The following is a 57,671-nucleotide window of genomic DNA, read 5'->3' as shown; positions in this document are numbered from 1 at the left end:
CTAACCCAGCAAACATCGCTTCACGTAAAGCATCTCAAAACGCACTAGAAGCGTTTGGTCAAATGCTTCCAGAATTCATGGGCGGCTCTGCTGACCTTGCGCCTTCTAACCTGACTATGTGGTCTGGTTCTAAGTCTCTTGAAGCAACTGACTTCTCTGGTAACTACATCCACTACGGTGTACGTGAATTCGGTATGACGGCTATCATGAACGGCATCGCTCTGCACGGTGGTTTCGTACCATACGGCGCAACGTTCCTAATGTTCATGGAATACGCGCGTAACGCAATGCGTATGGCTGCTCTGATGAAAGTTCAGAACATCCAAGTTTACACGCACGACTCTATCGGCCTAGGCGAAGATGGTCCTACTCACCAACCGGTTGAACAGATCGCTTCTCTACGTCTAACGCCAAACATGAGCACATGGCGCCCATGTGACCAAGTTGAGTCTGCTGTTGCTTGGAAACTGGCTATTGAGCGTAAAGATGGTCCTTCATCTTTAATCTTCTCTCGTCAAAACCTTGCACAACAAGATCGTAATGCTGAGCAAGTAGCTAACATCGCTAAGGGTGGTTACATCCTGAAAGATTGTGAAGGCAAGCCTGAGCTAATCATCATTGCAACAGGTTCTGAAGTTGAGCTTGCTGTTGAAGCTGCTGCACAGTTAACCGCTGAAGGTAAAGCAGTACGCGTAGTATCTATGCCTGCAACTGACGCGTTCGACAAGCAAGATGCTGAATACCGTGAGTCTGTACTTCCATCTGACGTTACTGCTCGTATCGCAGTAGAAGCTGGCATCGCTGACTTCTGGTACAAGTACGTTGGTTTCGGTGGCAAGATCATCGGTATGACAACGTTCGGCGAATCTGCACCAGCAGGCGAGCTATTCAAGATGTTCGGTTTCACTACTGAAAACGTAGTAAACACCGCGAAAGAGCTTCTTGCTTAATCATTGATTGCTAGCTTAGTGCTAACAATGAAATGAATAAAAAAACCGAGCGCTGAGCTCGGTTTTTTGTCTCTGGGATTTGTTTCTCCTAGACTCATCTCTATAAGCAACAGATCAATCTGTCATGAACAAGCTGAGTTATTCAAGTAATGCCTTTTGGGTAGGATTCAGTTATCATCTGTTGCACGAAATTTTGGTTAGATGTACGGAACTATGCTAAAAGTCGCGATAAATGGATTTGGACGAATAGGGCGTAATGTATTGCGCGCTGTCTATGAAAGTGGCAAAAGCCAACAAATCAAAGTAGTAGCGGTCAATGAGCTTGCTCAGCCTGACGCTATGGCTCACCTATTGCAGTACGACACCAGTCACGGCCGCTTCGGTAAGAAAATCTCTAACGATCAAGAGCACATTTATGTCCATCATGGCATTGGTGCTGAAGACAAGGGTGAGTTTGATACCATTCGTATCTTACATCTTGCTGATATTGAGCTGTTGCCTTGGCGTGACCTTGAGGTGGATATCGTTCTCGATTGTACCGGTGTTTATGGTTGCCGAGATGACGGCCTCGCGCACATTGCTGCAGGGGCGAAAAAGGTACTGTTTTCTCACCCCGGTGCCAATGACCTCGATAACACCATTATCTATGGTGTGAACCACGATACCATCGAAGCGGACCACCAAATCGTTTCCAATGGTTCGTGCACCACCAACTGTATTGTCCCTATCATTAAGGTTCTTGATGACGCCTTTGGTATCGAGTCCGGTACGATTACGACTATTCACTCTTCAATGAATGATCAACAAGTTATCGATGCGTACCACAGCGATTTGCGTCGTACTCGAGCAGCAAGCCAATCGATCATTCCTGTCGATACCAAGTTGCATAAAGGTATTGAAAGAATCTTCCCGAAATTTTCCAACAAATTTGAAGCTATATCTGTGCGTGTGCCGACGGTAAACGTAACAGCGATGGATTTAAGTGTCACAATTAATGCAAATGTGAAAGTTAATGACGTAAATCAAACCATTGTTAATGCATCCCAGTGTACATTACACAATATAGTTGACTATACTGAAGCGCCGCTCGTTTCCATCGACTTTAATCACGATCCCCATAGCGCAATCGTTGATGGTTCACAAACGCGAGTGAGCAACGGCCACTTAGTTAAAATGCTAGTGTGGTGTGATAATGAATGGGGCTTTGCGAACCGAATGCTGGATACGGTTCTTGCAATGCAAGCTTCTGAAGGCAAGAAGTAAGACCTAGAAGCAAATGTGCGGATTATTTATTTTTTAGCTTGAAATAAATACTAAGAGTCCACATATTATTAGTAGTGAAAGAATTACCAGTTGAATAATTTATAGGCTTAGCAGGGTTGCTGAGTTTCCAAAACTTTATATTTATTTAAATTTGAGAGGACAAATCATGTCTGTGATCAAGATGACTGACCTGGAACTTGCAGGTAAACGCGTATTTATCCGTGCTGACCTAAACGTACCAGTAAAAGACGGTAAAGTAACTTCAGATGCACGTATCCTTGCATCTCTACCAACTATCAAACTTTGCCTAGAAGCTGGCGCAAAGGTAATGGTTACTTCTCACCTTGGTCGTCCTACTGAAGGCGAATACAACGAAGAGTTCTCTCTAGCTCCTGTAGTTAACTACCTAAACGACGCACTAGACTGCGAAGTTAAACTAGCTAAAGATTACGTAAACGGCCTAGAGCTAAACGCTGGTGAACTTGTTGTTCTTGAAAACGTTCGTTTCAACAAAGGCGAGAAGAAGAACGAAGAAGCACTTTCTAAGCAATACGCTGCACTATGTGACATCTTTGTAATGGATGCATTCGGTACAGCTCACCGTGCTCAAGCTTCTACACACGGCGTTGGTACTTACGCTCCTGTAGCATGTGCTGGCCCTCTTCTAGCTGCTGAGCTTGAAGCGCTTGGTAAAGCAATGGACAACCCAGCTCGCCCACTAGTGGCTATTGTTGGTGGTTCTAAAGTTTCTACTAAACTAACCGTTCTAGAATCTCTTTCTAAAATTGCTGACCAGCTTGTTGTTGGTGGTGGTATCGCGAACACATTCATCGCTGCTGAAGGCCACAACGTAGGTAAGTCTCTATACGAAGCTGACCTAGTTGAAACGGCTCAAAAGCTAATGAAAGAGTGTGCTATCCCAGTAGCAACTGACGTTGCATGTGCTAAAGCATTCGACGAAAACGCAGAAGCTGAAATCAAGCACGTTTCTGAAGTTCAAGACGACGACATGATCTTCGACCTTGGTCCAGATTCAACTGCGGCACTAGCTGAAATCATCGGCAACGCGAAAACAATCCTTTGGAACGGCCCTGTAGGCGTATTCGAATTCAAGAACTTCGAAGCGGGTACAGCTGGTATCTCTAAAGCAATCGCTGAGTCTGCAGGTTTCTCTGTAGCAGGTGGTGGTGACACGCTAGCAGCTATCGATAAGTTCGGTATCAAAGCTGACGTTTCTTACATCTCTACTGGCGGTGGCGCTTTCCTTGAATTCGTTGAAGGTAAAGTACTTCCTGCAGTAGCAATGCTTGAAGAGCGTGCTAAAGCATAATTGATTTAGAAAGGCGAGATGTGAATCTCGCCTTTTAACGTTTGCTGCATATCACACTTTTTTGCTAGAATGGCATAAGTTGTGAGCAAACGATTGCAAGTTTTTAAACTTAAGTTTTTTAATCTTAAAACGATAGAATAAATAGGACTATTTCCATGTCTAAGATCTTCGATTTTGTAAAACCTGGTGTGATTTCTGGCGATGACGTACAGAAAGTATTTGAAGTAGCAAAAGAAAACAAATTTGCTCTTCCTGCTGTAAACGTTGTTGGTACTGACTCTGTAAACGCAGTACTAGAAGCAGCTGCTAAAGTTAAAGCTCCAGTAGTTGTTCAGTTCTCTAACGGCGGCGCTGCATTCTTCGCAGGTAAAGGCGTTAAACTTGAAGGTCAAGGCGCACAAGTTCTTGGCGCTGTAGCTGGTGCAAAATACGTACACGCTGTAGCTGAAGCTTACGGTGTTCCAGTTATCCTGCACACTGACCACGCTGCTAAGAAACTTCTTCCATGGATCGACGGTCTACTAGACGCTGGTGAAGAGTTCTTCGCACAAACTGGTAAGCCTCTATTCTCTTCTCACATGCTAGACCTTTCTGAAGAGTCTCTAGAAGAGAACATCGAAACATGTGCTAAGTACCTAGAGCGCATGGCTAAAATGAACATGACAATCGAGATCGAACTTGGTTGTACTGGTGGTGAAGAAGACGGCGTTGATAACTCTGATATGGACGCATCTGAGCTTTACACTTCTCCAGAAGACGTAGCATACGCTTACGAGAAACTAATGGCTGTTAGCCCACGTTTCACTATCGCTGCATCTTTCGGTAACGTACACGGTGTTTACCAAGCTGGTAACGTTGTACTTACTCCAACTATCCTACGTGACTCTCAAGCATACTGTGCAGAGAAGTTCGGTATCGCACCTAACGCTCTAAACTTCGTATTCCACGGTGGTTCTGGTTCTTCTGAAGCAGAAATCCAAGAGTCTATCGGCTACGGTGTTATCAAAATGAACATCGATACTGATACACAGTGGGCAACTTGGGACGGTATCCGTCAGTACTCTGCTGACAACTTCGATTTCCTACAAGGTCAAATCGGCAACCCAACTGGCGAAGCTGCTCCAAACAAGAAGTACTACGATCCACGCGTATGGCTACGTGCTGGTCAAGCTTCAATGGTTGCTCGTCTAGAGAAAGCATTTGCTGACCTTAACGCTGTAGACGTACTATAATTCTTTGAATTAAGTACTCTTTAAGTTTTAAAAACCCGCTCATTGAGCGGGTTTTTTATATCTGATAAAAACTTGTACTAAATATGTGAAAAACCTAGCGTGCGGTGAATAAATTTCGTAGTCTTTTAGTTATCGGTATTTGTGTTTATCGGTAAGTTTTAATAATTCAAAAGCTTACATAAATATGACTTTGCAATCTGTCAAAGATAGGATATCGTGCCGAAAAACTGAACTTGGTTCAGTTTATAAAAAGGACTTGGCTTTAATTTACTTTTAACACAATGACTTAACGGTAATTACACTGTTTATTATATTGCAGAGTAAATGAGGCTTAAGGCAGTTTAGCCCATAGCATATTATATAGAGGATGCACATTATGGCTGATAGTTCGACAGCGATTGAGACTCCACTTGTGGATGGTTTGTCTCAAGCAGAGCAGTGGTTAACAAATAATTCAGATTTATTTATCCAATATGGCGTAAATATCATTTCAGCACTGATAATTCTATTTATTGGTAACCTTATTGTTAAAGCAGTAGCGAATAGCGTGTCTAAGGTTCTTCAGAAGAAGAAAATGGACCGAGCAGTTGTGGAGTTCGTCCATGGTTTAGTTCGTTACTTGTTGTTTGTGATTGTTTTAATTGCTGCACTTGGTCGTTTAGGTGTTCAAACGGCATCTGTAGTTGCTGTTATTGGTGCGGCTGGTTTAGCCGTTGGTCTTGCACTACAAGGCTCACTATCTAACTTTGCTGCTGGTGTACTTATCGTTGCATTCCGTCCATTTAAGTCTGGTGACTATGTGGAAATTGGTGGTGTGGCAGGTTCAGTTGATTCTATTCAAATCTTCCAAACGGTTCTAACAACGCCAGACAACAAAATGGTTGTAGTACCTAACGGTAGCGTTATCGGCAGCCCAATCACAAACTATTCTCGTCATGCGACGCGCCGTATTGATCTAATGATTGGTGTTTCTTACAACGCTGATCTTCAGAAGACAAAAGCGCTACTGACTAAGATCTGTGAATCTGATGAGCGTGTACTGAAAGAACCTGGCGTTCAAGTTGGTGTTCATACGCTTGCTGATTCTTCAGTTAACTTCGTTGTTCGTCCATGGGTTAGCACTGCTGACTACTGGAATGTTTATTTCGACCTGATGCAAGCAATCAAAGAAGGCTTGGATAACGAGGGTATCGAAATTCCATTCCCGCAAATGGATGTACACATGAATAAAGTAGAAGCTTAATTCCTAGTTAGTTTTTATAACTATAAGCTTTTATAAGGAAAGGCGGATAACTTAGGTTATCCGCCTTTTTTGTTGGTTTCATGAAGCTAAATAGATTTACCAGTATTGCTCAATAAGTCCATCGGTAAGCACCGTTGCTATGGCGAACATCATGGTTGCGACTGCGATATCAATGCCTTTCTTAACCTTAGGTTTAGATAGCGTCGGGCCTAGTTTTGCAGCGCCTAATGACAAAGAATAGAACCAGACGAACGAAGCCAATATAGTCCCCATAGCAAATGCAATTCTGTCGTTGCCTTCAAATTGCCCACCAATGGATCCAAGAATTACCACGGTATCCAAATAGAGATGTGGGTTTAATACTGTTACTGCCAATGCCCCTAAAATAACGGTGCGCTTGCCACGCGCTAATATCTCACCTTTCGACTCATCACTGGTGCGCACTTTGAATGCACTGCGTAGTGAGAGCAAACCATACACAGTCAGAAAAGCGATGCCACCTAGTGTCACTGAGGTAAGCAGTAATTCATTTTGCGACAAGATCGCTCCGCCGCCAAAAATGCCTAATGAGATAAACAGAGTATCGAGCAGGCTACAAATCGTTGCTGTCGTTAAATGATGATTGCGTTTTATCCCTTGATTTAGGACGTACGCATTCTGAGCGCCAATAGGGATAATCATACTTGCCCCTAGACCAAAACCTTGTAATAAAACCCAAAAACTCATTTTAACCTCCACTTATTTAACGATATTTACGTGCTATATGGCGAAGATACTCTGACCCTTTAAATAAGTATAATTAATGATTTTAATCCATTATTAGAGTTGCTAATGTGGTGATGAGTTAGCTTAAAAAGGAAGCAAATTGATGCGCGGATTGGATTATAAATGGATTGAAGCACTGGATGCTGTAGTAAAACAACGTAGCTTCGAAAGGGCTGCTGAGCAGTTATATATCTCCCAGTCGGCGGTATCTCAACGCATCAAACAGCTGGAAAAGTGGTTGGCTCAGCCAGCCTTGGTGAGAGAAAGCCCGCCTAGGCCAACGCCTGCGGGTAAAAAACTACTGGGCTTATATCGCCGTGTTCGTTTGTTAGAGCACGAGCTTGTGCCTGAGTTGATGAATGAAGAGGGTAATCAACCACTATCGATATCCATAGCCACCAACGCTGATAGTTTGGCGACATGGTTGCTACCAGCTTTGTCGGATGTGATTAAGTCTCGCCAAGTCGAGTTGAACCTCGCGATTCATGGTGAGTCGAGAACCATTGAAAAGATTAAAAGTGGCGAGGTGGCCGGTGCAATCAGTTTGGAGTCTCAAGCGATTCCTGGCTGCAGTGCTGACTATCTCGGTAGGATGGATTATGTGTGCGTGGCTAGCCCTGACTTTCATCAGCGTTACTTTGCAGAGGGCGTAAACTACGCCACCTTAAGCAAAGCACCTGCGGTTTCCTATGATCAATACGATGATCTGCATAAGAAGTTTCTGCATGATCATTTTAACGTCCCGAGAGACAGTGTGATCAATCATACAGTCGGCAGTTCAGAAGCATTTGTGCGCTTGGCATTATCGGGTGTAGCCTATTGCTTGATCCCCCGATTACAGATTATCGATGAGCTCGAGTCTGGTGCTCTGATTGATATTACCCCTGGCTTTCTGCTCTCTTATCGCATCTATTGGCACCATTGGCAGCTTGAGAGCGGAGTATTAAAAGAGGTATCCCAAGCAATATTGAGTTTTGCTCACAATCACTTACCTCAGTAAACTGTTGGTTTTTTCAGCGTCAAAGTTCTGTTAGAAGTGTGTGCTCTGGATTGGCTAAACGATAAATTGCTCTATGATGAAAGGACATTTGTTTAGCATAGGTCATACCTAATGAAGCTTGTACCAAAGATGTTAGCAACGTCTCTTACTCTTACTGCGGCGTTGAGTGCTGTGAGTTTTCCATCATTGGCTGACTCTCCATCCTTTCCTCATATTTCAACGACAGGCTATGGTGAAGTGATCGCTACACCTGATATGGCGACATTCTCTGTGAGAGTCGTGGAATCGACGATGACTGCTGAACAGGCTAAAAATACCGTTGATAAAGTCGTGACAGGCTTTCTAAACAAGCTACATCAAGCTGGTGTTGATGAGGCGAGTGTACACAGCTCTAACCTGTATTTATCTCCTCAATATCATTACCCGAAAGATGGCAAACCGGAACTGGTTGGCTACCGCGCCTCACGTAATGTGACCGTTCAAGTGACTGAGCTAGCTAATCTTAATGAGTACATGGATATTGCGATTGGAGAAGGCATTAATCAGATCGACAACATCCAACTGCAAGTTCGCGACCAAGCTAAGTATCAAGAGCAAGCGCGCTTAGAAGCCATTAAAGATGCGACATCAAAAGCTAAATCATTGGCGAGTGGTTTTGAGCGCGAGTTAGGTGATGTATGGCGCGTGGATTACAACGCCCAATCTTCTCAGCCAGTACTCATGCGTTCAATGGCGATGGATGCAAGAACAGAATCGAACTCTTATGAAGACTCAACGATCACCATTCGTGATCGCGTGAATGTGATCTACCAGATCGAAGAGTAATGACAGTGCTATAGAAGGTTTTGGATCATGACGACCTAATTACCTACGATAGGCCAAATGCTAAAAAGGCTCTCATGATGAGAGCCTTTTTTATGCATTTTGAGTGCGATGATTAGTGAAGAAGACGAGCACGGATTGTGCCTTCGATCTCTTTCAGTTTAAGCAGTGCTTCTTCAGAGCGATCGGCTTCTACATCGATAACGACATAACCCATATCAGCCGCAGTCTGTAGGTATTGACCCGCGATGTTGATCCCTTCCTCAGCGAAGATGGTGTTGATCTGAGTTAGGATGCCTGGGCGGTTTTCGTGAATGTGTAATAAACGAGACGTTCCAGTATGCAGTGGTAGTGATACCTCAGGGAAGTTAACACTTGATAGCGTAGAGCCGTTATCAGAGTATTTCGCTAGCTTACCAGCAACTTCAACACCAATGTTCTCTTGTGCTTCTTGAGTTGAACCACCCACGTGAGGCGTTAGGATCACGTTATCGAACTGCATTAATGGAGACTCAAACGGGTCTGCATTGGTTTTTGGTTCTGTTGGGAAAACATCAATAGCCGCACCTGCAAGGTGTCCAGACTCCAGAGCGCCACACAGAGCAGGAATATCGACTACCGTGCCACGAGCTGCGTTGATAAAGATAGAACCAGGCTTCATGCGCTCGAACTCTTCTTTACCCATCATGTCTTTTGTTTCGTTGGTTTCAGGTACATGCAAAGAGATTACGTCACACTTGTTCAGTAATTCCGTCATGGTATGAACTTGCGTTGCGTTACCCAGAGACAGTTTGTTTTCAATGTCGTAGAAGTAAACACGCATGCCAAGGTTTTCAGCAATAATACCCAGTTGAGTACCGATGTGACCGTAGCCAATAATACCTAAACGCTTACCACGGGCTTCGTAAGAGTTGTCGGCACTCTTTTTCCAGATGCCACGGTGTGCAAGCGCGTTCTTTTCTGGAATGCCACGTAGTAGCAATAGAACCTGACCAAGAACGAGCTCAGCAACGCTTCGAGTGTTTGAGAACGGTGCGTTGAACACAGGGATACCGCGTTTTGCTGCTGCTTGAAGGTTGACTTGGTTAGTACCAATACAGAAACAACCGACGGCAACCAGCTTTTCAGCTGCATCAATAACTTCTTGGGAGATATTAGTGCGAGAACGAATACCAATGAAATGAGCATCTTTTACTGCTTCAAGAAGTTCATCTTCCGGTAGCGAGCCTTTGTGGTACTCAATGTTTGTGTAACCAGCGGCTTGCAGTACTTCTACAGAAGAAGGGTGAAGACCTTCTAGAAGTAGAATTTTAATTTTTTCTTTTTCCAGTGAAACTTTGGCCATTGTTCTCGTCCTTAAAATGGAAAGGTTGGGCAAATGCGGCGCACGTGCTACAAAATGGCTGAAAGGGGAACAAATTCACCACTTTGTTAGGAGACAAACGTTTTCCCTGTGCGTCTTCTGAACAATAAAGTAACAAAAAAAAAATGTTTTGGGTAAGAAAATTACGGAATAAGACATAATTTTACAGCAATAAAGCAAAAAAAACGGCGCCCTAGGGCACCGTATGTAATGAAGTAACAGAAAAACTCAATCTTCTATTATTTATTCTTCGATTTTTGCACCTTCAGGCGTGCCGGTGATAACCACATCAGCACCACGGTGAGCGAACAGACCAACCGTCACCACACCAGCTATACCATTGATGATATCTTCTAGTTGTTTCGGGTTTTCGATCGCCATGCCGTACACATCTAGGATCACGTTGCCGTTATCGGTTGTGCAGCCTTCGCGGTAAACTGGGTCACCACCAAGCTTAACCAACTCACGTGCCACGTATGAACGTGCCATTGGGATTACTTCAACAGGCAGTGGGAATTTACCCAACACATCAACTGCTTTAGTGCCGTCAACAATACACACAAACTTATCAGAGATAGCCGCTACGATTTTTTCACGAGTCAAAGCAGCGCCGCCGCCTTTGATCATATCGCGTGAAGCGTTAATCTCGTCTGCGCCATCAACATAGATGTCTAGTTTGAATACGTCGTTGCACTCAAATACTTTGATTTCTAGTGCTTCTAGTTTTTCAGTAGAGGCTACAGAGCTTGAAACCGCACCTTTGATTTTGTCTTTCATTGTGCCAAGTGCGTCGATGAAGTGATTTACTGTAGAGCCAGTACCTACACCTACAATGCTGCCTTCTTCAACATATTGAAGTGCTGCCCAGCCAGCTGCTTTTTTCATTTCATCTTGAGTCATGCCATTCTCCTGAATAAGGTCTTGCGCTTTGAATTGATCGTTTGCGTAATGATGAAGTTAACGTTTAGATATTGAGTTAACGTTTCTATATCGAGGTTAACGTTTGCGGCGCGATTATAGCGCTTTAATGGTTGCTTTCCCATTGCCAAGTTTTACTCGGAGTCACGATTTTAGGTAACGGAATGTCCCATTCTTCAATCGGTAGCGTATCAACATGTTGGCAATCATGAGCCAAACCAATAGGAGCTGCACCTTCGCCCGTCTCGAACCACTTTGCCAAGGTGCGATCGTAATATCCGCCGCCCATACCTAAACGATGGCCATGGGAGTCAAAGCCGACAAGGGGCGTAAGAATAAGGTCGAGTTGCTGACAAGGTTTAACCAGCATTTGATTGAGCTGAGGTTCGACAATACCGTACTTATTCAAGACCGTCGGTGTGGTTGGCGAGTAGTGTAAAAACAGCAGGTGCCCGGCAGAGAAGGGGTGCAATACTGGTAAATAAGTTTGCTTACCTTGCGCCCATAACCATTCGATTAAAGGCTGAGTATCGAGTTCGCCATCGATAGAGATATAGAGGGCAATATGCTGAGCAGACTGAATTTCATCAAGCTGCATGCACTGCTTAACTAAGTCGATACCGGATTGAGTTTGTTGGTCGCCAGATAAGGCATTGCGTTTGATACGGATCTGTTTGCGAAATTCGCTGCGTGTGAGCGTCTTCATAAGAAGGGATACCCCAAAGTGCCGTTGAGAATAGATGGCCCTTGAACCAGCGAGTTCAAGGCGGATCAGCAATGATTACCGTAGGCTTCTCGGTCGGGCCGAGCATGCTCAATAGCACTCAAGTACTAACCCTTAGGGATTGCTTATCGGCTCGGGGACGTGAATCCTCTGACAAACACTCCAGGGTAAATTTTGTGTACGCTATTGCTGTCCGTGCTTAACTTTACTGAGGACATCTGAAAGTGATGTCGTGAGCTGTTCCATTCGCTCGGTCAGTGCGTTTTGTTCATCATTTGCTTCAAACTTCTTGGTTTGTAATTCGTAGCAAATATTCAGAGCTGCGATAGTCAGCAGCTTCACTTCATTGGTTACCTTAGTACGTTCAGCCATCTCTTTCAATCGATTATCAAGATCGGCCGCCGCTGCAATCAATGACTCTTCTTGCCCAGGTGGACAATTCACTCGAGTCAGTTTTCCTAATATTTCAACGTCTACCGCTTGATTACTCATGATGGATGAACTCTTTAACGCGCTATTTTAAGGCTGTTGCCCTTCGCCATTTTTTGAGAAAGAAAAAGTGCAAGTACCGATGAGGAAGCAATCTCCTCTGAGGGAGAAACTATAGGTAAACCGCTATTAAGATTCAAGCTTTTCAGAGTGACTGTTTGTAAATGAGAGCTTGAGCACACAGTAATTCAGCAAATTGAACAATTGGTAGTCAGTCATCCTTCAATTGCTGGGGATCGATGCTTACCAGAATTGGGGTGAAGTGGTACGATTATACTATCGATATAAAGAATAACTGAGCGAGCTATCTGATGAGCGAAACTACTTTACCTGACTACCTAACGGTTGCGACTGAACTTCAATCGGCAAGTCTAGCCGTAACCCCTGCTGAGATGCACGGTTTATTAACGGGTATGTTAAGCGGAGGCTTAAGCCTTGCAGATAAAAGCTGGCAACCACTGATCTTCGATTACACCAATGAAGGCATGGGTTGGCCAGATCGCGCATTAACGCTAGCGGAAGCGACACTGAAAGTAACGACCAGTGAAATCACAGGTTCGGGTATGGAATTGTCTATGTTGCTGCCTGACGAAGACGCAAGCGCAAGCCTATTTGACTTGGCTGATGGTGTGTCTGATTGGATTAACCATTTCATTACTGGTCTAGGCTTGGTTGGCGCTCAATTGAACAAAGCGTCTGACAGTACAAAAGAAGCATTAGCTGATCTAGAAGAGATGGCTAAGCTAGGCATTGACGAAGAAGATGATCTGGAAGAGCAAGCGCAGCTTCTAGAGCACGTTATTGAGCACGTAAAAGCGTGTGCACTAACGATTCATGCTGAATTTGGTGCTCGCCCATCTGAAGATGCGGCGCCTACCATTCATTAATTCGTTGGCCGGTTTGAGGTTATGATGGCTCAGTATGATGTTGTAATTGCTGGTGGCGCAATGGCAGGGGCAACCTTAGCCCTTGCTTTGAATCACCTAAGCCAAGGTTCACTGTCGATTGCGGTAGTGGAGCCTTATCAGGTTGATCATCAAGCTCACCCTGGGTTTGATTCTCGTTCGATTGCTTTGTCCTATGGCACAGTGCAGATCCTGGATTCTTTGCGCTTATGGCAATCTATCGCTCCGGTCGCGACCCCGATTAAAGATATCCATGTTTCGGATCGCGGGCATGCCGGAATGACAGACATCTACAGTGAAGAGCTTGCTGTAGATGCGCTTGGCTACGTGGTCGAGTTAGCAGATGTGGGTCGAATCTATCAGCAGAAACTTGAATCAGAAGCGGCAATTACCATGCTTTGTCCTGAGTCTGTTAGTAAAGTTGAACGTGAAGAAGCGTTGACGACGATTGAACTGACAAGTGGGCAAACAGTAACCACTAAGTTACTGGTTGCTGCTGACGGTGCAATCTCAACCTGTTGCCAACAGCTCAATATCTCATTGAGTGAGCATGACTTTGAGCAAGTCGCTGTGATTGCCAATATTGTGGCGAGTGAACCTCACCAAGGTCGCGCATTTGAGCGTTTTACCCATAATGGGCCAGTTGCTCTATTACCGATGAGTGACAACCGTTTATCGCTGGTTTGGTGTTTAACACCAGAGCAAGCACAAAAAGTGATGACGCTAAACGACAATGAATTTCTTGAGCAATTGCAGAATGACTTTGGCTGGCGACTTGGCCGATTAGAGAAGGTCGGCAAGCGCGCGAGTTACCCTCTGATTCTTCGTCACCGACAGCAAAATATCTCTCATCGATTTGCCATTGTTGGTAATGCTGCTCAAACGCTTCACCCAATTGCGGGGCAAGGCTTTAACCTAGGCATCCGAGATGTGGCTTCCTTGGCAGAAGAGTTGTGTACCCAGTTAGATGATGTAGGTCGTTACCGTGGTCTTGTTAACTTTAGAAAGCGTAGAGAACAAGACCGAGACGCAACGATCACGTTGACTTCAAGCCTAGTTCACCTGTTCTCAAACGATTATATGACCGCTCGCATTGGGCGTAATCTTGGGTTAGCCGTAATAGATAACCTTCCACCACTTAAAGGTCCACTTTTGCGTCATACGCTTGGCCTAGTAGAAAGATAAGGTAATAAATAATGATGCAAAGTGTTGATATCGCGATTGTTGGTGGTGGCATGGTTGGCCTAGCGCTTGCTGCTGCCCTAAAAGACAGTGACCTAAGAATCGCTGTCATTGAAGGCAGAGCGCCTAGTGAAGGGCTGAGTGAGCTGCCTGATGTGCGTGTATCCGCGTTGAGTCGTTCTAGTGAAGTGATTCTTCGTAACCTAGGTGCATGGCAAGGTATCGAACAAAGACGCGCTGCACCGTATCAAGCGATGGAAGTGTGGGAACAAGACAGTTTCGCTCGTATTGAGTTTGACTCGACACGCTTGGCTCAGCCTAATCTTGGTCATATCGTTGAAAACCGTGTGATTCAATTAGCGCTGCTTGATCAGGTTAAGAAACAAGACAACGTCAGCCTGTATATGCCCGCAACGTGTAAAACGATGGCGATTGGTGAAAGTGAAGCTTGGTTAACATTGGACAATGGTCAAGCACTGACAGCTAAGTTAGTTGTTGGAGCAGACGGCGCAAACTCTTGGGTTCGTAAGCAGCAAGATATCCCATTAACACATTGGGATTACGGACACAGTGCGATTGTCGCGAACATCAAAACCACAGAGCCGCACCACAGCGTTGCTCGTCAAATCTTCACGCCTCAAGGCCCATTGGCATTCCTACCAATGCAACCAAGCAACATGAGCTCGATTGTTTGGTCTACGGAACCAAATCGTGCCGAGAACCTCGTATCAATGTCGGATGCTGAATTCAACAAGCAGTTAACAGCTGAGTTCGATGCAAAGCTGGGCTTATGTGAAGTGGTTGGTGACCGTTTTGCCTTCCCACTGCGCATGCGTTATGCGCGTGACTTTGCGGTAGAGCGTGTGGCTTTGGTTGGTGATGCTGCTCATACCATTCACCCATTAGCAGGGCAGGGCGTGAACCTTGGCCTATTAGACGCAGCAAGCCTAGCGCAAGAGCTGTTAAAGCTATGGTCTGCGGGTGAAGACATTGGCACCAAGCGTAATCTTCGCGGCTACGAGCGCTGGAGAAAAGCAGAGGCGGCGAAAATGATTGCTTCAATGCAGGGCTTTAAAGATCTGTTTGAAGGCGATAACCCAGCTAAGAAGCTGATTCGTGGCATTGGTATGAAGCTTGCGGGCCAATTACCGGGTGCGAAAGATGAGATCATGAAGCGCGCACTGGGTTTGTCTGGCAATCTTCCTGACTTAGCTAAGCGTCCAGTGACTCATCGATAATGACATAGTGTTCTGGTGGTATATCGAATCATCATTGATACGAAAATTGGTACGAAAAAAGGGTTGGCATAATGCCAACCCTTTTTGTTTTTAATTCTGTAGATAATCAGGTCATGCGTACGCGCAGCGCAGTTTCATGATTTCACTATTTATTTCTTTCACTGTTTGAAAGTGACGTTTTTCTGCTCGGTCTGGTAGCACTAGCTTACCGTTATCAAACTCAAATTTTCCTACGCCGTAAATGTAGATTCGTCCTTTGAAAAGTCGACTTACATGTTTAGCAATCATACTCGGTGTATAGCGCTTAAACAGTCTCATTCTTAATTATCCTTATATTTACCTAGCCTGCATATTATAGAAAAACTCCGAGATAATAATTGTGATAAGCATGGAGTTATATGCAGTAGCGTTGACGTTAATTAGATATTTGTGCTGTTCTAAGCACTTTCTTCAGTAAATATCTATTTTTACGTGAGCTCCTCCCCAAAATAATACTGAGTAGTGAACTGCCGTGAACTTTTCTGTTCAGTATTAAGCAGTGATAATGTTACAAGTATAAGAATAGGCGGGATTTTTTTGTTTGTGTAATCAAATTGTAAATTTCGGACAAAAAAAAGCCCGTCTAAAACGGGCGAATAGTCACAGATGCATTACACAAAAGTGGATACTGATGTTACTCAGTGGATTCACTTGCACTGATTTGCTTAATAGCTAGTCAGTAAATTTACAATAACGCAAATTTAACTTTGTGACTACTTATGCTTTTATTTTGAGTAACTATTTATTAATGGTGTGTTCTTCTTATGACGAGGTTCACACTAAAAATGTACTCAATGAAATATTAAAATGAAGTTTGCGAAGCATGATCTAAACGATCATCGACTGATGTCCGCGACGGTCGGTGCACATAGCGCCATAAGATCATTGAGATCCAGCGCAACGCCAGCCATTCGGTCGCCGGAGCTAATGGTTACGGTCGAGTTGTTTTGAATGGAAGGATCAAAAATGATCGGCATGTGTCTCTTGAGAGCGAGCGGACCAACACAACCCACTTTAAAACCGGTGATCGCTTCAACATCAGCGAGCGACACGCAGGTCATTCGACGGCAATTCAGTACCGAGCGTACTTTCTTGGGGTCGACAGAGCGATCGCCAGCAGTACAGGCTAACGCATACTGGTTGCCCATATCCTTGAGCAGGATGCACTTCACCATTTGAGAGGCGTCGATGCCTCGCTCTTGTGCAGTTTCTTCAATGCTGGTGGTTGGCTTGCTTTGCATCAGCAGGCGATAATTCACCTGCTGTTGATCCAGCCATTGTGTAATCTGCGTTTCCACGTGGTTACTCGTCGTCAAGGCTGTACGGCAGTGGCAGGATATTCCATGTTTGATCAGGCTGCGCGGTCAGTCGCAGCTGAACATCGTCATCAAGGTTGTTTGGCAGTACCATCAAACCAATCGCTCGGTTATCAGCAAATTGATAGACGTTTAATAGTCGGCCTGCGCCACGCCAGTTCTCACCCACACTACGTTCCAGTTCAATAGGGTTTTCTAACGACAGCACGTCCGCAGTTGTGCCCGACACAATGCGCATCTCACGCTTGTTCATGCCACGGTACTTAGCACGAGCAACCGTTTCTTGACCTGTGTAACAGCCTTTTGAAAAGCTGATACCGCCAATCGCTTGCAGGTTAAGCGCTTGAGGGATGTGCTCGTTTTGCTCTGCTTTCGATAGGTTAGGCTGAGCATCAAGAATTTCATGATATTGCCAAAGTGTTTCTGATACTTTCTCCGCAGCGCTGTTTGATACCAAGGCTTCAGCGGCTTCTTCTGTCACAAGTAGAGCCCAGCGATTGTCTGAGACTTTAACCGCTGTGCCACCAGAGATAGCACGCACGTTACCTTGGCCTTCTGAAATTGAATCAATATATTGATCCGCAGACGAACCCATCACACCGATAACAACGTCAGACGTTTGCTCGATATCGACCTTAGAGAACACCGCGTACTTCTTGATTTCAACGAGCTCGACTTCAATCGCTGATTTAGGTTGCATGAGTGCGTAGCCACCGTTGTGGTGGAACAAACGAAAGATACTCCATACCTTTCCTTTTGCATCACAGTGTGCGCCTAATGTGGATTCATCATTAGGAAGAGTGACGACATCGCACGTTACTTGACCCTGTAGGTACGACTTTTTGTCATCGCCTATCATGGTAATTGCACTCCAGTCTGATACGTGTGTCATCATCAGTTCTGGAAGCGATTCATTTTGCGTATGAGCGAGTGGCTGAAATATGTTTTTCCAATCCATTTTATCTTTCCTAAGAATTTTATTTGGCTCTATGTTAATCCGGTTCTGTTTCTTTGTCAGCCTAGGTTTTTTTGTGAGCTTAGATAGGGACTGTGACTCACATAGTAGTTGCAGGGCGTATGACTTGTTACACTCCGAGAAAGAAAAATTATAGGTGAGGATAGCCAATGTACACTGCAGAGCAGAAAGCACGAATTAAATGGGGTTGCCGTCGCGGCATGTTAGAACTTGATGTAGTCATCATGCCATTTTTCGAAGAGTGTTTTGATTCATTGCAAGAGCAGGAACAGCGCGAGTTTGTTTCTCTATTAGAGTGTGATGATCCAGATTTGTTTACTTGGGTAATGGGCCACGGACGCAGTGAAAACCTAGGCCATGCATCAATGGTTGATAAAATTGTCGCACACAACCTCAGCAAGGTTCGTTAAGCTTCAGCTTAACCCTTCGTATTCCGCATTATTTGCAAAAGGCACTATTTTTGGGTGCCTTTTGTTTTTCATCGTCCTGTCTTCTATTCCACTTGCCGCCAGCCTTTATTGCTTAGCTTTAATGATCCGCTTGTTCAGAAACAATCATGTGATTCTAAATAGTGTCTATGGGCGTTTTGATTACAGAGAGGATGGTGATATTCGACTCAATGACCGAACTTACCGACTCAAGTCCGTTGATAAGATCTGGGCGCAGTTCTTCGTTAAATTGCAGTTTGAATGTGGGCACTCGGTACTGCTTTGGCGGGACAGCTGTTGCGAGCGAGAATATCGCCATTTTCTGGCGAACTTACAACGAGCGCGCTAGAGAAGCCAAACTATTCGATGAAAGAAAGTATTAGATAAAAGAAAGCGTTAGACAAAAGAAAAGGGAGCACTCGGCTCCCTTTCGTTTAATCATTTTCCGCTGACGGCTAATTCGCTAAGCACGTTTAACCAATTATTATGATTGGCGTTTCTCTGGCGTCAGAATCGTTGGGCCACTGTCTTCTGCAAGTTCAGGGTAATCCAACGTGTAGTGGAGGCCGCGGCTCTCTTTACGTTGCATTGCACAACGAACCATTAGCTCTGCCACTTGTAGCAAGTTACGCAGTTCTAATAGGTTATTCGAAACCTTGAAGTAGCTGTAGTACTCATGAGTTTCTTGTTGCAGCATCTGAATGCGACGCAATGCTCGCTCTAGTCGTTTATCCGTTCGAACAATGCCCATGTAATCCCACATGAATAGGCGCAGTTCGTGCCAGTTGTGTTGAATGATAACTTCTTCATCACTGTTGGTGACCTGGCTTTCATCCCATGCTGGCAGTTCAGCGCACAGTTGAGATTGGTCGATGTTCTCAACGATATCTTTTGCTGCTGCCCATGCGTAAACCACACACTCAAGCAGTGAGTTAGAAGCCATTCGGTTTGCACCGTGTAAGCCGGTGTAGCTCACTTCGCCAATCGCATACAAGTTCGTTAGGTCGGTTTGACCCTGCTTATTCACCATGACACCACCACACGTGTAGTGAGCGGCTGGTACGATAGGGATCGGCTCTTTGGTCATGTCGATGCCCAAGTCCATCAAGCGAGTATGGATCATCGGGAAGTGCGCTGTGATGAATTCTTCAGGCTTGTGGCTGATATCAACATACATACAGTCGGCACCTAAGCGCTTCATTTCGAAGTCAATTGCACGAGCAACCACATCACGTGGCGCCAGTTCACCGCGCTCATCGAAGTCCTTCATAAAGCGAGAACCATCTGGACGACGCAAGTAAGCACCTTCACCACGCAGTGCTTCCGTTAGTAGGAAGTTACGCGCTTCTGGGTGGAATAAACAAGTTGGGTGGAACTGGTTGAACTCAAGGTTTGCCACACGACAACCCGCACGCCAAGCGATAGCAATACCATCACCTGAAGAAACATCTGGGTTAGAGGTGTATTGGTAAACCTTTGAAGCGCCGCCTGTTGCTAATACAACAAACTTAGCGCGCACGGTTTCAACATGTTCTTGGTTACGGTTCCAAATGTAGGCACCGATCACCTTGTCTTTTGAACCACCAATCTTATCTTCCGTGATCAAATCCAGCGCATTGTGGCGCTCGAAGATCTCGATATTTGGGTGGTTGTTGACGTTATCTTGTAGTGAGGTTTGCATCGCCATGCCAGTTGCATCGGCAGCGTGCAGAATTCTGCGGTGACTGTGGCCACCCTCACGAGTGAGGTGATATTTTGGTTGGCCTTCTGTGCTGTTCTCATCTTTATCAAATGGAACACCACCATCAATCAGCCATTGCACACACTCTTTCGCATTTTCAGCAATGAATTGAACTGTATCTTCTTCGCATAACCCAGCCCCAGCGATTTGAGTATCCTCTACATGAGACTCAATACTGTCCGACTCATCGAACACCGCGGCGATACCACCTTGTGCGTAATACGTCGATCCTTCGCTGCGTGGTCCTTTGCTTAATACAATTACTTTTGCATGTTCTGCTACGCGTAAGGCTAATGACAAGCCTGCCGCACCACTTCCTACCACTAATACATCACACTGATGTTCACGGTTTGCGTTCATAAAACTTATTAAATCCCGGGCTATAGTCGAGTTGTCCACTCTCAATTGACTTTGTCTTGTTTTAGGAGTTTGGCTAAGACTGTTATAATCTCTCCAGAGTCATCCTTAAACGCTATGCAAAATCAATATATAGACAGCTATCTAGAAATATTTAATTGCTCAATACCATTGCTTTTGCTCAAGTTTCCCCAAATTGATAGGGATAGCTATTTTTATTACATCACATTGTGAAACAATAATGGCAAATAATTTTAAGAAAGTTGGAACTTTCGGTATTTGGCTTAGTCACAATAGTGCTCTTGTAGACGGTGGTGTCAATACTACATTTCGCATAATTAGTACCCATATCTGTGAAGGTGAGGGTTATAACAATAGGAGTACCCGCTCGAATGAACGAGCAGCTAACCGATCAAGTGTTGATTGAGCGAGTTCAGAGTGGAGATAAGCAGGCATTTAACTTACTAGTGGTTAAGTATCAAAACAAAGTTTGTAATCTTATCTCTCGATACGTGAATAATTCCGGTGATGTACCTGATGTAGCACAAGAAGCTTTTATTAAAGCTTACCGCGCGATACCTAACTTTCGTGGCGAGAGTGCCTTCTATACATGGTTATACCGAATTGCCGTGAACACCGCTAAAAATCATATCGTTGCCCAAAGCCGTAGGCCGCCAGCAACCGATGTAGATGCAGAAGATGCAGAATATTACGAAACAGGCAGCGCGTTAAAAGAAATATCGAACCCTGAGAACTTAACGCTGTCTAAAGAATTGAAACAAGTTGTTTTTGGAGCGATTGAAGCGCTACCAGAAGACTTAAAAACTGCAATGACGTTGCGAGAGCTCGAAGGTTTGAGCTACGAAGAGATTGCAGAAGTAATGGATTGCCCTGTAGGAACCGTACGTTCGCGTATTTTCCGAGCTCGTGAAGCGGTGGAAAAGAAAATCAAACCTCTTTTGCAACGCTAGAACTTGTAATAATTATGGTGAAAATAATGGCTGATAAAGAAAAGCTTTCGGCACTCATGGATGGTGAAACGATCGATAAAGCTCTCATTGTAGATCTAGAATCTGATCAAGAAAGCATGGATACTTGGCAGAGTTACCATTTAATTGGTGATGTTATGCGTGGGGATTCGCCAGAAACTCCAGAGTGGAACATTGCTAATAGTGTAGCGGCAGCGCTTGAGAACGAGCCTGCACATGGTTCAATGTCGAACCTGCACCAAGTGAATGTTGAACCTACTGTTGCTCCAATTGAAGAGCAACCTAAACCTCAGCAAGCGAAGCGTCAGCTTCCGGCGTGGTTACAACAGTTTGGACAAGTTGCCGTGGCAGCGTGTGTTTCATTAGCCGTTGTATTAGGTGTTCAACAATATGGTGGTAGCGACCCTGCAGCACCAGAGCAGTTGCCTGTACTCCAGACGATTCCATTTGCCGGTTCTGCGGAACCAGTAAGTTTAACGCGTGACTCTGTTGAGAAACCAACATCTGAAGCTAACTTGCAAGAGCAGCGCAAACGCGTTCATGCATTGTTAGAAGATTATGAGCTGCAGCTAAGATTAAACAGTGATGCATCGCCAATGCAAGATGCACATCTAGAATCGGACATTGAATGAAGAAAATCCTGGTCAGTGCACTGACACTGTTCAGCTTGATGTCTCCAACAGCCTTTGCAGAGGAAACCACTGCAAAGGCCTTGTTGCATCAAATGAACGAGGCCAGTCAGCATCTAAATTACGAACTCTCCTACATTTTGATAAAGAAGAGCAGTATTGAGCCTCTTGTTTATCGCCATGCGGTTAACGACGACCAACAACTTGCACACCTTGTTTATCTAAGCGGCCCTGTTCGTGAAGTCATTCGACGTGGCAACGAAGTTAGCTACATCGAGCCGGGTACAGAGCCATTTACGATTCAGTCAGGCAGCATGGTTGCGCCTGTTATTCCGATGATTAATCGAGATATCGAATCTCTGAATCAGTACTACGACTTTGTGAAAGTTGGTCGCTCTCGTGAAGCAGGTAGCACCACTCAAGTGCTGCGTGTCGTGCCGAAAGATGGCCTTCGCTACTCTTACGTGGTTTGGGTAGACGAAAAAACGAATCTTCCTTTGCGTGCCGACCTTTTGGATCGTGATGGCGAAGTGCTTGAACAGTACCGCACTATCTCTTACGTGGTGAACGATAAGATTGCTGAGGCTATGGGTGGCTTGAGCCAAGCTCAATTGCCGAAAGTTTTATCATTACCGGAAGGCTTAGTGAGTGAAACTAACTGGCAAGCGTCGTGGATTCCTGAAGGGTTTAAATCAAAAGAGCTTAGCCGCTATCAAATGGCTGCGACCGATAAAATGGTTGAAAGTCAGCTTTTCAGTGATGGACTGTTTAACTTTTCGGTTTATATCGCGGAAAAAGATGAGCATTCATTGAAAGGGCAGCTGGTGCGTCAAGGGCGTAGAACCTTGCACAGCTTAGTGATTGGCGATAAAGAGATCTCTGTGGTTGGTGACATTCCGCCGGCAACTGCAAAACGTATTGCTCAGTCAGTTACATTTAATAAATCGGTACAAGCGCAATGATGACCGCGCTGGCGACCGTTAGCTCGGTTGAACAAAAAGGTAAGCAATACTTTGTTCAATTGAGCTGCGAACAACAAACCAGTTGTAGCAGCTGTTCTTCTCAAAAAAACTGCGGTACGGGTATTGTGACCAAGGCTGTTGGCAATAAATCTTTGTTTTGGCAGCTTAAAACCAAAAGCTTAGTCAAAGCTGGACAAATCGTAGAAATTGGCTTTCCAGAAAAAAGCCTACTTCAGTCGGCGGCGATTGTTTATCTCATCCCACTTTTCATGTTGATGATTGGTGCTGGTTTTGGGCAACTCTTGTTACAACCCTTACTCCAGGGGGGCGAGGGCATTGTTATCTTAAGTGCAGCACTGTTTACTGCTGGTGGGATTGCCTTAGCGAAGCGGTTAGCCAAACCCATGGAAGACAAATCCAAGCAAGAAGTCGTCTTGATTCGAATCCTAGGTGAGTCTCTCGTCTAATTTATGATGCTTCTTGCCCTTAAATTGGGTAGAATCTGCCAACTTGATTGAAATGCCGCCACCAATGCTGACTGTAGATTGGACGCGTCGCGGCTTTCTTATTATCCCTATTCAAAGAGTTTAGTCACACCAAGCCTATGAAGCACATTCGTAATTTTTCGATTATCGCCCACATCGACCACGGTAAGTCGACCCTTTCTGACCGCTTAATCCAAGTTTGTGGAGGATTAAGTGAACGTGAGATGGCAGCTCAAGTCCTCGATTCTATGGATATAGAACGCGAGCGTGGTATTACAATTAAAGCGCAGAGTGTGACTTTAGATTACAAAGCTAAAGATGGTGAAACTTACCAACTTAACTTTATCGACACTCCTGGACACGTAGACTTCTCTTACGAAGTATCTCGTTCTCTAGCGGCTTGTGAAGGCGCACTACTTGTAGTGGATGCTGGCCAAGGTGTTGAAGCACAAACTCTAGCAAACTGTTACACAGCAATCGAAATGGAACTGGAAGTAGTGCCAATCTTGAACAAGATTGACCTACCAGCTGCTGAACCAGAACGTGTTGCTGAAGAAATCGAAGAGATCGTTGGCATCGATGCGATGGAAGCGACTCGCTGTTCTGCGAAAACAGGTTTGGGTGTTGATGATGTTCTAGAAAACATCGTGACGGCAATCCCGCCACCGGAAGGTGATCCTGAAGCGCCTCTACAAGCGTTGATCATTGACTCTTGGTTCGATAACTACCTTGGCGTAGTTTCTTTGGTTCGTATCAAAAACGGTAAGCTGAAGAAGAACGATAAGATCAAAGTAATGTCGACAGACCAAGTATGGGGTGTTGACCGTCTAGGTATCTTCACGCCTAAGCAAATCGATACTACAGAGCTAAATACTGGCGAAGTAGGTTGGGTTGTTTGTGGTATTAAAGACATCCTAGGTGCACCGGTTGGTGATACGTTGACGCTTGCAAAAGGCGGCAGCACTGAACGTCTACCTGGTTTCCAAAAAGTGAAGCCTCAGGTATACGCTGGTCTATTCCCTGTATCATCTGATGACTACGAAAACTTCCGTGACGCGTTAGGCAAATTAAGCCTGAACGATGCATCACTGTTCTTTGAACCAGAAAGTTCAGCAGCACTTGGTTTTGGTTTCCGTTGTGGCTTCTTAGGAATGCTTCACATGGAGATCATCCAAGAGCGTCTAGAGCGTGAATACGACCTAGACCTAATTACGACTGCACCAACAGTAGTATATGAAGTTGTAAAAACAGATAAAACGGTTCTGTACGTTGATAGCCCGGCTAAACTGCCAGCAGTTAATGACCTAGAAGAAATTCGCGAACCAATTGCACGCTGTAATATTCTGGTACCTTCTGATTACCTAGGTAACGTAATTACACTGTGTGTTGAGAAGCGTGGCGTACAAGTCGACATGGTTTACCACGGTAACCAAGTTGCTGTGACGTATGATCTTCCTATGGCAGAAGTCGTTCTAGACTTCTTCGACCGTCTGAAGTCAACGTCTCGCGGCTATGCATCATTGGATTACAACTTCCAACGCTACGAGCCATCAAACATGGTACGTGTCGACGTATTGCTGAATGGCGAAACCGTTGATGCACTAGCTATCATTACGCACAAAGATATTGCTCAGTCTCGTGGTCGTCTACTGGTAGAGAAGATGAAAGAATTCATCCCTCGTCAGATGTTCGATATCGCGATTCAAGCAGCGATTGGTAACCACATCATTGCTCGTTCTACAGTGAAACAACTGCGTAAGAACGTAATCGCAAAATGTTACGGTGGTGATATCAGTCGTAAGAAGAAACTTCTTAAGAAACAAAAAGAAGGTAAGAAGCGTATGAAGCAGATCGGTAACGTTGAACTGCCTCAAGAAGCGTTCCTTGCAATCCTTCACGTTGGAAAAGACTAGGTATCAATCGCACTAACTATCTGCTGAATATTACTGGTTAAAATCGTTTATTTCTTTGTTGCAAAGATTGCAATTAGGCCCACTAGTCACTGCACTTTGCGCCTCGAACTAAACGATTTTTCCTGCGTAATCTTCCCAGCATTTAGTCAGCATGATTGATACAAATTAGAAATATTAAGCAGAGTGAAAGAGTTATGCTCTTTCACTTTCGTTATTTTTAAAGAAATGAAATTTAAGGGATATCAATGGCTAACACATTTTCGCTTATCTTAGTGATCGTAACTCTAGTAACCGGCATTGTATGGGCGTTGGAAAAGTTTGTGTGGGCGAAGAAGCGCCAGCAAAAGCTTGCTGACGTTGAAGCACAATCGAATGGCCTAGACGCTGAAACTAGCGCAAAAGTTACGGCTCAACCTTGGTGGGTTGAGAACAGTGTGTCCATTTTCCCGGTAATTGCATTTGTTTTGATCTTGCGTTCATTCATCTATGAACCGTTTCAAATCCCTTCTGGCTCGATGATGCCAACCCTTTTGGTTGGTGATTTCATCTTGGTAGAGAAGTACGCGTACGGTCTAAAAGACCCAGTATGGCGCACTCAATTGGTAGAAACAGGCAAGCCAGAACGCGGTGACTCAATCGTATTTAAGTACCCACCTCAGCCAAACATCGACTACATTAAGCGTGTTGTTGGTATGCCAGGTGACACCATTCGCTACAGCAGTCGTAAAGAGATCTGCATTCAGGCGAAGGGTACAAGTAGCTGTGAACCTGTGAAACTAAGTAATGTTGAAGAGAGCCAATTTATTCAAGATGGTGTGCCTCTGATTCAGCTGAACGAACAGCTTGGAGACGTAGAACACCAGATTTTAGTTAACCCATTGCGCCGCGATCGTGTGCAAGCATATCAGCCTCGCAATGGTGTTAACGAATGGGTCGTTCCAGAAGGCCAGTACTTTGTGATGGGTGATAACCGTGACAACAGTGCCGATAGCCGTTACTGGGGCTTTGTCCCTGAAGCAAACCTTGTTGGTAAGGCCGTTGCTATTTGGATAAGCTTCGAATTCGAACGCGGTTCAGACAGTGTACTTCCAACATGGATTCCTACTGGTGTGCGTTTTAATCGCATCGGTGGGATTCATTAATCGATCACATAACACATCGAGAGAGCATGAATTCTCCAATTGATAAACTAGAGAGAAAGATTGGCTATCAGTTTAATGATGCCGATCTTATCCACTTGGCGCTGACTCACCGCAGCGCCGCAGGTAAACATAACGAACGTCTTGAGTTTCTGGGCGATTCAATTTTAAGTTTTGTTATCGCTGATGATCTTTACCACCGTTTTCCTAAGGTAAACGAAGGTGATATGAGCCGCATGCGCGCAACATTAGTACGTGGTCATACATTGGCAGAACTAGGTCGTGAATTCGAACTAGGAGATTACTTAAAATTAGGTCCAGGTGAGTTGAAGAGTGGCGGTTTCCGTCGTGATTCTATTCTAGCGGATGCGGTTGAAGCGATCATCGGCGCTGTCTATTTAGATAGTGATACCGAGACGGTTCGCGGCATTATTTTAAGCTGGTACCAATCTCGCCTAGATGCTATTCAGCCTGGAGTATCTCAAAAAGATCCGAAAACTCGCCTACAAGAGTTTTTGCAAGGTCGAAGAAATCCTCTACCTGTCTACACAGTGACTAATATTAAAGGTGAAGCACACAACCAAGAGTTTACGGTTGAGTGTGAAGTGGCAGGTGTGGATAAACCTGTTATCGGTAAAGGCACTAGCCGCCGCAAGGCAGAACAAGCGGCTGCTGAAACAGCATTAGAGCAACTAAGCAATGTCTGATAACAACCAAGATTTCGATATCGATGCATTCTTTTCATCTGATAGCAAAAAAACAGGCCTACCGGAAAACCAACACTGTGGCTTCATCGCTATTGTCGGTCGCCCAAATGTAGGTAAGTCGACGCTTCTGAACCATATTCTGGGTCAGAAGATTTCTATTACATCACGTAAACCACAGACGACACGTCACCGTATTATGGGCGTTGAAACTGAGGGTGATTACCAAGCGATCTTTGTTGATACTCCTGGACTTCATATTGAAGAAAAGCGTGCCATCAACCGCTTGATGAACCGTGCGGCGAACAGCTCATTGAGTGATGTAAACCTAGTATTCTTCCTTGTCGATGGTACTCACTGGACTGACGACGATGAGATGGTTCTGAACAAACTGAAGAAGACTGACTTCCCAGTTGTACTTTGCATCAACAAAGTAGATAACGTTCAAGACCGTACTAACGTCATGCAGCACATGATGGAAGTCTCTAAGAAGATGGACTTCATTGATGTAGTGCCAATCTCAGCGAAGCAAGGTAAAAATATTGATGTACTGCGTAAGCACGTACGTGAACATTTACCTAAAGCGACACACCACTTCCCTGAAGAATACGTGACTGATCGCTCGCAACGTTTTATGGCCTCTGAAATTATCCGTGAAAAGCTGATGCGCTTTACGGGTGACGAGCTACCTTACTCGGTAACGGTTGAAATCGAACGTTTCGATTACAACCCAGATAACGATGGCTTCCACATCAATGCACTGATTCTTGTTGAGCGTACAGGCCAGAAGAAAATGGTGATTGGTAAAGCGGGCGAGAAGATCAAAACGATTGGTCGTGAAGCGCGTATCGATATGGAAGAGCTATTCGGCCGTAAGGTTTACCTAGAGACTTGGGTCAAGGTTAAATCTGGCTGGGCTGATGATGAGCGTGCACTTCGCTCGTTAGGCTACATCGACGATCTATAATATATTGAACGTCACTTTCTGAGATTAAGAAAGTTGAACTGAAGATAAATCCAAGAGAGAGTGCGAACTCTCTCTTTTTGTATCTGTAATAAGGGTAAGTGATTGAGCGAAGGGTTACAGCGATGCTTTGTGTTGCACCGTCGACCATACAGTGAGTCGAGCCTGATCTTGGACGTCTTCAGCGAAGAGTTCGGTCGGGTGACGTTGATGTCTAAAGGCGCTCGCAGCAAGCGTTCCAATTTGAAAGGTGCATTACAACCTTTTACGCCGCTATTGCTTAAGTGGTCTGGTAATGGTTCGATGAAAACCTTACGCCAAGCTGAACCCATCAGCTTGGGGCTTCCTCTCGCCGGTATTAATCTGTATTCAGGCATGTACGTGAACGAGCTTATCGGTCGGGTATTGATGGCGGAAGTACCGATGCCTGCACTTTTTCACGACTATCTTCATGCTTTAACAGAGCTGGCGCATAATGATAATCCTGAGCCAGCACTGCGTCGCTTTGAGCTGGCTCTATTATCTGCTATGGGTTACGGCGTCGACTTTTTACACTGCGCGGGCACTGGCGAAGCGATTGATCCGAGCATGACTTATCGCTATCGAGAGCAGAAAGGTTTCATCGCTTCAGTACGTCGAGATAACCTGACTTTTATGGGCGATGAACTTATTGCAATCAGCGAACGTAGGTTTATCACTAAAGAGCAGTTAAAAGCGGCAAAACGCTTTACACGCATAGCCTTAAAGCCGTATCTTGGCGGCAAACCATTAAAAAGTAGAGAGCTATTTATGCCAACAATAGCCCTCTCCAGAGCACGGAGTATTGGAAAATGAGCTCAATCCTTTTAGGCGTTAATATCGACCATATTGCAACACTACGTAATGCACGTGGTACTAAATACCCAGATCCAGTACACGCAGCTGAAATCGCTGAACGTGCTGGTGCAGATGGCATTACTATTCACCTGCGTGAAGACCGTCGTCACATCGTTGATCGCGATGTGCGTATTCTGGCTGAAACACTTCAAACTCGCATGAACTTGGAGATGGCCGTAACGGACGAGATGGTTCAAATTGCACTCGATACTAATCCTGAGTTTGTTTGTCTGGTTCCAGAGAAGCGTGAAGAGCTAACTACTGAAGGTGGCTTGGACGTGGTTGGTCAACTTGAAAAGATCAAAGCTGCGACGGAAAAACTGTCTGCTGCTGGCATTAAGGTGTCTCTGTTTATCGATGCTGACCGTGAGCAAATCGACGCAGCAAAAGCGTGTGGCGCACCGTTCATTGAACTGCACACTGGCCATTATGCGGATGCTAAAACAGAAGAAGACCAACAAGACGAGCTGAAAAAGATTGCTGCAGGCGCAAGCTACGCGGACGATCTTGGTATCACAGTTAATGCGGGTCATGGTCTGACTTACCACAACGTCGCCCCAATTGCGGCTCTTCCTGAGATCTACGAGCTGAACATCGGTCACTCGATCATGGGACGTGCAGTGTTTGATGGTTTGAACAAAGCCGTTGCAGACATGAAAACCGTGATGGAAACAGCACGCAACAACGCTTAGTTTTCTAAACCGTAAGCGTTAAGTCGTAAGCTACGAATTAGTAGAATTAATAGATAGAAGTTTAGTAGTAGGGTAAGCATGGCTGTTGTTGGATTAGGTACAGATATCGCAGAAATTGAACGTGTTGAAAAGGCATTGTCACGAAGTGGTGACGCTTTTGCTCAGCGTATTTTGACCGATTCTGAATTTGAAGTATTCCAGCAACTGAAGCAAAAAGGGCGTTACCTTGCAAAACGTTTTGCTGCCAAAGAAGCAGCATCTAAGGCGTTAGGCACGGGTATCGCGCTGGGTGTGACCTTCCACGACTTTGAGATTTCAAACGATGAGCATGGCAAGCCAGTTCTGATCCTGCATAAAAAAGCGCGTGAAATCGCAGAGGCGAACGGCACAACATCGATTCATCTGACTATCTCGGATGAGCGTCACTACGCAGTGGCAACGGTGTTACTCGAATCGTAAACAGATTATCGCGACTTTATATCTAGTGCTCTTGGCTCTAGACAGAAAAAAGCAGAGCTCATGAGCTCTGCTTTTTTATTAGCGGGTAAATCCTCTAACGAATACTGGTGAGTAACAAGTGCCCGCTAGGTCTTCGCCGGTTTCAAGTAATGAATCGCGGTTGCTTGAACCTTATCTAACTCATCCTGAAGCTCGAAAAGCTCAGGTTCAATGTCTTCAACAGAAGTACCAGAACGCAGCTCTTTCTCTATCGTCGCACAGACCGATTTTAGCCTTGGTACACCGCTGTACGAGCTGCTGCCATGCATCTTGTGGATGATGTGTATCAGCTCTTCAACTGGGTAGTCACTGTCTTCTATCGCTTTGTCTGCTGCCTCATAAACCTCTGGAATAAAGTCTACGAGCATTTGCAGCATATCGCGTGCGAGGTCTTCTTTATTAGCGGCTTGTTTCATCGCAGCTTGCCAATCAATGATGATGTTTGTGTGCACGCTGGCTTCAGTTTCTGACACTGGAGCGTTGTCGACTTCAGCAGAGACCGCTGGGTGGTCTGGATCTATTTTTTCGATGAGCTCAACCTCAGAGGTCGAGCTCCAATGAATCAGAACCTGCTGTAAAACATGCTCTTCAATCGGTTTGGTTAGGTAGTCATCCATGCCCGCTTCAAGCAGTCGATCTCGTTCGCCAATCATTGCATGTGCGGTCACGGCAATTACAGGTGTATTCGCATTGTTCGCCAGTTTTTTGATGTTCTGACAAGCGGTTACACCGTCCATCTGTGGCATTTGAATATCCATGAAGATGATATCAAATGGCGTCTCTGTCGCTTTGTCTATCGCCTGCTGACCACTGGTACAACTGATGACGGTTTCTACACGCTCTTTAAGCAGCGCGGTAATCAACTTAAGGTTGGCTGGGTTGTCGTCTACTGCCATCACAGTAAGCGGTAACTTCTCTTCAGAATGCGTTTCAATCGCTGGTGCAATCAAGGTAGGTGCCTGATTCGATACCAGAGTTTGCAGCAACTTCTTACGAGAAAGAGGCTTGGTGATGCACTGAACATCGACCTCTTTCATTAGTTGCTCACCCAACGCTAGCTCGGTACTTGGTGTACCAATAATCACGTTTTGAGCAATCTTCTTCGCACCGATCGCCCAACCACTCACAGTATCAAATTGATACTCTTGGTTGGCGGCTAGGTTAAGCAGAACGTAGTCATACGAGGTCGTCTCATCTGGCATCACCGAACGATACGTTACCACTAAGCCTTCTTGGGTTAGGATTTGCTGAGTAATCGATGCCGCTTGCATGTTTGGCTCGATAAGCAGCAGTTGTTTGTCTTGCAGACACTGCGTCTCAATCAGCTCTGTCATCGGCATATCAGTCGTTGATAGTCTCAAGGTGAACCAGAAGGTAGAGCCTTGGTGAAGACGACTGGTTAGGCTGATCTCTCCGCCCATTTGGCTGACCAGTTTTTGGGTGATAACCAGACCTAAGCCTGTACCGCCGTAACGACGAGAGATACTTGCATCGGCTTGGCTGAAAGCTTGGAAAAGCTGAGCTTGTTGACGCTCAGAAATACCAATACCCGTATCGCGAACCATGAATTGTAGCTCGATGTTGTCTTCACTTTGTGAGCGAAGCTCAACGCTGATATCAATGTTGCCGCGTTCGGTAAACTTGATTGAGTTACCAACAAGGTTGGTTAGGATCTGCTGAATACGCAGTGGATCGCCCACCACACCTGGCGGTACTTTAGGGTCGATCTTCAGTGTCAGTTCTAGGCCTTTCTCATGAGCGTTGGTTGCTTGAAGGTTTACTACCTCTTCAAGGCTAGCTTGGAATTCAAATGGGATGTTCTCTAGGGCTAATTTACCGGCTTCAAGTTTCGAGAAGTCCAAGATATCGTTGATGATGCTAAGCAGGTTGTTTGCCGAGCGTTCAATGGTTTGCAGGTAATCGGTTTGACTGTTCGATAGGTGAGTCTTGAGCATTTGACGAGTAAAGCCAATCACACCGTTCAGCGGCGTTCTCAATTCGTGAGACATATTCGCTAAGAACTCAGACTTAACACGAGCCGCTTCTTGAGCGCGTTTCTTCGCGATGTCTAACTCAACGTTTTGAATCTCAAGCTGTTCAAGAGTTTCACGCAAATCTGATGTGGCCTGGTCGATACTGTGCTGCATCTCGACGTGATACTCTGATAGCGATACCGCCATCGCATTGATACCGTTTTTCAGCGAGTCTAGCTCACCATGCATCTTACCTTCGATACGCACATCTAGGTGACCTCGACGAATTCGGTCGACCATGTTTTTCATGTGTGTGATCGGTTGAGTGACATCGTGCATTAAGCGGAACGCAAACACACCCGATAAACCAAGCCCGAGAATCAACACTAAGAATGCAGAGAACACTTCTTGATATTGCTGCAATCGAAGTGATGAAAGATCTAATTCAATCGCAATGTAGCCGATCGCTTGATTAGCTTGAGACTGACCGTTGGCTGAATTGATGTACTGGCCTTCGGCGATGATAGGTGTCCGCAGGATCAGCGTATTATCGAGAAGGTTCGATGAGCTTAAATGCGGGATCGGTTTATCTTTGGGGTAGGTCAGGCTTTCAAAATCGGGGTGGAAGTTTGAGGTTACAAACAACTCATGACGCTCATCAAACACCGCGATACTGCGCACTAGCTTAGAATTCTTTCGATGCGCATAGCTAATAAGCTGACGAACAGACTCTCGACTTTCGAGCTTCATGCCTGATTCACTCGCAATCGCAAGTGGCTCAATGATGCTAGTACCAGTGTTAACCACTTGACCTTCAAGGTCTTGATAGCGGTTAAATGAGAAAAATGCACTCAATAGCAACCCAATAATCAGGGTTGGAGCTAGAGTTAAGGTAATTACACGGGCTCTTAAGCCATATCTGGTCATGTTCTTTAATTACATCGAGGTCTGGATATGGGAAAATAACGCACACAATGGCGGTTAAGTGAACGGTAAGCTTAATCAAAGCCGTGACGTTCGACAATGATTCCAAGACATAATAGTGAGTCCTGGATACCAATTACTTATTAAAAGATACATTAGGCACAAGCAATGGCACGTTTTTTCCAACCAAAAAAGAAAACTCAACTCGAGACCAAGCATCAATCGGTTTTGGTTGAACGAATGGATCACAATGGCGCTGGCATCGCTTATCAAAAGAATAAACCGGTTTTCATTGATGGCGCATTGCCCGGTGAGCAGGTGGTTATTCAACTTACTGAGAGCAAAAGTAAGTTTTCGCGAGCTAAACTCATCAAGTTATTGAAGCCGAGCGAGCAGCGTTTAAAGCCGTTTTGTAAGCACTTTAATCAGTGTGGTGGCTGTCACCTTCAACACCTAGGTTATTCTTCTCAGGTTGAGCATAAATCGCAATCTCTGACGCACCTGATGAGCCAATACCAAACGGCGAACACTGAAGTTGCACAACCTATTGTCGGTGATGAAACCGGTTATCGACGTCGCGCACGTATCAGCCTATTTGTTGATAAGAAGACACAACAGCTTCAATTCGGTTTCCGTAAGAAGCAGAGTAAGCAGATTGAAAACATCACCGACTGTGCCGTGCTTGATCCTCGCCTTAATGTGTTGCTGCCAAAACTGAAAAATTTACTGAACACTTTCAACAGCCTTACGTCTTTAGGACACGTTGAATTGGTGTTGGGCGATACTGGTCCTGTTATGGTGCTACGTCACCTTAAGCCTCTGGTTGAAAAAGATGAGCAAGCGCTGATTGCGTTAGCAAAAGAAGAAGGCGCTACGCTGTATTCGATGCCTGAAACCGATAAGTTGGTTCGCTTAGTCGGCGATACACCTTCTTACAGCGAAACTGGCGTGACGTTACCGTTCGAGCCAAACCACTTTATCCAAGTAAACCAGAAAGTGAATCGGCAGATGGTGGCTCAAGCGATTGAGTGGCTAGAGCCTCAAGCGGATGAGCGAGTGCTAGACCTGTTTTGTGGTCTCGGTAACTTTAGTCTGCCTATCGCGCAACAATCGGCGTTTGTGGTTGGTGTAGAAGGCGTTGATGAAATGGTTCAGCAAGCCGCATCTAATGCAGCGTTAAACCAGTTAAGCAATACAGAATTTTACCAAGCTAACCTTGAAGAAGACTTATCTTCACAGCCTTGGGCAAAAGAGAAATTCGATAAAGTATTGCTTGACCCGGCACGTGCGGGAGCGAGTGGGATCGTTGATCAAATTTCAGCGTTAGGAGCGAAGCGTGTGGTTTATGTTTCGTGTAATCCTGCTACTCTAGCTAGAGATTCTGAGAGCTTAGAAAAACAAGGCTATCAATTAGCCAAACTGGGTATGTTGGACATGTTCCCACACACCAGTCATCTAGAATCGATGGCTCTCTTTATCAAGGCTTAGAGGCCCTTAAACAAGGCTTCAAATGAATCACAAAGGCGCAGGGAAGCCTGCGCTGATATCAATATGGTCGAACTAACTTGGAACCAGTTAGTCATATTGAATTGGGTATAAAACATAATAACTAGGAAGGCATGATGGTTGCGGTACGAAGCGCACATTTAAACCCAAGCGAACAGTTTGAGCTAGAAAGTTGGATTGCGTCATTGAATCAAGACGCAAAAACCTCGAATAAACTGATTAAAGTTTATCGTCACTGTGAAGAACTTTTAAAAGATCACGAGCAAGCATCGCTCTTGCTTTGGCGTGGCCGTGAGATGATCGAAATCTTGGTCACCTTGTCCATGGACCGTGCCACTTTAATTGCTGCACAACTTTTCCCCGTCGTCTCAAGCGGCGTTTTTGAGCGCGAAGCGTTTGAAGAAAGCTACGGTAAAGAAACCGTAAAGTTGATCGATGGCGTTGAAGAAATGGCGGCCTTAGGCCAGTTAAACGTGACCCTTGAAGGCAGTGCTGCCTCGGGTCAAGTTGATAACGTTCGACGCATGCTACTGGCTATGGTCGATGATTTCCGCTGCGTAGTCATCAAACTCGCTGAACGAATCTGTAACCTTATCGAGGTAAAAAAAGCGCCTGATGCTGTGCGTCGCGCGGCCGCAAAAGAGTGTTCTAACATCTATGCCCCACTGGCAAACCGTTTAGGTATCGGCCAACTTAAGTGGGAAATCGAAGATTACGCATTCCGCTACCAACAACCAGATACCTACAAGCAGATTGCAAAACAGCTGTCTGAGCGTCGTATCGTTCGTGAACAATACATCACAGATTTCGTTGATGATTTAACCGCAGAAATGCAGCGTTCAAACATCAATGCTGAAGTGAGTGGCCGACCAAAACACATCTACAGTATCTGGCGCAAAATGCAGAAGAAAGGCTTAGCCTTCGATGAGCTTTTTGACGTACGAGCAGTACGTATTATCGCTGACCAGCTGCAAGACTGTTACGCCGGCCTTGGGGTGGTACACACTAAATACAAGCACCTCCCGAGCGAATTTGATGACTATGTGGCGAACCCTAAGCCAAATGGTTACCAGTCGATTCATACCGTAGTACTTGGCCCTGAAGGCAAGACCATTGAGATTCAGATCCGTACTAAGCAAATGCACGAAGACTCTGAGCTTGGTGTGGCGGCGCACTGGAAGTACAAAGAAGGAGCTTCAAGCGTCCGTAGTGGCTACGATGAGAAAATCACTTGGTTGCGTAAACTTATCGACTGGCAAGAAGAGATGTCGGACTCTGGCGAGATGCTGGATGAGGTACGTAGCCAAGTCTTCGATGACCGTGTATACGCATTTACTCCACGTGGTGACGTGGTCGACTTACCAATGGGCGCAACCCCGTTGGATTTCGCCTACCACATCCACTCGATGGTCGGACACCGCTGTATCGGTGCCAAAGTAGCGGGGCGTATCGTACCGTTCACTCATAAACTATCGATGGGCGATCAAGTTGAGATCATCACGCAGAAAGAGCCGAACCCATCTCGTGACTGGTTAAATCCAACCACAGGTTTTGTTCATTCTGGTCGAGCTCGAGCGAAAATCAACGCTTGGTTCCGCGCACAAAGCCGTGAGAAAAACCTAGAAGCGGGTCGTGATATCCTGGAAGTTGAGCTAGCGAAAGTAGGCGCAACCCTAAAAGATGCTGATCAATACGCACTAAAACGCTTTAACGTGAATACGCCAGACGAACTCTATGCAGGTATTGGTAGTGGCGACTTGCGTATTAACCAAGTGGTTAATCACATCAATGCGCTAGTGAATAAGCCAACGGCGGAAGAAGAAGACAAGAAAGCGCTAGAGAAACTGCTTGAGTCGGAAAACAAGCCGGCACAACAGAGTCGTCCGAAGAAAGATGCGGTAGTGGTTGAGGGCGTTGATAACCTAATGACGCACCTAGCGCGTTGCTGTCAGCCAATCCCAGGTGATGTGATTAAAGGTTACATCACTCAAGGTCGTGGTATCTCAGTGCACCGCGCTGACTGTGAACAGCTAGGCGAGCTAAGCGTGCATGCGCCAGAACGTATCATTGATACCGTTTGGGGTAATGGCTTTGTCGGCTCATACATCCTAACGCTGCGTGTTGAAGCGCTAGAACGTAATGGCTTGTTGAAAGACATCACCTCACTGTTCTCGAACGAGAAGATCAGTGTGACGACAATGAAGAGCCGCATCGACTACAAGCGTCAGCTATCGGTAATGGATTTCGATTTGGAAGTGACCAATATTGAGATTCTGAGCCGAGTGACAAGTCGAGTCGAGCAGATCAAAGATGTAATGAGCGTTAAGAGACTTGGATGATCCTTTTGTGTCATTTATGTCATTCCCTACAGTGAGGGACGAACGTGATAGGGAATCTCGCCAAGCGGTTTGAGATCCCCAACTCGCTCATACTTCACTCTTGGAGATGACGAAAAATAGAAAGGTGAGTGGTTTTGGCTGCTCACCTTTTTTAGTTTTAAGAAAAGAATTAGATTAAAACAATCAAACAGAATAATAGGAAAGCACCATGAGCCACCCGATTGAACAACTTGAACAGATTATGACTAAGCTGCGCGATCCAGAAGGTGGCTGTCCTTGGGATTTGAAACAAAATTTTGAAACAATTGTGCCGCATACTATCGAAGAAACCTACGAGGTGGTGGACGCGATTTACAACAAAGATTGGCCGAACCTACAAGAAGAGTTGGGTGACTTGTTGTTTCAGGTGATCTTCTATAGCCAGTTAGCGAAAGAACAGGGGTTGTTTGAGTTCTCTGATGTGGTTGATGGCATTAACGAAAAGCTAACACGCCGTCACCCGCATGTGTTCTCTGATACTGAGTTTGCCAGTGATGAAGAAATCAATGCCAATTGGGAAGCGGAAAAAGCCAAAGAAAAAGCACAAGCAGGCAAAACTCAAGAAAGTATTCTAGACTCAATACCAAACTCTCTACCTGCACTTTCGCGTGCTACAAAAATTCAAAAGCAGGTCGCGAAATATGGCTTTGATTGGGACTCAATTGGCCCAGTCGCCAATAAGGTATTAGAGGAAGTGGACGAGGTGCTAGAAGAAGCACTTCAAGTGACGCCAAACGAAGAATTGGTTGAAGAAGAGCTGGGGGATTTACTGTTCGCGACCGTTAACTTGGTACGACATTTAGGTAAAAACCCAGAATCGGCACTCAATAAAGCCAATCTCAAGTTTTCGCGTCGCTTTAAAGGGGTGGAACAAAAAGTTCGTCAGCAAGGTAAAAATTTGACCGATTTTTCACTACAACAGCTTGATTCCATGTGGGGTGAAGTCAAAGTGGCGGAGAAAAGATAACCAAAGCTTTTATCATGAATTGATTTGAAGCAAAAAATAAAAAATAGCAGTGTGATAGATTTCACGTTGTGGCGATAAGGGGCTTCTGGTATATTTTCATCCCGTCCAGAAGTAGTCCATTTCCCTCATTCAACCAATTTCAGGTTAAACATGACGACAAATTACATTTTTGTTACTGGCGGGGTTGTATCCTCTCTAGGTAAAGGTATTGCTGCAGCATCTCTTGCGGCTATTTTAGAAGCTCGTGGTCTTAAAGTGACTATGATGAAGCTTGACCCTTACATCAACGTTGATCCAGGCACTATGAGCCCGACTCAGCACGGTGAAGTGTTCGTTACGGAAGATGGCGCTGAAACAGACCTTGACCTTGGTCACTATGAGCGATTCATTCGCACCAAGATGACTAAGCGTAACAACTTCACTGCAGGTCGTGTTTACTCAGACGTACTAGCAAAAGAGCGTCGCGGTGATTACCTAGGTGCAACAATTCAGGTTATCCCACACATCACTAACTCTATCAAAGAGCGTGTTATTTCTGGCGCAGCTGGCCACGATATCGCGATCGTTGAAGTTGGTGGTACGGTTGGTGATATCGAATCTCTACCATTCATGGAAGCGATTCGTCAGCTAGCAGTAGAACTAGGCCGTGAACGCGCAATGTTCATGCACCTTACTCTAGTGCCATACCTAGCAGCTGCGGGCGAAGTGAAAACTAAGCCAACGCAACACTCTGTAAAAGAGCTACTGTCTATTGGTATTCAGCCAGACATCCTAGTTTGTCGTTCAGACCGCAACATTCCTTCGAACGAGCGTAAGAAAATTGCTCTGTTCTGTAATGTGCAAGAAAATGCAGTTATTTCTATGCGCGATGTTGACTCTATCTACAAGATCCCTCAGCTTATTAAAGCTCAAGGCACTGATGAACTTGTATGTAAGCGTTTCGGCATCACAGCTCCAGAAGCAGATCTGTCTGAATGGGAACAAGTAATTTACGAAGAAGCTAACCCAACGGGTGAAGTGACGATTGGTATGGTTGGTAAGTACATTGAACTGCCAGACGCATACAAATCAGTAAATGAAGCGCTAAAACACGCAGGCTTGAAAAACCGCCTAAGCGTTAATATTAAATACGTAGATTCACAAGATGTTGAGTCTCGTGGCGTAGAGGTTTTAGAAGGCCTAGATGCAATCCTAGTTCCTGGTGGTTTTGGTGATCGTGGTGTTGAAGGTAAGATTCTTGCTGCTCAATACGCTCGTGAAAACAAAGTACCGTACTTAGGTATCTGTCTAGGTATGCAAGTAGCGCTTATCGAGTACGCTCGTAACGTTGCTAAAATGGAAGGGGCGCACTCTTCTGAATTCTGTACTGAAACTAAGTACCCAGTCGTTGGTCTTATCACTGAGTGGACTGATGGCGAAGGTAAAGTTGAAGAGCGTACAGAATCATCTGACCTAGGCGGCACGATGCGTCTTGGTTCACAGCTTTGTCACCTAGCGAAAGGTACGAAAGCATACGAATTATACGGTAGCGCGACGATCCATGAACGTCACCGTCACCGTTACGAAGTGAACAACAATCTTCGTCCACAAATCGAAAAAGCGGGCCTAAAAGTATCGGGTCTATCTGCGGACAAGAAACTGGTTGAAGTTATTGAGAACCCGAACCACCCATGGTTCGTTGCTGCTCAATTCCACCCAGAGTTCACTTCAACACCTCGCGATGGTCACCCATTGTTTGCAGGTTTCGTTAAAGCGGCTGGTGAGTTCCAGCGCGGCGAGTTAGAGAAGTAAAAAGGAATACAGGTAGCTGCGTAAGTTGTGCTGCTACCTTTAAATTTGACATTTATATATTCAACGAGAAGGAAACATTCAATGTCTAAGATCGTTAAAGTTCTAGGTCGTGAAATCATCGATTCACGTGGTAACCCAACTGTAGAAGCTGAAGTACACCTAGAAGGCGGTTTCGTAGGTATGGCTGCTGCTCCATCTGGCGCATCTACTGGTTCTCGCGAAGCTCTTGAGCTACGTGACGGCGACAAATCACGTTTCCTAGGTAAAGGTGTTCTTAAAGCTATTGAAGCTGTAAACGGCCCAATCGCTGAAGCTCTAGTTGGTACTGACGCTAAAGCACAAGCTGACGTTGACCAAATCATGCTTGACCTAGACGGTACTGATAACAAGTCTAAGTTCGGCGCGAACGCTATCCTAGCTGTATCTCTAGCTAACGCAAAAGCTGCTGCTGCTGCGAAAGGCATGCCTCTATACGAGCACATCGCTGAGCTAAACGGTACTGCTGGTCAGTTCTCTATGCCTCTACCAATGATGAACATCATCAACGGTGGTGAGCACGCAGATAACAACGTTGACATCCAAGAGTTCATGATCCAACCAGTTGGCGCTAAAACTCTTAAAGAAGGTCTACGTATCGGCGCTGAAGTATTCCACAACCTAGCTAAAGTTCTTAAGTCTAAAGGCTACAGCACTGCAGTTGGTGATGAAGGTGGTTTCGCTCCTAACCTTAAGTCTAACGCTGAAGCTCTAGAAGTTATCGCAGAAGCTGTTGCAGCTGCTGGTTACGAACTAGGTAAAGACGTTACTCTTGCTATGGACTGTGCAGCATCTGAGTTCTTCGACAAAGAAGCTGGCATCTACAACATGAAGGGCGAAGGTAAAACTTTCACTTCTGAAGAGTTCAACCACTACCTAGCTGAGCTAGCGAACAACTTCCCAATCGTTTCTATCGAAGACGGTCTTGACGAGTCAGATTGGGATGGCTTCAAGCACCAAACTGAACTTCTAGGCGACAAGCTTCAAATCGTTGGTGACGATCTGTTCGTTACAAACACTAAGATTCTTGCTGAAGGTATCGAGAAAGGCGTAGCTAACTCTATCCTTATCAAGTTCAACCAAATCGGTTCTCTAACAGAGACTCTAGCTGCTATCAAGATGGCTAAAGACGCTGGCTACACTGCAGTAATCTCTCACCGTTCTGGCGAAACTGAAGATGCAACTATCGCTGATCTAGCGGTAGGTACAGCTGCAGGTCAAATCAAAACTGGTTCTATGAGCCGTTCTGACCGTGTTGCTAAGTACAACCAACTTATCCGTATCGAAGAAGCTCTAGGTTCTAAAGCTCCTTACAACGGTCTTAAAGAAGTTAAAGGTCAATAATTCGTCCTATTTGGCACTGTAGCTGCGTTAACTGCAGAAGATTCACTAAGTCACATAGGAAACTATGCTCCATAGCTGAATCTTCTTTGTTGCCTTGCTACAGCACCAACTAGTTAGAATTATGCACTAATACTTTTGAATGCCTCGCTTATGCGGGGCATTTTTTTGTCTGTAGAAAACTGAATGAAAGAAGCTCTAGGCTCTAAAGCTCCTCCTTGTCACATATAAAGTTCGTCATTCCCTAGACTGACGAAGGAAGGAGTAGGGAATCTCATTGTTTTCCTGACAATGACTCCCCGACTTATTGATTCCCTGACACCACATATCTCGCACCAATAAGCTCATTATGGTATATATGTGCCTTATTCTAGTTCCTTCTTTTTCAACCGGCGAAAGGTGTTATGCGAATTTTTGCTTTAGTACTGCTCATAGTGTTTGGCTGGCTACAACACACACTGTGGCTCGGTAAAAATGGTATCTCTGATTACTACGGTGTGAACAACGAAATCCAAGTTCAACAGCAAGTAAATGAAAAGCTGCATATTCGAAATGCAGAAATGTTTGCTGAAATTGACGATCTACGCCAAGGCTTAGACGCGATAGAAGAACGCGCACGTCATGAACTTGGAATGGTCAAAGAAGGTGAAACGTTTTATCGCATCATTGGTGAGGAATCCCATTAATGTCGACTCAACTTCAAAGCGTGATTGCCGTTGTACCTGCGGCGGGCGTCGGTAGCCGAATGAAGGCAGACCGCCCTAAGCAATATCTCAAGATTCACGACAAAACAATTTTAGAGCACACCATTGAGAAATTACTGTCTCACCCACAAGTCGCTCAAATTGTCGTTGCGATCAGCGATGATGACCCATACTACCCTGATCTAGCACTCAACCTGAACCCGCAAGTGATCAGAGTGTCAGGCGGAAGCGAGCGAGCGGACTCTGTACTCTCTGCGCTAAACTATATCGCTGAGCAGCAGCTTAGTGATTGGGTAATGGTTCACGATGCGGCAAGGCCGTGTGTTCAGCTAAGTGATATCGACAAGCTAATTTCCGGCGCGATGAGCCATGATGTGGGCGCTATTTTAGCGGCTCCAGTTCGTGACACGATGAAGCGCGGTGCCCAAGGGCAGATCGAGCATACCGTTGAGCGTGCCGATTTATGGCATGCACTTACGCCGCAAATGTTCAGAGCAAAGCCTCTGTGGAAGGCATTAAGTGAGGCGTTGCAACAAGGCGCTTCAATTACTGATGAAGCCTCAGCCTTTGAATGGAAAGGTTTATCGCCCGCTTTAGTGGCAGGGCGTTCAGATAATTTTAAGATTACTCAGCCTGAAGATTTAGCGCTTGCTGAGTTCTATTTAAGTCAGAATAAGGAATAATGATGATTCGTATTGGCCATGGCTTTGATGTACATAAGTTTGGTGGTGAAGGCCCGGTAATTATTGGTGGTGTAAGCATCCCTTACGAGCAAGGTCTTATTGCACACTCAGACGGTGATGTTGCCCTTCATGCGTTGTGTGACGCTCTATTGGGTGCGATTGCTGCGGGTGATATTGGTCGTCATTTCCCTGATACCGATGACGAATGGAAAGGTGCGGATAGCCGTGAGCTACTGAAAGATGTTTACCGTCGAGTAAAAGAACAAGGTTACGTGATTGGTAATGCCGATATTACTATCATGGCGCAAGCTCCAAAGATGGCGCCTCATATAGACTCTATGTGCCAAGCTATTGCTCAAGACCTAGAAACCAGCATTAGCAATGTGAATGTAAAAGCGACGACCACTGAGCGTTTAGGTTTTACAGGTCGCAAAGAGGGCATCGCATGTGAAGCGGTGGTCCTAATTACTAAAAGTGCGTAAGCACCAACACGAAAAGAACAGCATGTCAGATATTTTATCTTCATTGGCTTATCTAAACGGTAAACCAACTGCGAAAGCAAAACTAAAAGCAAAAGTCGAACACTTTGTCGTTAATGAAGACTTGGGTTTTGAGTTTGCTGGTGAAGGCGAGCACCTAATGGTTCGTATTCGTAAAACTGGTGAAAACACGAGCTTCGTAGCAAACGAGCTGGCTAAAGCTTGCGGTGTTAAGTCGAAAGACGTGAGCTGGGCGGGTTTGAAAGACCGCCACGCTGTGACAGAGCAGTGGTTGAGCGTTCACCTACCGAAAGGTGAGCCTGACTTTTCAGGGTTCTTAGCACAATACCCAAGCATTGAAATCTTAGCGACAGCGCGACACAACAAAAAGTTACGTCCAGGCGATTTAGTTGGCAACCAATTTGAGTTGACCTTGTCTGAAGTAACGGATTGCGATGATGTGGTCAAGCGTTTGGAAAAAGTCGCTCAAGTGGGCGTGCCAAACTACTTTGGTGCTCAGCGTTTTGGCAATGAAGGTAACAACCTATCTGAAGCTCGTCGTTGGGGCCGCGATAACGTTCGTACTCGTAACCAGAATAAGCGCAGCTTGTACCTTTCTGCTGCTCGTTCGTGGATTTACAACCTGATCCTTTCAGACCGTATTGAGCAAGATGCGTTTGCATCAGCATTGGTTGGCGATATCGTGGTGAAAGACGGTGCTCAACTGGCAGTAACAGCAGACAACATTGAAGCTGTAAACCAAGACATTGCGAACGGTTCTGCTTTGATAACTGTTGCTTTGGCTGGCGATAATGCCTTACCAACGATTGATGAGTCTCAAGCGTTAGAGCAAAAACATCTTGATTCTGAACCTGACCTAATGGCGCTGATTCGCGGTAACCGCATGCGCCATGACCGTCGTGAAGCATCGTTAAAACCAACCGATTTAACTTGGGAAGTGAACGAAGATAATGTCACTCTTAAGTTCTCTCTAGACGCAGGTTGTTTCGCAACCGCTATCGTTCGAGAGTTGGTTGAAGAAGTACACGTAGAGAGAACCTACGAGCAATAACGATTCTGCTTGGAGCTGAGTCACTTGATATTGGAATTTAAGTGACTTGGCTTAGCATGGGAACAAAAGAAAGGATACAAGATGAAGATTTTACTCAGCAATGATGATGGTGTGCACGCTCAAGGTATTCATGAGCTAGCAAATGAATTACGTGATCTTGCTGAAGTTATCATTGTGGCACCTGACCGAAATCGCTCAGGTGCTTCAAATTCATTAACTTTAGAACAACCTTTGCGCGTTCAAGAAATTGCAGAAAATACCTACTCGGTACAAGGCACGCCGACCGACTGTGTGCATTTTGCGTTAAATGAACTGCTCAAGAACGATATGCCCGATCTGGTTTTAACGGGTATTAATCACGGTGCTAACCTTGGTGACGATGTGCTTTATTCCGGCACGGTGGCTGCAGCAATGGAAGGGCATTTTCTAGGCGTTCAATCGGTAGCGTTTTCTCTGGTGGGAAAAAAACATTTTAAGACAGCGGCAGCGATTGCTCGTCGTATTGTCGAACAACATTTAGCAAACCCAATCCCGACCAACCGCTTGTTGAACGTAAACGTTCCTGATTTAGCCTTAGAACAATTGTCTGGTACTCAGGTGACGCGCCTCGGTGCTCGTCACCATGCCGAAGATATGATTAAGCAAAAAGACCCTCGTGGTCATGATATCTATTGGCTTGGTCCTCCGGGTAAAGAGCAAGATGCTGGCGAAGGTACCGATTTTTACGCAATCGAACATGGCTTTGTATCGGTAACACCGTTACAAGTTGATCTGACGGCGCACGAGTCGTTAGGTGCGATGACAACATGGTTAGGGGAGAAGTAAGTGAGCAATCCACAAGCCGAGCGCTTAGTTACTTTTCTGATTGAAAATGGTATCCGAGACCAAAAGGTTCTTGATGCGATTTACCAACTGCCGAGAGAGAGCTTTTTATCACAGGCGATGTACCATCAAGCTTATGATAATAATGCGCTGCCGATCGGACAGGGGCAAACCATCTCGCAACCATATATTGTTGCTAAAATGACAGAGTTACTTGAGTTACAACAAGATAGCCGCGTTTTGGAGATTGGAACGGGTTCTGGTTACCAAACTGCGGTATTGGCTCAACTTGTTGATCATGTGTATTCGGTTGAAAGAATAAAGTCGCTACAATGGGATGCCAAGCGTAGGTTGAAGCAACTCGATTTCTACAATATCTCAACTAAGCACGGTGATGGTTGGCAAGGTTGGTCTTCAAAGGCGCCTTTTGATGCGATTATTGTCACCGCCGCTGCAGAGTCGATTCCTCAAGCGCTTCTGCAACAGCTGAAAGATGGCGGTCGTTTACTGATTCCAGTCGGTGATGACGAACAGCAACTATTGAAGATCGTTCGACACGGCGATGAGTTTTTATCGAGTGTTATCGAGATGGTGAGATTTGTACCTCTTGTTCCTGGTGAGCTAGCTTAATAAAAGACTAATGGTGTAGGTGGATAGAGAGTCGATGCGTTCGAAGTTGTTAAAAGGAAGTACTTTACTGCTTAGCTGTGCCCTTGTTGGGTGTGCAGCGAATTCGCCTGCGCCCGTTTCAAACCTAAACAAGAATTACTCATCGATTGATCGTGGTAGTTATCGTGGCAGTTACTATGAAGTTAAAAAAGGCGACACCCTTTACTTCATTGCTTATGTCACCAATAAAGACGTTAAAGACCTCATCGGTTATAACAAGTTGTCTGCTCCTTACACTATCCACCCAGGGCAGAAGCTTAAGTTATGGCGTCCTAGCTACAACGCGCCAGCGTATGGTAAGTCAACGGCAGCAGCAGTTGCTGCGCCTGTCGCCGCATCCACAACGTCATCTGCGGCAAGTAAACCGAAAACCACACCACAAAAGAGCAAAAACTCTAAACCGGCTCCAGCTCAAACTACCACCAAAGTGGTGAAAAAAGATCCACCAAAGAAGGTTGAACAATCCAAATCAAAGGAGTATGTTGGTTCTAAAGGTAAACAGAATGTTACACCGCCCACCAAACCAACAAGTGATAAAGTATCCAAATGGTTATGGCCAACTAAAGGGAGAGTAATCAAGAGTTTCTCTGTAGGCGAACAAGGAAATAAAGGCATAGACATAGCAGGACAGCGAGGTCAGCCAATAGTATCTACTGCAGGGGGAACGGTTGTTTATTCGGGTAATGCACTACGAGGCTACGGCAATCTAGTGATTGTGAAGCACAATGATAATTACTTAAGTGCATACGCGCACAACGACCGACTATTAGTATCTGAAGGGCAAAGTGTGAAACCAGGGCAGAAGATTGCAACAATGGGAAGCTCTGGAGCCAGCAGTGTTAGGCTGCACTTTGAGATTCGTTACCAAGGTAAGTCCGTTAATCCAAAACGATATTTACCTTAAATACAATATGCAAAAATTACGTATTGTATGGAGTGTCATAGTCATTTAGCGACATATGAAGTTGTAATGTCATGCTAATTTCGCCAGGGGGAGGCGTTATGAGTATAAGCAATGCAGTAACCAAAGAAGAGTTCGATCTTGACCAAGCAACCACGGAACCGGAAGCTCTTGGAAAAGCAAAACGAACAGTCACTAAGAAAACCGAAGCGAAAGAAGAAGTTGAAGTTACGTCTAAAAGTTTAGATGCCACTCAACTCTACTTAGGCGAAATTGGTTTCTCACCACTACTAACCGCTGAAGAAGAAGTGCTATATGCACGTCGAGCTCTACGCGGTGATGAAGCAGCACGTAAACGCATGATCGAAAGTAACCTGCGTTTAGTGGTAAAAATTTCACGTCGTTATAGCAACCGCGGCCTTGCACTTCTCGATCTAATCGAAGAAGGCAACCTAGGTTTGATTCGCGCCGTAGAGAAGTTTGATCCAGAGCGTGGCTTCCGCTTCTCAACTTACGCGACATGGTGGATTCGTCAAACCATTGAACGTGCGTTAATGAATCAGACTCGCACTATCCGTTTGCCAATCCATGTTGTGAAAGAGCTGAACATCTACCTACGTACTGCAAGAGAGCTATCACAAAAGCTTGACCATGAACCAACGGCAGAAGAAATTGCTTCTAAGCTAGATAAGCCGGTTGGTGATGTGAGCAAGATGCTTCGTCTAAACGAAAGAGTGAGCTCTGTTGATACGCCAATTGGTGGTGACGGTGAGAAAGCGCTGTTGGATATTATTCCAGACATCAATAATTCAGATCCTGAGGTTTCAACTCAAGATAGCGATATCAAGAACTCGTTGATTTTCTGGCTTGATGAGCTGAATCCTAAGCAGAAAGAGGTGCTTGCGCGTCGCTTTGGACTACTGGGTTATGAACCGTCAACATTAGAAGAAGTGGGCCGCGAAATCAGCCTGACTCGTGAACGTGTTCGTCAAATCCAAGTTGAAGGTCTTCGCCGTCTACGTGAGATTCTTATCAAGCAAGGTCTGAATATGGAAAACCTGTTCAACGTAGAAAACGACTAATTGAACGGATGATGCTTCTCTAAATAGAAGACAAATAAAAACGCTGACTTTAAGTCAGCGTTTTTTTGTTTGTGGCTTTGGTATTTCATGCCGTCTAATCAAAATAGCAGTACGGCCATAACAAGCTACTTGGTAAGAAACTAAAGCAGCTTCTTCAAGCGGTAAAGTTCTTCTAATGCTTGGCGAGGAGTTAGATCATCAGGATCAACATTCGCTAGCGCTTGCTCTACTTCACTCGGTTCTGGGATCAGGCTCAGTTGGTTTGCGATATCGACACCGCTTGGCTTCGATGTTGGCGACTCCATACTTAACGCTTCTAACTGAGTCAGCTTCGCACGAGCATTCTTGATCACTGCTTTCGGTACGCCAGCTAAACCTGCAACCGCTAGACCATAAGATTTACTTGCAGCACCTTCTTGAACTGCGTGCATAAAGGCAATGCTATCACCATGCTCAACCGCATCTAAGTGTACGTTTGCTAAAGTTGGAAGTTGGTTAGGTAGTTCAGTTAGCTCAAAGTAGTGCGTTGCAAACAGTGTCATCGCATTGATTTGATTGGCTAGCCACTCTGCACTTGCCCAAGCCAGAGACAGGCCATCGTAAGTACTGGTACCACGACCGATTTCATCCATTAGCACAAGGCTGTTTGGTGTTGCATTGTGCAGGATATTTGCGGTTTCTGTCATCTCAACCATGAAGGTTGAACGGCCAGAAGCCAAATCATCGGATGCGCCAATACGCGTAAAGATACGGTCGATAGAGCCGATGGTTGCGCTTTCTGCAGGAACATAACAACCGATATGAGCCATCAATGCGATGAGTGCCGTTTGGCGCATGTAGGTCGATTTACCACCCATGTTGGGACCCGTGATGATCAGCATCTTACGTTGATCATTCAGGTCGATAGGGTTAGCAATGAAAGGTTCGTCCATCACTTGTTCAACAACAGGGTGACGACCGGCCTGAATTTGTACGCCAGCAGACTCTGTCATGGTTGGACGACAGTAATCAAGGGTATCTGCACGCTCAGCCAAGTTCTGTAGAACATCAAGCTGAGATACTGAAGAGGCGATATTTTGTAGGCGCTCTAGATACGGCAGTAGTAAGTCAAACAACTCTTCCCACAGCTGTTTCTCGATAGCGAGTGCTTTCGACTTAGAGTTAAGTACTTTGTCTTCGTGCTCTTTTAGCTCAGGAATGATGTAACGCTCAGCATTTTTCAGCGTTTGACGACGAACATAGTGTGGCGGCACAAGATGGCTTTGCCCACGGCTTACTTGAATGAAGAAACCATGTACGTTGTTGTAGCCAACTTTTAGCGTGTCGATGCCATGACGTTCACGCTCTTCTTGCTCAAGCTTATCAAGAAATTCAGTTGCGCCTGCTGCAAGGTCGCGCCATTCGTCTAACTCGGCATTGTAGCCTTCTGCAATCACACCACCGTCACGGATAACCACCGGTGGGTTCTCTTTGATTGCACGTTCAAGCAGCTCAGAAACCTCATCCACAGGAGAAGCATATTGAGCAAGTTGAGTTAGGTATGGGTGTTTAAGCTGAGTCAGTGTTTCAGCAAGCTCTGGTAAGTATTCCATTGCTTGACGAAGGCGTGCCATATCACGTGGGCGAGCAGAACGAAGTGCAAGACGAGCCAGAATACGCTCGATATCACCAATCTGTTTTAAGGTCGGTTGTAGCTCTGTGAATAGAGCTAAATCTTTCATTTCACCAATCGCATCTAGGCGTTGATCAAGTGCAGAGATATTGCGCATTGGTTGATGTAACCAACGTTTAAGCATACGACTGCCCATTGCCGTAGCGGTGTGATCAAGCACTTCAGCAAGGGTGTTATCTGTGCCACCCCCAAGATTTTGCGTGATCTCCAAATTACGACGAGTTGCAGCATCAAGGATCACCGAGTGATCTTGTTTATCCATCGTGAGTGAACGGATATGAGGGAGGGCAGTACGTTGGGTATCTTTCACGTATTGGATCAAACAACCAGCCGCACATAGACCCAGTTTCGCGCTTTCTACGCCAAAGCCAACCAGATCGCGAGTACCAAACTGCTTATTCAATTGCTGCTTAGCGGTGTCTAATTCAAATTCCCATACAGGGCGGCGGCGGTTGCCATTACGGCTTGCCATTAAATCGACGGGTTCGAAATCTTCAGGGAACAGCAGCTCACGCGGAGAGGTTCTTTGTAGCTCAGCGGCCATCGCTTCTTCTGTTTCTGGCTCGCAAAGTTGGAATCGGCCAGAGGTAATATCAAGTGTCGCATAACCGAATTTACCGTTGTGGTGATAAATGGCTGCAATTAGGTTATCAACGCGTTCAGAAAGCAAGGCTTCGTCGGTTACGGTACCCGGTGTCACGATACGCACTACTGCGCGCTCAACAGGGCCTTTTGAAGTTGCTGGATTACCAATCTGTTCACAAATTGCTACGGATTCACCAAGTTGCACTAACTTTGCAAGATACCCTTCAACCGCATGGTATGGAACACCTGCCATCGGAATCGGTTCACCATTTGATGAGCCACGCTTAGTCAGTGAAATATCGAGGAGTTGAGAGGCTTTTTTAGCGTCATCGTAGAAAAGCTCGTAGAAATCGCCCATGCGGTAGAACAGCAGAATTTCTGGGTTTTCTGCTTTCAGTTTTAGATACTGCTGCATCATGGGAGTATGTTTTTGATCGGCTTTCACAGTTAACTTCTTTCGTTTATTTCTATTGCGGCTTAGGATACGTGAAAGCGTTTCGTGCGAAAAGCGGCTGATGCGAAAAGATGCGAATCCAAATGATATGACAGTAAATAAAGGGAAGCAGATGATGCAGATGACTCAAGACCTTAGTGAGCAGCTTGGACATTTACTCGCTAAACACAAACACGTGTTAGTGACGGCTGAATCTTGCACTGGCGGAGGTGTCGCGAGTGCAGTCACCGATATTGCGGGCAGCTCTGGATGGTTTGATCGCGCTTTTGTTACGTACAGCAATGAAGCCAAACAAGAGATGATAGGTGTACAACTTAAAACCTTAATGGAGTTCGGCGCCGTGAGTGAGCCTGTCGTAATAGAAATGGCGAGCGGGGCATTGCAACATTCAAACGGGACGATCTCTGTATCAATCAGTGGCATCGCTGGCCCAGGTGGCGCGACCGAAGATAAGCCTGTTGGTATAGTATGCTTCGCGTGGAAAGCGCTAAATGGCTGGGATAAAGTAGAAACGCATGTATTTACAGGCGACAGATCACAAGTACGCCAACAAGCCACGCACCATGCCCTGCAAGTTATTTATGATTACCTATCAATGGAAGGTAAGTAACATTTGTACAAATTATTTTCATACAGGTATAGACACTGTATGAATCAACAGTATAATGAAAGCCAATTAGTCACCCCTATGTGGGTTAGAAATAGATTCTAGATCGCTTGTTGAGACAACCGATTATGTGGAGATAGAAATGGACGAGAATAAACAAAAAGCGTTAGCCGCAGCCCTTGGTCAGATTGAAAAGCAATTTGGTAAAGGTTCTATCATGCGTCTTGGTGATAACCGCACAATGGACGTAGAAACTATTTCTACAGGTTCTCTATCTCTAGATATCGCACTAGGTGCTGGTGGCCTACCGATGGGACGTATCGTAGAAGTTTACGGTCCAGAATCATCAGGTAAAACAACGCTAACGCTTGAGCTTATTGCTGCAGCACAGAAAGTGGGAAAGACGTGTGCATTCGTTGATGCGGAGCACGCACTAGACCCTATCTACGCTCAAAAGCTTGGTGTTGATATCGATGCACTTCTTGTTTCTCAACCAGATACTGGTGAGCAAGCGCTGGAAATCTGTGATGCACTGGCTCGTTCAGGTGCAATCGACGTTCTTGTTATTGACTCAGTAGCAGCCCTAACACCAAAAGCAGAAATCGAAGGCGAAATGGGCGACAGCCACATGGGTCTTCAGGCTCGTATGCTTTCTCAAGCAATGCGTAAGCTGACGGGTAACCTTAAGCAGTCTAACTGTATGGCTATCTTCATTAACCAAATTCGTATGAAAATTGGTGTGATGTTCGGTAACCCAGAAACAACAACAGGTGGTAACGCACTTAAGTTCTACGCATCTGTTCGTCTTGATATTCGCCGTACTGGTGCGATTAAAGATGGTGATGAAGTTGTTGGTAACGAAACTCGTATCAAGGTCGTTAAGAACAAGATTGCTGCACCATTCAAACAAGCTGAGACTCAAATCCTTTACGGTAAAGGCTTCAACCGCGAAGGTGAGCTTATCGACTTAGGTGTTAAGAATAAGCTAGTAGAAAAAGCAGGCGCTTGGTACAGCTACAAAGGCGATAAGATCGGCCAAGGTAAAGCTAACGCTGGTAAATACCTACGTGAAAACCCAGAAGTTGCTCTAGAGATCGATACTAAACTTCGTGAGTTACTACTGACTCCTGCTGTTCTTGAAGAGAAAGACGTAGAGAAAGAAGAAGAAAACGAAGAGCTATAAGCTCACGTTTTATAGAGTGGATGTTTGAAAGAAGCATCCGCTTTGAAAGAATTTAAAGCCTCGCATATTTTATGCGGGGCTTTTTTATTGGATCTGCTCCGTCGAGCATGTCTTTGGTCAAATCTCTCTCGTTGACTGAGTTTCTTCGGTACTAGGTCGTCAATTTAGTTCTGCTTTTCCACGGCAAGATATAGTGGAATATTCTTCATTTTATCGAATTCCCACTAAAATCCTGCCCAAGGGTGTCTTTTCTACAAGAAAACTAGTCGAAGCCTTAACCATGATCTACAATACGGCAAAATTCTAACTCGACTATTTTCAGGAAGAGCTGCATGTACATGAGCACTGATGAGGTTCGCAACGCGTTCCTTAAGTTCTTTGAGAGCAAAGAACACCAAATCGTAGACAGTTCATCGTTAGTTCCACATAACGATCCAACCCTGCTATTCACTAACGCAGGTATGAACCAATTCAAAGATTGCTTCTTAGGCGCCGAAAAGCGTGCCTACACTCGAGCAACTACGGCTCAGCGTTGTGTACGTGCGGGTGGTAAACACAATGACCTTGAAAACGTAGGTTTCACGGCTCGTCACCACACGTTCTTCGAAATGCTAGGCAACTTCAGCTTTGGCGACTACTTCAAAGAAGAAGCGATTGGATTTGCTTGGGAATTCCTGACTGAAACTCTTCAACTGCCAAAAGATCGTCTACTGGTAACGGTATACGAGACAGATGATGAAGCATTCGATATCTGGAACAAGAAAGTAGGTGTTCCTGCTGACCGTATCGTTCGCATTGGCGACAAAGAAGGCGGTAAACAGTTCGAGTCTGATAACTTCTGGACGATGGGTGACACAGGTCCTTGTGGTCCATGTACTGAAATCTTCTACGATCACGGTGAGCACATCTGGGGCGGCCGTCCTGGTACACCTGAAGAAGATGGTGACCGTTTCATCGAGATCTGGAACAACGTATTCATGCAGTTCAACCGTCACGCTGACGGCACAATGGAACCGCTACCTAAGCCTGCTGTAGATACAGGTATGGGTATTGAGCGTATTTCTGCAATCATGCAGGGCGTTCACTCTAACTACGAAATTGATGTATTCCAAAAGCTAATCAAAGCGACTGCGGAAGTTGTTGGTCATGACGATCTATCTAACCAATCGCTACGCGTTATTGCTGACCACATCCGTTCTTGTTCATTCCTAATTGCTGACGGTGTTATGCCTTCAAACGAAGGTCGTGGCTACGTTCTACGTCGTATCATCCGTCGTGCAGTTCGTCACGGTAACAAGCTTGGCGCACAAGGCGTGTTCTTCCACAAACTTGTGGGCGTACTGGCTGAAGTGATGGGCTCTGCGGCAGATGAACTTAAGAAACAGCAAGAGCTGGTTGAAAAAGTACTTCGCATTGAGGAAGAGAACTTTGGTCGTACGCTAGAGCGCGGCATGGTTATTCTTAATGACGCACTAGATGCACTTGAAGGCAAAGAGCTTGACGGCGAAACAGTTTTCAAACTTTACGATACATACGGCTTCCCAGCTGACCTTACTAACGATGTAGCTCGCGAACGCGATTTTACTATCGATGAAGAAGGCTTTGAGAAGGCGATGGAAGCACAGCGTAAGCGTGCACGTGAAGCAGGCCAATTCGGCACGGATTACAACGCGACAATCAAAGTTGACACCAACACTGAGTTCTGTGGTTACACAGCAACTGAAGGTGCTGGTGAAATCTCTGCGCTATTCGTTGACGGCGAAGAGGTTGCTTCACTATCGGCTGGCGACAAAGCAATCATCATCCTTGAAGAGACACCATTCTACGCTGAGTCAGGCGGTCAATGTGGTGATGCTGGTACACTAAAAACAGCGTCGGGTCTTTTCAAAGTACAAGACACTCAGAAGCTAGGTAACGCATTTGCGCACCACGGTGAGCTAGTTGAAGGTGTATTTGCTAAGGGCGATAAAGTAGAAGCAACGGTTGACGCTGAGCGTCGAGCTGCTATCTCACTAAACCACTCTGCCACTCACTTACTTCACTCTGCATTGCGCGAAGTGCTAGGTGAGCACGTTGCTCAGAAAGGTTCTTTAGTTAAGCCAGACAACCTACGTTTTGACTTCTCTAACCTTGAAGCGGTAACACCAGCACAGATTAAAGAAGTAGAGCGTCTAGTTAACGCACAAGTTCGTAAGAACCATGTGATTGAAACGAACATCATGGACATCGAGTCAGCGAAAGAAAAAGGTGCAATGGCACTGTTTGGCGAGAAGTACGATGATGAAGTTCGCGTTCTATCTATGGGCGACTTCTCTACTGAACTTTGTGGTGGTATCCACGCTTCAAACACAGGTGATATCGGCCTATTCAAGATCACTTCTGAAGGTGGTATTGCTGCGGGTATTCGTCGTATTGAAGCGGTAACAGGTGAAGCTGCACTAGATGCAGTAGAAGCTCAGGCTAACGCTTACGAAGAGAAACTTGCTGAATCAGCTAAGAAAGCGAAATCGCTAGAGAAAGAAATCCAACTGCTTAAAGAAAAGATGGCTGCTGCAGAAAGCGCAAACATCATGGGCAAAGTAGAAGACATCTCTGGTACTAAAGTTTTGGTTGCTGCAATTGAAGGCGCAGACAACAAGAACCTACGTACTATGGTTGATAACGCTAAAAACCAAGTAGGTAGCGGCATCATCCTGATCGCGAACGTAGCAGACGGTAAAGTTGGCTTGATTGCTGGTGTAACCAAAGACCTAATCGGCAAAGTAAAAGCGGGTGATCTCGTCAAGATGGTTGCTGAGCAAGTTGGCGGTAAAGGCGGCGGTCGTCCAGATATGGCTCAAGCGGGCGGTACAGACGTTGCAGCACTGCCAGAAGCGCTTAAATCTGTGCGTACTTGGCTAGAAGAGCGTCTTTAAGCTTAAGTAATTGATACAAAGATGCCCAATCAGTTGATTGGGCATCTTTTATTTTGCCTATTGGAAGTGTGTTTAAACAAGGTTTGATTGAGATTAACCAAGAAGTCTAATGGTGGCGTTAGACTCCTTGGTTAATTTTTTATTGCTTCGCCCTGACGCGGAGTATGTGTTTTTTTGTCATATATAGACATTGGTCTTGGGAAGGTGAGGACGGGTGAAAATGCCTCTTATCGTGCAGAAATTTGGTGGAACGTCGGTGGGTTCAATTGAACGAATCCATCATGTAGCAGAAAAAATCATTGAAGCGAAAAATGAAGGGAACCAGATCGTGGTTGTCGTTTCTGCTATGTCTGGTGAAACAAATCGGTTAGTTAATTTAGCCACGCAAGTTGATAGCGTACCAAACGCTAGAGAACTGGATGTGTTGTTAACGGCTGGCGAGCAAGTTTCCATGGCCTTGTTAGCAATGACGTTACACAAGTTAGGTTATGAAGCGACATCGATGACTGGCTATCAAGCCAAGATACACACAGATTCTAATCATAATAATGCAGCGATTGAGCGTATTGATACTGCTCCGATTCAAGCTCTGCTAGATGACAACCAGATTGTTATTGTTGCAGGCTTTCAAGGATTCAATGCGAAAGGTGATATCACGACATTAGGCCGCGGTGGTTCAGATACTACAGCGGTCGCGCTTGCAGGTGCCTTGCAGGCGAAAGAATGCCAGATCTATACTGATGTAGATGGTGTTTACTCTTGTGACCCTAGAGTCGTAAAACAATCTCAGAAATTAGATACTTTAGACTTTCCTTCTATGGAAGAGATGGCTCGCCGAGGCGCTAAGGTATTGCACCTTCCTTGTGTTCAGTATGCATGGCAGCACAACGTGCCATTGCGAGTGCTTTCAAGCTTTGAACAAGGCGAGGGCACATTGATCGCGGGTAATCAGTGTTTGAATGATATTGCTGGCATCGCCATCCAAAGAGATATGGTGCGTATCGAGTGTTTGAATGAAGATTTACCGTCTTTCATTTCACATTGCCAACTGTTGGGGATCGAAGTCTGTAGTGTGATCGAGGAAACAGAACGGGCAGCACTCATTATTAAACAAGACATAAGTGCCAAATTAAAACTAGTTTTTGCTGAGAAAATCCGTAATAGTGAACAGGTTAGTTTGTTAACTGTGGTAGGAAGCCGAACACAAGAAATTGTGGTCAGTTCACATGGATTGTTGTCTGAAGGCGAAATTGATGTACAGCATCACTTATTGCAGCAGCAGTCTTTAACTTTGGTGATATCACCAACGCAAGTCGATATGGCTGCTAACATATTACACAATGCATACATCGTAGCGCGTGAAACACAGGGTTATCCTAAAAAAGAAGTGCATTTTGGTTAAATAAACTCAATCGATAGTTTACGAAAATATAACTTTTGTTGGATAATGCTCTCGTAGCTAGATAAATTTAGAGATTACTCAAGGAGCAAAGAATGCTAATTTTGACTCGCCGCGTTGGCGAAACACTGATGATTGGTGATGAAGTAACAGTTACTGTACTAGGCGTTAAAGGTAACCAAGTACGTATCGGTGTTAACGCACCTAAAGAAGTATCTGTTCACCGTGAAGAGATCTACATGCGCATTCAAGCTGAAAAAGGTAATGGTAACGTTGCATCTGGCAACTACTAATACTTTTGCGTAGAGAAGAGGCTAGCATTGTTGCTAGCCTTTTTTGATCTTGGGGAACCGAAACACTGATTGGGACATAGATGGGTTGGATAACGGATCGGTCTCAAAGTGGTGAAGTGAATGCTTTGTGATGCTGCGAGATACAGACAAGGTTGAACAGAACTGTTGCTCTGTATTTTGTTTGGCAAAACTCAAGATTTATTCGCTTCCCCTATGGCGAAAATACGCATCCCGTAGTATTGTGCCATCAGCGGTAGCACTTGCTGCTGGAGAAATTAGATAATTGTTTTCGGCTGTTTATTATTGCCAATCTTTCACCTTAATTTTTAAGGGAAAAAGCGCGATTTGAATCTTATAAGTTCAATTTGCAAGCGCTTTGATTAAATAGCAAACGGTTGAGTGTTTTTGTCCAATTTTTTTCAATAAAGTGTTTGACATATTTTCGGTAAAACGTAATATGTGCCTCCGCAAGACGGTGAGGTGGCCGAGAGGCCGAAGGCGCTCCCCTGCTAAGGGAGTATGTGGTTTGTAGCTGCATCGAGGGTTCGAATCCCTCCCTCACCGCCATTTCTTGCGAGTCTAAAATTAGCAATTTAGACAATGTAAATGTGCGTCCTTAGCTCAGCTGGATAGAGTACCTGGCTACGAACCAGGCGGTCGGAGGTTCGAATCCTCCAGGACGCGCCATTCTCTCTTCTCTTACTTGTAAGTGATTTGAGAATAATGAATTAGGTGAGGTGGCCGAGTGGCCGAAGGCGCTCCCCTGCTAAGGGAGTATGTGGTTTGTAGCTGCATCGAGGGTTCGAATCCCTCCCTCACCGCCATTCATTACAGGCCGATGGCCTTTTTTTTTCTTCGTAGCAAGAAGAATGTGATATATTTCACAACTTCATTCTTAATGAATGAACACCGTGCGTCCTTAGCTCAGCTGGATAGAGTACCTGGCTACGAACCAGGCGGTCGGAGGTTCGAATCCTCCAGGACGCGCCACTATTTAAGGGTTTATTTCTTTTAAGAATGAAAGTCCTTGTATTGACTAAGTTGATACTAAAACCGTGCGCTCTTAGCTCAGCTGGATAGAGTACCTGGCTACGAACCAGGCG

General features: G+C 45.3%; 52 protein-coding genes, 4 tRNA genes and 1 other RNA gene (1 of these 57 running past the window's edge). 45 read left to right on the top strand and 12 right to left on the bottom strand.

The window, feature by feature from the left end:
- The 5 genes from tkt to mscS all read left to right on the top strand — a co-directional run.
- Positions 1-950 carry the final stretch of a transketolase gene (gene tkt / locus ACED41_RS15250; protein WP_048605833.1) on the top strand. 1,045 nt of this gene lie to the left of the window's left edge, so the window shows 950 of its 1,995 coding nt (coding positions 1,046-1,995); its start codon lies off the left edge, out of view; its stop codon occupies positions 948-950.
- 213 nt (positions 951-1,163) lie between these two features.
- Positions 1,164-2,213, top strand: coding sequence for an erythrose-4-phosphate dehydrogenase (gene epd / locus ACED41_RS15245; protein WP_032545627.1), 1,050 nt, complete (start codon positions 1,164-1,166; stop codon positions 2,211-2,213).
- Positions 2,214-2,379: 166 nt separating this feature from the next.
- Entirely contained in the window at positions 2,380-3,543 is a 1,164-nt protein-coding gene (locus ACED41_RS15240) for a phosphoglycerate kinase (protein ID WP_017059064.1), read from the top strand.
- Between the two features lie 155 nt (positions 3,544-3,698).
- On the top strand, positions 3,699-4,775 hold the full coding sequence (gene fbaA / locus ACED41_RS15235; protein WP_010435694.1) for a class II fructose-bisphosphate aldolase: 1,077 nt from the start codon (positions 3,699-3,701) through the stop codon (positions 4,773-4,775).
- Positions 4,776-5,151: 376 nt separating this feature from the next.
- Positions 5,152-6,018, top strand: coding sequence for a small-conductance mechanosensitive channel MscS (gene mscS / locus ACED41_RS15230; RefSeq protein WP_017063201.1), 867 nt, complete (start codon positions 5,152-5,154; stop codon positions 6,016-6,018).
- 96 nt (positions 6,019-6,114) lie between these two features.
- Here the strand turns inward: mscS and ACED41_RS15225 are convergent, their stop codons facing one another.
- The gene (locus ACED41_RS15225; RefSeq protein ID WP_017059061.1) at positions 6,115-6,744 is read right to left on the bottom strand and encodes a LysE/ArgO family amino acid transporter; all 630 of its coding nucleotides are present in this window, start codon (positions 6,742-6,744) and stop codon (positions 6,115-6,117) included.
- Positions 6,745-6,886: 142 nt separating this feature from the next.
- Here ACED41_RS15225 and ACED41_RS15220 point away from each other — a divergent pair, with 142 nt between their 5' ends.
- Positions 6,887-7,783 carry a LysR family transcriptional regulator ArgP gene (locus ACED41_RS15220; protein ID WP_017068706.1) on the top strand — a complete coding sequence of 299 codons (897 nt, stop codon included), beginning with the start codon at positions 6,887-6,889 and terminating at the stop codon, positions 7,781-7,783.
- Positions 7,784-7,894: 111 nt separating this feature from the next.
- On the top strand, positions 7,895-8,608 hold the full coding sequence (locus ACED41_RS15215; RefSeq protein WP_017059059.1) for an oxidative stress defense protein: 714 nt from the start codon (positions 7,895-7,897) through the stop codon (positions 8,606-8,608).
- A 112-nt stretch (positions 8,609-8,720) separates the two neighbouring features.
- Here the strand turns inward: ACED41_RS15215 and serA are convergent, their stop codons facing one another.
- From serA to zapA, 5 genes are all read right to left on the bottom strand, one after another.
- Positions 8,721-9,950, bottom strand: a complete 1,230-nt coding sequence (gene serA / locus ACED41_RS15210) for a phosphoglycerate dehydrogenase (protein WP_017059058.1) — start codon at positions 9,948-9,950, stop codon at positions 8,721-8,723.
- A gap of 261 nt (positions 9,951-10,211) precedes the next feature.
- Positions 10,212-10,868, bottom strand: coding sequence for a ribose-5-phosphate isomerase RpiA (gene rpiA, locus ACED41_RS15205; protein WP_048605825.1), 657 nt, complete (start codon positions 10,866-10,868; stop codon positions 10,212-10,214).
- A gap of 124 nt (positions 10,869-10,992) precedes the next feature.
- Positions 10,993-11,592, bottom strand: coding sequence for a 5-formyltetrahydrofolate cyclo-ligase (locus ACED41_RS15200; RefSeq protein WP_065584112.1), 600 nt, complete (start codon positions 11,590-11,592; stop codon positions 10,993-10,995).
- Between the two features lie 6 nt (positions 11,593-11,598).
- A non-coding RNA gene (gene ssrS, locus ACED41_RS15195) (6S RNA) lies at positions 11,599-11,782 on the bottom strand.
- An 11-nt stretch (positions 11,783-11,793) separates the two neighbouring features.
- Complete coding sequence (gene zapA / locus ACED41_RS15190) at positions 11,794-12,102, bottom strand: cell division protein ZapA (protein ID WP_004735366.1); 309 nt, start codon at positions 12,100-12,102, stop codon at positions 11,794-11,796.
- Between the two features lie 308 nt (positions 12,103-12,410).
- On the opposite strand from zapA, the gene ACED41_RS15185 reads away from it, so the two are divergent.
- From ACED41_RS15185 to ACED41_RS15175, 3 genes are read left to right on the top strand one after another with little or no spacing between them, the layout of a single operon-like run.
- Positions 12,411-12,986: a YecA family protein gene (locus ACED41_RS15185; protein WP_017059055.1), complete on the top strand. Its 576-nt coding sequence runs from the start codon at positions 12,411-12,413 to the stop codon at positions 12,984-12,986.
- Positions 12,987-13,010: 24 nt separating this feature from the next.
- Positions 13,011-14,189, top strand: coding sequence for a 2-octaprenyl-6-methoxyphenyl hydroxylase (gene ubiH / locus ACED41_RS15180; RefSeq protein ID WP_371725230.1), 1,179 nt, complete (start codon positions 13,011-13,013; stop codon positions 14,187-14,189).
- An 11-nt stretch (positions 14,190-14,200) separates the two neighbouring features.
- Positions 14,201-15,424 carry an FAD-dependent 2-octaprenylphenol hydroxylase gene (locus tag ACED41_RS15175; protein WP_017063203.1) on the top strand — a complete coding sequence of 408 codons (1,224 nt, stop codon included), beginning with the start codon at positions 14,201-14,203 and terminating at the stop codon, positions 15,422-15,424.
- Between the two features lie 111 nt (positions 15,425-15,535).
- Here ACED41_RS15175 and ACED41_RS15170 read toward each other — a convergent pair whose 3' ends face one another.
- The 3 genes from ACED41_RS15170 to ygfZ all read right to left on the bottom strand — a co-directional run bounded on the left by ACED41_RS15170 (position 15,536) and on the right by ygfZ (position 17,737).
- Positions 15,536-15,742, bottom strand: coding sequence for a DUF1107 domain-containing protein (locus ACED41_RS15170; RefSeq protein WP_009847660.1), 207 nt, complete (start codon positions 15,740-15,742; stop codon positions 15,536-15,538).
- 557 nt (positions 15,743-16,299) lie between these two features.
- Positions 16,300-16,761 (bottom strand): aminoacyl-tRNA deacylase, encoded by a 462-nt coding sequence (locus ACED41_RS15165; protein WP_029235114.1) that lies wholly within the window; start codon positions 16,759-16,761, stop codon positions 16,300-16,302.
- Positions 16,762-16,765: 4 nt separating this feature from the next.
- Positions 16,766-17,737, bottom strand: a complete 972-nt coding sequence (gene ygfZ / locus ACED41_RS15160) for a tRNA-modifying protein YgfZ (protein WP_371725220.1) — start codon at positions 17,735-17,737, stop codon at positions 16,766-16,768.
- 167 nt (positions 17,738-17,904) lie between these two features.
- On the opposite strand from ygfZ, the gene ACED41_RS15155 reads away from it, so the two are divergent.
- Both ACED41_RS15155 and ACED41_RS15150 read left to right on the top strand, forming a co-directional pair.
- Positions 17,905-18,165 carry a succinate dehydrogenase assembly factor 2 gene (locus ACED41_RS15155; RefSeq protein ID WP_004735374.1) on the top strand — a complete coding sequence of 87 codons (261 nt, stop codon included), beginning with the start codon at positions 17,905-17,907 and terminating at the stop codon, positions 18,163-18,165.
- The gene (locus ACED41_RS15150) at positions 18,113-18,532 is read left to right on the top strand and encodes a protein YgfX (RefSeq protein ID WP_324295273.1); all 420 of its coding nucleotides are present in this window, start codon (positions 18,113-18,115) and stop codon (positions 18,530-18,532) included. Before ACED41_RS15155 ends, ACED41_RS15150 begins: the two co-directional genes overlap by 53 nt.
- A 135-nt stretch (positions 18,533-18,667) precedes the next feature.
- Here ACED41_RS15150 and nadB read toward each other — a convergent pair whose 3' ends face one another.
- Positions 18,668-20,284, bottom strand: coding sequence for an L-aspartate oxidase (gene nadB, locus ACED41_RS15145; protein ID WP_017059049.1), 1,617 nt, complete (start codon positions 20,282-20,284; stop codon positions 18,668-18,670).
- 389 nt (positions 20,285-20,673) lie between these two features.
- Between nadB and rpoE the strand changes: the two genes are divergently transcribed.
- The 11 genes from rpoE (at position 20,674) to acpS (ending at position 30,093) form a co-directional block, all read left to right on the top strand.
- The gene (gene rpoE / locus ACED41_RS15140) at positions 20,674-21,252 is read left to right on the top strand and encodes an RNA polymerase sigma factor RpoE (protein ID WP_008223963.1); all 579 of its coding nucleotides are present in this window, start codon (positions 20,674-20,676) and stop codon (positions 21,250-21,252) included.
- Between the two features lie 26 nt (positions 21,253-21,278).
- Positions 21,279-21,902 (top strand): sigma-E factor negative regulatory protein, encoded by a 624-nt coding sequence (locus ACED41_RS15135; RefSeq protein ID WP_102427893.1) that lies wholly within the window; start codon positions 21,279-21,281, stop codon positions 21,900-21,902.
- Positions 21,899-22,861, top strand: a complete 963-nt coding sequence (rseB, locus tag ACED41_RS15130) for a sigma-E factor regulatory protein RseB (RefSeq protein ID WP_017059047.1) — start codon at positions 21,899-21,901, stop codon at positions 22,859-22,861. Before ACED41_RS15135 ends, rseB begins: the two co-directional genes overlap by 4 nt.
- Entirely contained in the window at positions 22,858-23,328 is a 471-nt protein-coding gene (locus ACED41_RS15125; RefSeq protein WP_017059046.1) for a SoxR reducing system RseC family protein, read from the top strand. Before rseB ends, ACED41_RS15125 begins: the two co-directional genes overlap by 4 nt.
- 137 nt (positions 23,329-23,465) lie before the next feature.
- Entirely contained in the window at positions 23,466-25,259 is a 1,794-nt protein-coding gene (gene lepA / locus ACED41_RS15120; protein WP_017059045.1) for a translation elongation factor 4, read from the top strand.
- 245 nt (positions 25,260-25,504) lie between these two features.
- Positions 25,505-26,401 (top strand): signal peptidase I, encoded by an 897-nt coding sequence (gene lepB / locus ACED41_RS15115; protein ID WP_017066013.1) that lies wholly within the window; start codon positions 25,505-25,507, stop codon positions 26,399-26,401.
- A gap of 26 nt (positions 26,402-26,427) precedes the next feature.
- On the top strand, positions 26,428-27,105 hold the full coding sequence (rnc, locus tag ACED41_RS15110) for a ribonuclease III (RefSeq protein WP_017059043.1): 678 nt from the start codon (positions 26,428-26,430) through the stop codon (positions 27,103-27,105).
- Entirely contained in the window at positions 27,098-28,069 is a 972-nt protein-coding gene (gene era / locus ACED41_RS15105; RefSeq protein ID WP_017059042.1) for a GTPase Era, read from the top strand. The genes rnc and era overlap by 8 nt, the downstream gene beginning before the upstream one ends.
- Positions 28,070-28,171: 102 nt before the next feature.
- Entirely contained in the window at positions 28,172-28,900 is a 729-nt protein-coding gene (gene recO, locus ACED41_RS15100) for a DNA repair protein RecO (protein ID WP_019826299.1), read from the top strand.
- Positions 28,897-29,634 carry a pyridoxine 5'-phosphate synthase gene (gene pdxJ / locus ACED41_RS15095; RefSeq protein WP_371725219.1) on the top strand — a complete coding sequence of 246 codons (738 nt, stop codon included), beginning with the start codon at positions 28,897-28,899 and terminating at the stop codon, positions 29,632-29,634. The genes recO and pdxJ overlap by 4 nt, the downstream gene beginning before the upstream one ends.
- 78 nt (positions 29,635-29,712) lie before the next feature.
- On the top strand, positions 29,713-30,093 hold the full coding sequence (gene acpS, locus ACED41_RS15090; RefSeq protein ID WP_371725218.1) for a holo-ACP synthase: 381 nt from the start codon (positions 29,713-29,715) through the stop codon (positions 30,091-30,093).
- Between the two features lie 125 nt (positions 30,094-30,218).
- Here acpS and barA read toward each other — a convergent pair whose 3' ends face one another.
- A complete protein-coding gene (gene barA, locus ACED41_RS15085; protein WP_371725217.1) occupies positions 30,219-33,032 on the bottom strand; it encodes a two-component sensor histidine kinase BarA in 2,814 nt (937 codons plus the stop codon).
- 165 nt (positions 33,033-33,197) lie between these two features.
- Here barA and rlmD point away from each other — a divergent pair, with 165 nt between their 5' ends.
- The 13 genes from rlmD to rpoS all read left to right on the top strand — a co-directional run bounded on the left by rlmD (position 33,198) and on the right by rpoS (position 47,460).
- Positions 33,198-34,517 (top strand): 23S rRNA (uracil(1939)-C(5))-methyltransferase RlmD, encoded by a 1,320-nt coding sequence (gene rlmD / locus ACED41_RS15080; RefSeq protein ID WP_102333133.1) that lies wholly within the window; start codon positions 33,198-33,200, stop codon positions 34,515-34,517.
- A 134-nt stretch (positions 34,518-34,651) separates the two neighbouring features.
- Positions 34,652-36,874: a GTP diphosphokinase gene (gene relA / locus ACED41_RS15075; protein WP_065584108.1), complete on the top strand. Its 2,223-nt coding sequence runs from the start codon at positions 34,652-34,654 to the stop codon at positions 36,872-36,874.
- A 208-nt stretch (positions 36,875-37,082) separates the two neighbouring features.
- Positions 37,083-37,880, top strand: coding sequence for a nucleoside triphosphate pyrophosphohydrolase (gene mazG / locus ACED41_RS15070; protein ID WP_371725216.1), 798 nt, complete (start codon positions 37,083-37,085; stop codon positions 37,878-37,880).
- Positions 37,881-38,030: 150 nt separating this feature from the next.
- Entirely contained in the window at positions 38,031-39,671 is a 1,641-nt protein-coding gene (locus ACED41_RS15065) for a CTP synthase (RefSeq protein ID WP_017629586.1), read from the top strand.
- Between the two features lie 81 nt (positions 39,672-39,752).
- Entirely contained in the window at positions 39,753-41,051 is a 1,299-nt protein-coding gene (gene eno, locus ACED41_RS15060) for a phosphopyruvate hydratase (RefSeq protein ID WP_017059033.1), read from the top strand.
- 401 nt (positions 41,052-41,452) lie between these two features.
- Positions 41,453-41,734: a cell division protein FtsB gene (ftsB, locus tag ACED41_RS15055; RefSeq protein ID WP_010435786.1), complete on the top strand. Its 282-nt coding sequence runs from the start codon at positions 41,453-41,455 to the stop codon at positions 41,732-41,734.
- Positions 41,734-42,435 (top strand): 2-C-methyl-D-erythritol 4-phosphate cytidylyltransferase, encoded by a 702-nt coding sequence (gene ispD, locus ACED41_RS15050; RefSeq protein WP_017059032.1) that lies wholly within the window; start codon positions 41,734-41,736, stop codon positions 42,433-42,435. Before ftsB ends, ispD begins: the two co-directional genes overlap by 1 nt.
- 2 nt (positions 42,436-42,437) lie before the next feature.
- Positions 42,438-42,917 carry a 2-C-methyl-D-erythritol 2,4-cyclodiphosphate synthase gene (gene ispF, locus ACED41_RS15045; protein WP_004739053.1) on the top strand — a complete coding sequence of 160 codons (480 nt, stop codon included), beginning with the start codon at positions 42,438-42,440 and terminating at the stop codon, positions 42,915-42,917.
- 22 nt (positions 42,918-42,939) lie between these two features.
- Positions 42,940-43,986: a tRNA pseudouridine(13) synthase TruD gene (gene truD, locus ACED41_RS15040; protein WP_371725215.1), complete on the top strand. Its 1,047-nt coding sequence runs from the start codon at positions 42,940-42,942 to the stop codon at positions 43,984-43,986.
- Positions 43,987-44,067: 81 nt separating this feature from the next.
- On the top strand, positions 44,068-44,811 hold the full coding sequence (gene surE, locus ACED41_RS15035) for a 5'/3'-nucleotidase SurE (protein WP_371725214.1): 744 nt from the start codon (positions 44,068-44,070) through the stop codon (positions 44,809-44,811).
- Positions 44,812-45,438, top strand: a complete 627-nt coding sequence (locus tag ACED41_RS15030) for a protein-L-isoaspartate(D-aspartate) O-methyltransferase (protein WP_017633213.1) — start codon at positions 44,812-44,814, stop codon at positions 45,436-45,438. It begins immediately after the preceding gene.
- Positions 45,439-45,472: 34 nt separating this feature from the next.
- The gene (nlpD, locus tag ACED41_RS15025) at positions 45,473-46,381 is read left to right on the top strand and encodes a murein hydrolase activator NlpD (RefSeq protein WP_371725213.1); all 909 of its coding nucleotides are present in this window, start codon (positions 45,473-45,475) and stop codon (positions 46,379-46,381) included.
- 98 nt (positions 46,382-46,479) lie between these two features.
- Entirely contained in the window at positions 46,480-47,460 is a 981-nt protein-coding gene (rpoS, locus tag ACED41_RS15020) for an RNA polymerase sigma factor RpoS (protein WP_017059027.1), read from the top strand.
- 140 nt (positions 47,461-47,600) lie between these two features.
- Here rpoS and mutS read toward each other — a convergent pair whose 3' ends face one another.
- A complete protein-coding gene (mutS, locus tag ACED41_RS15015; protein ID WP_371725212.1) occupies positions 47,601-50,162 on the bottom strand; it encodes a DNA mismatch repair protein MutS in 2,562 nt (853 codons plus the stop codon).
- Positions 50,163-50,286: 124 nt separating this feature from the next.
- On the opposite strand from mutS, the gene pncC reads away from it, so the two are divergent.
- The 9 genes from pncC (at position 50,287) to ACED41_RS14970 (ending at position 57,558) form a co-directional block, all read left to right on the top strand.
- On the top strand, positions 50,287-50,781 hold the full coding sequence (gene pncC, locus ACED41_RS15010; protein ID WP_371725229.1) for a nicotinamide-nucleotide amidase: 495 nt from the start codon (positions 50,287-50,289) through the stop codon (positions 50,779-50,781).
- Between the two features lie 139 nt (positions 50,782-50,920).
- Positions 50,921-51,961, top strand: coding sequence for a recombinase RecA (gene recA, locus ACED41_RS15005; RefSeq protein ID WP_017056586.1), 1,041 nt, complete (start codon positions 50,921-50,923; stop codon positions 51,959-51,961).
- Between the two features lie 332 nt (positions 51,962-52,293).
- Positions 52,294-54,876, top strand: coding sequence for an alanine--tRNA ligase (gene alaS / locus ACED41_RS15000; RefSeq protein ID WP_017063223.1), 2,583 nt, complete (start codon positions 52,294-52,296; stop codon positions 54,874-54,876).
- Positions 54,877-55,096: 220 nt separating this feature from the next.
- Positions 55,097-56,278, top strand: coding sequence for an aspartate kinase (locus tag ACED41_RS14995; RefSeq protein ID WP_081090215.1), 1,182 nt, complete (start codon positions 55,097-55,099; stop codon positions 56,276-56,278).
- 92 nt (positions 56,279-56,370) lie between these two features.
- On the top strand, positions 56,371-56,568 hold the full coding sequence (gene csrA / locus ACED41_RS14990) for a carbon storage regulator CsrA (protein WP_004415691.1): 198 nt from the start codon (positions 56,371-56,373) through the stop codon (positions 56,566-56,568).
- Between the two features lie 474 nt (positions 56,569-57,042).
- A tRNA-Ser gene (locus tag ACED41_RS14985) sits at positions 57,043-57,135 on the top strand.
- A 43-nt stretch (positions 57,136-57,178) separates the two neighbouring features.
- Positions 57,179-57,255, top strand: a tRNA-Arg gene (locus tag ACED41_RS14980).
- 44 nt (positions 57,256-57,299) lie between these two features.
- Positions 57,300-57,392: transfer RNA gene (locus ACED41_RS14975), tRNA-Ser, on the top strand.
- An 89-nt stretch (positions 57,393-57,481) separates the two neighbouring features.
- A tRNA-Arg gene (locus ACED41_RS14970) sits at positions 57,482-57,558 on the top strand.
- The last annotated feature ends 113 nt before the right edge of the window (positions 57,559-57,671 follow it).

Source organism: Vibrio sp. 1F255, assembly GCF_041439145.1.
Taxonomy (GTDB): Bacteria; Pseudomonadota; Gammaproteobacteria; order Enterobacterales; family Vibrionaceae; genus Vibrio; species Vibrio crassostreae_C.
The sequence above is the reverse complement of the archived record's forward strand: the minus strand, read 5'-3'. Positions and strand labels throughout refer to the sequence as shown.

Bases quoted from the DNA above. Each gene is read 5' to 3' on its own strand.
- epd (WP_032545627.1), top strand. From the start codon at position 1,164: ATGCTAAAAGTCGCGATAAATGGATTTGGACGAATAGGGCGTAATGTA.
- ACED41_RS15240 (WP_017059064.1), top strand. From the start codon at position 2,380: ATGTCTGTGATCAAGATGACTGACCTGGAACTTGCAGGTAAACGCGTA.
- fbaA (WP_010435694.1), top strand. From the start codon at position 3,699: ATGTCTAAGATCTTCGATTTTGTAAAACCTGGTGTGATTTCTGGCGAT.
- mscS (WP_017063201.1), top strand. From the start codon at position 5,152: ATGGCTGATAGTTCGACAGCGATTGAGACTCCACTTGTGGATGGTTTG.
- ACED41_RS15225 (WP_017059061.1), bottom strand. From the start codon at position 6,744: ATGAGTTTTTGGGTTTTATTACAAGGTTTTGGTCTAGGGGCAAGTATG.
- ACED41_RS15220 (WP_017068706.1), top strand. From the start codon at position 6,887: ATGCGCGGATTGGATTATAAATGGATTGAAGCACTGGATGCTGTAGTA.
- ACED41_RS15215 (WP_017059059.1), top strand. From the start codon at position 7,895: ATGAAGCTTGTACCAAAGATGTTAGCAACGTCTCTTACTCTTACTGCG.
- serA (WP_017059058.1), bottom strand. From the start codon at position 9,950: ATGGCCAAAGTTTCACTGGAAAAAGAAAAAATTAAAATTCTACTTCTA.
- rpiA (WP_048605825.1), bottom strand. From the start codon at position 10,868: ATGACTCAAGATGAAATGAAAAAAGCAGCTGGCTGGGCAGCACTTCAA.
- ACED41_RS15200 (WP_065584112.1), bottom strand. From the start codon at position 11,592: ATGAAGACGCTCACACGCAGCGAATTTCGCAAACAGATCCGTATCAAA.
- zapA (WP_004735366.1), bottom strand. From the start codon at position 12,102: ATGAGTAATCAAGCGGTAGACGTTGAAATATTAGGAAAACTGACTCGA.
- ACED41_RS15185 (WP_017059055.1), top strand. From the start codon at position 12,411: ATGAGCGAAACTACTTTACCTGACTACCTAACGGTTGCGACTGAACTT.
- ubiH (WP_371725230.1), top strand. From the start codon at position 13,011: ATGGCTCAGTATGATGTTGTAATTGCTGGTGGCGCAATGGCAGGGGCA.
- ACED41_RS15175 (WP_017063203.1), top strand. From the start codon at position 14,201: ATGATGCAAAGTGTTGATATCGCGATTGTTGGTGGTGGCATGGTTGGC.
- ACED41_RS15170 (WP_009847660.1), bottom strand. From the start codon at position 15,742: ATGAGACTGTTTAAGCGCTATACACCGAGTATGATTGCTAAACATGTA.
- ygfZ (WP_371725220.1), bottom strand. From the start codon at position 17,737: ATGGATTGGAAAAACATATTTCAGCCACTCGCTCATACGCAAAATGAA.
- ACED41_RS15155 (WP_004735374.1), top strand. From the start codon at position 17,905: ATGTACACTGCAGAGCAGAAAGCACGAATTAAATGGGGTTGCCGTCGC.
- ACED41_RS15150 (WP_324295273.1), top strand. From the start codon at position 18,113: ATGCATCAATGGTTGATAAAATTGTCGCACACAACCTCAGCAAGGTTC.
- nadB (WP_017059049.1), bottom strand. From the start codon at position 20,284: ATGAACGCAAACCGTGAACATCAGTGTGATGTATTAGTGGTAGGAAGT.
- rpoE (WP_008223963.1), top strand. From the start codon at position 20,674: ATGAACGAGCAGCTAACCGATCAAGTGTTGATTGAGCGAGTTCAGAGT.
- ACED41_RS15135 (WP_102427893.1), top strand. From the start codon at position 21,279: ATGGCTGATAAAGAAAAGCTTTCGGCACTCATGGATGGTGAAACGATC.
- rseB (WP_017059047.1), top strand. From the start codon at position 21,899: ATGAAGAAAATCCTGGTCAGTGCACTGACACTGTTCAGCTTGATGTCT.
- ACED41_RS15125 (WP_017059046.1), top strand. From the start codon at position 22,858: ATGATGACCGCGCTGGCGACCGTTAGCTCGGTTGAACAAAAAGGTAAG.
- lepA (WP_017059045.1), top strand. From the start codon at position 23,466: ATGAAGCACATTCGTAATTTTTCGATTATCGCCCACATCGACCACGGT.
- lepB (WP_017066013.1), top strand. From the start codon at position 25,505: ATGGCTAACACATTTTCGCTTATCTTAGTGATCGTAACTCTAGTAACC.
- rnc (WP_017059043.1), top strand. From the start codon at position 26,428: ATGAATTCTCCAATTGATAAACTAGAGAGAAAGATTGGCTATCAGTTT.
- era (WP_017059042.1), top strand. From the start codon at position 27,098: ATGTCTGATAACAACCAAGATTTCGATATCGATGCATTCTTTTCATCT.
- pdxJ (WP_371725219.1), top strand. From the start codon at position 28,897: ATGAGCTCAATCCTTTTAGGCGTTAATATCGACCATATTGCAACACTA.
- acpS (WP_371725218.1), top strand. From the start codon at position 29,713: ATGGCTGTTGTTGGATTAGGTACAGATATCGCAGAAATTGAACGTGTT.
- barA (WP_371725217.1), bottom strand. From the start codon at position 33,032: ATGACCAGATATGGCTTAAGAGCCCGTGTAATTACCTTAACTCTAGCT.
- rlmD (WP_102333133.1), top strand. From the start codon at position 33,198: ATGGCACGTTTTTTCCAACCAAAAAAGAAAACTCAACTCGAGACCAAG.
- relA (WP_065584108.1), top strand. From the start codon at position 34,652: ATGGTTGCGGTACGAAGCGCACATTTAAACCCAAGCGAACAGTTTGAG.
- mazG (WP_371725216.1), top strand. From the start codon at position 37,083: ATGAGCCACCCGATTGAACAACTTGAACAGATTATGACTAAGCTGCGC.
- ACED41_RS15065 (WP_017629586.1), top strand. From the start codon at position 38,031: ATGACGACAAATTACATTTTTGTTACTGGCGGGGTTGTATCCTCTCTA.
- eno (WP_017059033.1), top strand. From the start codon at position 39,753: ATGTCTAAGATCGTTAAAGTTCTAGGTCGTGAAATCATCGATTCACGT.
- ftsB (WP_010435786.1), top strand. From the start codon at position 41,453: ATGCGAATTTTTGCTTTAGTACTGCTCATAGTGTTTGGCTGGCTACAA.
- ispD (WP_017059032.1), top strand. From the start codon at position 41,734: ATGTCGACTCAACTTCAAAGCGTGATTGCCGTTGTACCTGCGGCGGGC.
- ispF (WP_004739053.1), top strand. From the start codon at position 42,438: ATGATTCGTATTGGCCATGGCTTTGATGTACATAAGTTTGGTGGTGAA.
- truD (WP_371725215.1), top strand. From the start codon at position 42,940: ATGTCAGATATTTTATCTTCATTGGCTTATCTAAACGGTAAACCAACT.
- surE (WP_371725214.1), top strand. From the start codon at position 44,068: ATGAAGATTTTACTCAGCAATGATGATGGTGTGCACGCTCAAGGTATT.
- nlpD (WP_371725213.1), top strand. From the start codon at position 45,473: ATGCGTTCGAAGTTGTTAAAAGGAAGTACTTTACTGCTTAGCTGTGCC.
- rpoS (WP_017059027.1), top strand. From the start codon at position 46,480: ATGAGTATAAGCAATGCAGTAACCAAAGAAGAGTTCGATCTTGACCAA.
- pncC (WP_371725229.1), top strand. From the start codon at position 50,287: ATGCAGATGACTCAAGACCTTAGTGAGCAGCTTGGACATTTACTCGCT.
- recA (WP_017056586.1), top strand. From the start codon at position 50,921: ATGGACGAGAATAAACAAAAAGCGTTAGCCGCAGCCCTTGGTCAGATT.
- alaS (WP_017063223.1), top strand. From the start codon at position 52,294: ATGTACATGAGCACTGATGAGGTTCGCAACGCGTTCCTTAAGTTCTTT.
- ACED41_RS14995 (WP_081090215.1), top strand. From the start codon at position 55,097: ATGCCTCTTATCGTGCAGAAATTTGGTGGAACGTCGGTGGGTTCAATT.
- csrA (WP_004415691.1), top strand. From the start codon at position 56,371: ATGCTAATTTTGACTCGCCGCGTTGGCGAAACACTGATGATTGGTGAT.